Origin of the sequence: Flammeovirga sp. MY04 (genome assembly GCF_001682195.2) — a bacterium.
Classification (GTDB): domain Bacteria; phylum Bacteroidota; class Bacteroidia; order Cytophagales; family Flammeovirgaceae; genus Flammeovirga; species Flammeovirga yaeyamensis.
Map to the genome: position 1 here is coordinate 4220343 of NZ_CP003560.2, position 57671 is coordinate 4278013.

General features: G+C 32.5%; 33 protein-coding genes (2 of these 33 cut by a window edge). 26 read left to right on the forward strand and 7 right to left on the reverse strand.

The window, feature by feature from the left end; translation table 11 throughout:
* From MY04_RS16785 to tnpC, 24 genes are all read left to right on the forward strand, one after another.
* On the forward strand, nucleotides 1-397 hold the 3' end of the coding sequence (locus MY04_RS16785; RefSeq protein WP_084005934.1) for a SusD/RagB family nutrient-binding outer membrane lipoprotein. Its footprint begins 1097 nt before the window's first position; only the last 397 of its 1494 coding nucleotides appear in the window; its start codon lies beyond the left edge, outside the window; its stop codon occupies nucleotides 395-397.
* A gap of 1270 nt (nucleotides 398-1667) precedes the next feature.
* Nucleotides 1668-4829: a SusC/RagA family TonB-linked outer membrane protein gene (locus MY04_RS16790; RefSeq protein ID WP_066211539.1), complete on the forward strand. Its 3162-nt coding sequence runs from the start codon at nucleotides 1668-1670 to the stop codon at nucleotides 4827-4829.
* Between the two features lie 18 nt (nucleotides 4830-4847).
* Nucleotides 4848-6308 (forward strand): SusD/RagB family nutrient-binding outer membrane lipoprotein, encoded by a 1461-nt coding sequence (locus MY04_RS16795; protein WP_066211543.1) that lies wholly within the window; start codon nucleotides 4848-4850, stop codon nucleotides 6306-6308.
* A gap of 60 nt (nucleotides 6309-6368) precedes the next feature.
* Nucleotides 6369-7226, forward strand: coding sequence for a hypothetical protein (locus MY04_RS16800; RefSeq protein WP_066211548.1), 858 nt, complete (start codon nucleotides 6369-6371; stop codon nucleotides 7224-7226).
* 25 nt (nucleotides 7227-7251) lie between these two features.
* Complete coding sequence (locus tag MY04_RS16805) at nucleotides 7252-8265, forward strand: hypothetical protein (RefSeq protein WP_066211551.1); 1014 nt, start codon at nucleotides 7252-7254, stop codon at nucleotides 8263-8265.
* An 80-nt stretch (nucleotides 8266-8345) separates the two neighbouring features.
* Nucleotides 8346-9044 (forward strand): hypothetical protein, encoded by a 699-nt coding sequence (locus MY04_RS16810; protein ID WP_066211553.1) that lies wholly within the window; start codon nucleotides 8346-8348, stop codon nucleotides 9042-9044.
* Nucleotides 9045-9050: 6 nt separating this feature from the next.
* Entirely contained in the window at nucleotides 9051-9440 is a 390-nt protein-coding gene (locus MY04_RS16815; protein WP_066211556.1) for a hypothetical protein, read from the forward strand.
* A gap of 31 nt (nucleotides 9441-9471) precedes the next feature.
* A complete protein-coding gene (locus MY04_RS16820) occupies nucleotides 9472-13542 on the forward strand; it encodes a VPS10 domain-containing protein (protein WP_066211559.1) in 4071 nt (1356 codons plus the stop codon).
* Between the two features lie 223 nt (nucleotides 13543-13765).
* Nucleotides 13766-15298, forward strand: coding sequence for a glutamine-hydrolyzing GMP synthase (gene guaA, locus MY04_RS16825; RefSeq protein WP_066211562.1), 1533 nt, complete (start codon nucleotides 13766-13768; stop codon nucleotides 15296-15298).
* 342 nt (nucleotides 15299-15640) lie between these two features.
* Nucleotides 15641-23326, forward strand: coding sequence for a SprB repeat-containing protein (locus MY04_RS16830; protein ID WP_066211565.1), 7686 nt, complete (start codon nucleotides 15641-15643; stop codon nucleotides 23324-23326).
* Between the two features lie 11 nt (nucleotides 23327-23337).
* On the forward strand, nucleotides 23338-26982 hold the full coding sequence (locus tag MY04_RS16835) for an FG-GAP-like repeat-containing protein (protein WP_066211567.1): 3645 nt from the start codon (nucleotides 23338-23340) through the stop codon (nucleotides 26980-26982).
* 5 nt (nucleotides 26983-26987) lie between these two features.
* Nucleotides 26988-28514, forward strand: a complete 1527-nt coding sequence (locus MY04_RS16840; RefSeq protein ID WP_066211571.1) for an OmpA family protein — start codon at nucleotides 26988-26990, stop codon at nucleotides 28512-28514.
* Complete coding sequence (locus MY04_RS16845; protein ID WP_066211573.1) at nucleotides 28514-29008, forward strand: hypothetical protein; 495 nt, start codon at nucleotides 28514-28516, stop codon at nucleotides 29006-29008. Before MY04_RS16840 ends, MY04_RS16845 begins: the two co-directional genes overlap by 1 nt.
* A gap of 119 nt (nucleotides 29009-29127) precedes the next feature.
* Entirely contained in the window at nucleotides 29128-30780 is a 1653-nt protein-coding gene (locus MY04_RS16850) for a hypothetical protein (RefSeq protein ID WP_169055539.1), read from the forward strand.
* A gap of 13 nt (nucleotides 30781-30793) precedes the next feature.
* Nucleotides 30794-35512 carry a hypothetical protein gene (locus tag MY04_RS16855; RefSeq protein ID WP_066211579.1) on the forward strand — a complete coding sequence of 1573 codons (4719 nt, stop codon included), beginning with the start codon at nucleotides 30794-30796 and terminating at the stop codon, nucleotides 35510-35512.
* A gap of 4 nt (nucleotides 35513-35516) precedes the next feature.
* On the forward strand, nucleotides 35517-37607 hold the full coding sequence (locus MY04_RS16860) for a fibronectin type III domain-containing protein (RefSeq protein WP_066211582.1): 2091 nt from the start codon (nucleotides 35517-35519) through the stop codon (nucleotides 37605-37607).
* 135 nt (nucleotides 37608-37742) lie between these two features.
* Nucleotides 37743-38375 carry a hypothetical protein gene (locus MY04_RS16865; protein WP_066211584.1) on the forward strand — a complete coding sequence of 211 codons (633 nt, stop codon included), beginning with the start codon at nucleotides 37743-37745 and terminating at the stop codon, nucleotides 38373-38375.
* Between the two features lie 11 nt (nucleotides 38376-38386).
* Nucleotides 38387-39097, forward strand: a complete 711-nt coding sequence (locus tag MY04_RS16870; protein WP_158297743.1) for a hypothetical protein — start codon at nucleotides 38387-38389, stop codon at nucleotides 39095-39097.
* Between the two features lie 42 nt (nucleotides 39098-39139).
* Nucleotides 39140-47071, forward strand: coding sequence for a fibronectin type III domain-containing protein (locus tag MY04_RS16875; RefSeq protein WP_066211588.1), 7932 nt, complete (start codon nucleotides 39140-39142; stop codon nucleotides 47069-47071).
* A gap of 3 nt (nucleotides 47072-47074) precedes the next feature.
* On the forward strand, nucleotides 47075-48844 hold the full coding sequence (locus MY04_RS16880) for a hypothetical protein (RefSeq protein ID WP_066211591.1): 1770 nt from the start codon (nucleotides 47075-47077) through the stop codon (nucleotides 48842-48844).
* Nucleotides 48845-49155: 311 nt separating this feature from the next.
* Nucleotides 49156-49311: an IS66 family insertion sequence element accessory protein TnpA gene (gene tnpA / locus MY04_RS16885; protein WP_158297744.1), complete on the forward strand. Its 156-nt coding sequence runs from the start codon at nucleotides 49156-49158 to the stop codon at nucleotides 49309-49311.
* Nucleotides 49312-49426: 115 nt separating this feature from the next.
* Nucleotides 49427-49714, forward strand: coding sequence for an IS66 family insertion sequence element accessory protein TnpA (gene tnpA / locus MY04_RS16890; protein WP_066207778.1), 288 nt, complete (start codon nucleotides 49427-49429; stop codon nucleotides 49712-49714).
* A complete protein-coding gene (gene tnpB / locus MY04_RS16895) occupies nucleotides 49714-50055 on the forward strand; it encodes an IS66 family insertion sequence element accessory protein TnpB (protein ID WP_066207775.1) in 342 nt (113 codons plus the stop codon). Before tnpA (MY04_RS16890) ends, tnpB begins: the two co-directional genes overlap by 1 nt.
* 24 nt (nucleotides 50056-50079) lie before the next feature.
* The gene (gene tnpC / locus MY04_RS16900; RefSeq protein WP_169055540.1) at nucleotides 50080-51507 is read left to right on the forward strand and encodes an IS66 family transposase; all 1428 of its coding nucleotides are present in this window, start codon (nucleotides 50080-50082) and stop codon (nucleotides 51505-51507) included.
* A gap of 386 nt (nucleotides 51508-51893) precedes the next feature.
* On the opposite strand, the gene MY04_RS16905 is transcribed toward tnpC, so the two are convergent.
* The 4 genes from MY04_RS16905 to hemC all read right to left on the reverse strand — a co-directional run bounded on the left by MY04_RS16905 (nucleotide 51894) and on the right by hemC (nucleotide 54344).
* Nucleotides 51894-52208: a YbjQ family protein gene (locus MY04_RS16905; RefSeq protein ID WP_066211595.1), complete on the reverse strand. Its 315-nt coding sequence runs from the start codon at nucleotides 52206-52208 to the stop codon at nucleotides 51894-51896.
* A 112-nt stretch (nucleotides 52209-52320) separates the two neighbouring features.
* Nucleotides 52321-52809 (reverse strand): NADH-quinone oxidoreductase subunit C, encoded by a 489-nt coding sequence (locus MY04_RS16910; protein ID WP_066211597.1) that lies wholly within the window; start codon nucleotides 52807-52809, stop codon nucleotides 52321-52323.
* A gap of 2 nt (nucleotides 52810-52811) precedes the next feature.
* Nucleotides 52812-53336 carry an NADH-quinone oxidoreductase subunit NuoB gene (gene nuoB / locus MY04_RS16915; RefSeq protein ID WP_066211599.1) on the reverse strand — a complete coding sequence of 175 codons (525 nt, stop codon included), beginning with the start codon at nucleotides 53334-53336 and terminating at the stop codon, nucleotides 52812-52814.
* Nucleotides 53337-53417: 81 nt separating this feature from the next.
* A complete protein-coding gene (gene hemC, locus MY04_RS16920) occupies nucleotides 53418-54344 on the reverse strand; it encodes a hydroxymethylbilane synthase (protein WP_066211602.1) in 927 nt (308 codons plus the stop codon).
* A gap of 428 nt (nucleotides 54345-54772) precedes the next feature.
* Here hemC and MY04_RS16925 point away from each other — a divergent pair, with 428 nt between their 5' ends.
* On the forward strand, nucleotides 54773-55174 hold the full coding sequence (locus MY04_RS16925; protein WP_066211604.1) for an ArsR/SmtB family transcription factor: 402 nt from the start codon (nucleotides 54773-54775) through the stop codon (nucleotides 55172-55174).
* Between the two features lie 13 nt (nucleotides 55175-55187).
* Nucleotides 55188-55715, forward strand: coding sequence for an RNA methyltransferase (locus tag MY04_RS16930; protein ID WP_066211605.1), 528 nt, complete (start codon nucleotides 55188-55190; stop codon nucleotides 55713-55715).
* A gap of 83 nt (nucleotides 55716-55798) precedes the next feature.
* On the opposite strand, the gene MY04_RS16935 is transcribed toward MY04_RS16930, so the two are convergent.
* From MY04_RS16935 to MY04_RS16945, 3 genes are all read right to left on the reverse strand, one after another.
* On the reverse strand, nucleotides 55799-56758 hold the full coding sequence (locus MY04_RS16935; RefSeq protein ID WP_066211607.1) for a hypothetical protein: 960 nt from the start codon (nucleotides 56756-56758) through the stop codon (nucleotides 55799-55801).
* 134 nt (nucleotides 56759-56892) lie between these two features.
* A complete protein-coding gene (locus MY04_RS16940) occupies nucleotides 56893-57471 on the reverse strand; it encodes a non-canonical purine NTP diphosphatase (protein WP_066211609.1) in 579 nt (192 codons plus the stop codon).
* Nucleotides 57464-57671 carry the final stretch of a GNAT family N-acetyltransferase gene (locus tag MY04_RS16945; protein WP_066211611.1) on the reverse strand. It continues 347 nt past the right edge of the window, so the window shows 208 of its 555 coding nt (coding positions 348-555); its start codon lies off the right edge, out of view; the stop codon is at nucleotides 57464-57466. The genes MY04_RS16940 and MY04_RS16945 overlap by 8 nt, the downstream gene beginning before the upstream one ends.

Below are 57671 nucleotides of genomic sequence, written 5' to 3' on the forward strand. Positions count from 1 at the left end.
ATTCTTGGAAGCTGAAGCAAAAGAAAGAATGGCAGCAGGAAGTGGTGCTGAAGCAGCAAAAGATGCAATTAGAGCAGCATTTGGTGCGTCTAAAACATCTGATGTGGAGGATTATATTTCATCTATTACAACATTTGATGTTAACCGTATCATGAAAGAAAAATATTTATCTTTCTTCCAAGCGGAATCTTTAGAAGCATATAATGACATGAGACGATTAGAAGCGATGGGTGAGACTTCATACATTACTTTACAACATCATGATCCTTCAAAGTTCCCATTACGCTATACTTATGGAGCAGGTGATGTAAATAACAACCCTAATGTAAGTGAAGCACAAGGAAATGGTCAATTTGTATTTACTGATAAAGTATGGTGGGCAGGAGGAAATAGATAATTCCTAAAAAACACATACACAATTTCTTTTCACTGAAATTGTATTTTAAAAGTCATTTTATCTAAAATAAGTTTAGATAAAATGACTTTTTTTTTGAAAAAGAGTACTCTACAGAGAAAAGCATTACACTTATTCTGAATCAAAAGGCTAAAGATCGTTGTAGAATTAAGAAACCACTATTTGAGTTTTTTTATTGCTTAATATGAAGTACTCGATGAATAAGCAAATAGATGTAACAGATAAGTATTTATATTACTCAAAAACCGTAGAAAAGAATATAACCTTACAATAAAAGAAAGTGTTCAGTATTTTATTTTTTGAATAAGGGATTATATCATGCGTTATGAAGTTTTAGATTGGACTAGTTTATTTGATAGTTAAAAATGTAAGCATTTTATAATCAATAGATTGTATTTTAAATGATGATTTATATATTGAGATCTATTTTTCAAGAGTTACTGCTTTAAAACTGTCCAAGTTATTAATGACCAACTATCAGATTAAACTTCTAAAAGAAACTGTATTACATTTTTTTTTGATGTCCTGTCGACCAGTATATTAGATACATCTAAATATAAAAACATTTCATTCTTTATAAATAAATGCCTTGTCAAAATAATTTAAATTGAAAAGTATCAATTATTTAGTTTTTAGAATTAGAATTTTGAATTAAACTATTTTGATAATTTTTTCTATTCGAATCCTATAGTATTTATGCTTCATTTGTACTTTATAAATGATAGCGTATGTCACGGAAGTGTTTAACACATATTTATTAAATACAGAAAGTCTTAATCGTTCTGATAATAATGTGCAGAATAGGAGGTAGTTATAGATGTGTGAAAAATAAAAAGAACATAAAAACATCTTTTTTACATTCTTAAATCCCTTATTTTGTTCCAATTTTTGACTTAAAATTGTACTATTTTTATAAAAACATTACACATTGCGGTCTTTGTGTTAAATTTCATAAAAAAATATTCACAAAAAATTTAGATAATTAAAGTTAATGTCATATACTTGCATATGACTAATCGGAAAAGGCGATCCTTTTCTACTTTAAGATTCAATTATTAAACATACTTTCATTAATACTATATGACAAAATTCTACTTTTTACAACGATTACAATCAATCTTTCAAACCGTTAATTTATAACACCATTATTTCAATTTCATGAAGACTTTCTAGGGGAACGCATCTTTAAGCAACTTTTTTAAGGTGCCCTAGAACTAAACTTTTAAGTTCCAATTCAATTATTTTTTTTATTATGAGAAAAGCACTTTTGCTAATCTCTCTGCTAATGAGTATTTCTATTTTTGCTAGTGCTCAGGAGAGAAAAGTGTCTGGTGTAGTTAAGGACCCAACAGGGGAGCCTTTACCAGGCGTAGCCGTAGTAATTAAAGGAACTACTCAAGGAGTAGTTTCGAACATTAGTGGAGAGTATTCACTTATGGTTTCAAACGAAAACCAAGTCTTAGTGTACAAACTTGTAGGTTACAAGGACACAGAAATCAAAGTTGGTACACAATCAATCATTGAAGTTTCTTTAGAAGAGGATGTAGAGCAACTTGAAGAAGTTGTAGTAACTGCATTCGGTTTAGAAAAAGAAGAAAAGTCATTAGGTTATGCAGTTCAATCTGTATCTGGCGATGAATTAACACAAGCTAGAGAAACAAACATCGTAAATGCGTTATCAGGTCAAGTGGCAGGTGCGCAAATTACAAGTTCTTCAGGATCAGTAGGATCATCTTCACGTATCGTACTTAGAGGTGCAACATCTCTAACTGGTAACAACCAACCTTTATTCGTTGTTGATGGTATGCCAATCGATAACTCTAACTACTCAAACTCAGGTCCTTATGGTGGAGCTGACTTTGGTAACGGTGCAATGGATATCAACCCAGATGATATCGAGTCAATGACTGTCCTAAAAGGACCAAACGCAGCAGCTTTGTATGGTTCAAGAGCATCAAATGGTGTGATTGTAATCACTACTAAAAAAGGTAAGAGTGCTAAGAAAGGTTTAGGTATCTCAGTAAATGCTACTGTAACAATGGAAAATCCATTGAGATCACCAGATTTCCAAAATGCTTATGGTCAAGGTTCTTCTGATACTTATTTCGAGTATGTTGACGGTGCAAATGGTTATGGTGATGCTGTAGATGAGTCTTGGGGTCCTAAATTAGACGCAGGTCTTGAATTCTATCAATTCGAAGGTTACAATGCTGATCCTACTAAGAGAGTAAAAACTCCTTGGGTATCTAATCCAGATAACTACAAAGAATTCTTTGAGACAGGTGTGACTCAGTCGTATAATGTAGCTGCTACAAACGGTGGTGACTTTGGTTCTATTCGTGCTTCATATACTTATATGGATCAAAAGGGTATGGTGCCAAATACTGATTTAAATCGTAACACATTTACTTTGTCAGGTCAAGCTAAATTGTCAGACAAATTAAGAGTAGACGGTTCAGTAAACTATACTAAAACAATTTCAGGTAACCGTCCAACACAAGGTTATACTGGAGAAAACCCAGTACAACAGTTTATTTGGTCAGGTCGTCAAGTTGACTTTGCTAAGCTAAAAGATTACCAAAATCTTCCATTGACTCCAGAAGGAGCTCCGGGTGCAGGTACTCCACTAAACTGGAACTCTCAATACCAAAACAACCCATTCTGGGTAATGGATAACTCAACGAATTCACAAGACAAAGATCGTGTAATTGGTAACGTTCGTTTGAATTATGACATCACAAACTGGTTATCTTTCTTCGTAAGAACAGGTGGTGATATCTTCACAGACAATAGAGAGTACAAAAGAGCACATGGTTTGTTAGATTACCCTGACGGTTACTATGCAAACTCAAACAGAACTCGTTATGAGTACAATACTGACTTCTTATTATCTTTCAATAAGAAAATTAATGATGATTTTGCATTATCATTATCTGCAGGTGGTAACATGATGAGACAAGTATATAAGTATGTAGGTGGTACTGCTTCTCAGTTAGAATTACCTGGTTTATACAACTTATCAAATGCTAAATCTGGTGTTCCTGTAACTACTTCAAATTACTTAGAAGAAAAGAGAATCAACTCTCTTTATGCTTCAGGTCAAGTAGCTTTCAGAAACTACTTATTCGTTGATTTTACTGCTCGTAACGACTGGTCTTCAACTTTACCAAAAGAAAACAATTCTTACTTCTATCCTTCAGTAACAGTTTCAGCAGTTCTTTCAGACATGTTGCAAATTGATTCTCCAGTTCTTTCAATGTTGAAAGTAAGAGGTGGATGGGCACAAGTAGGTTCAGATACAAACCCTTACAGCTTACGTCAAACTTTCGGTTTCAGAGATACTCCTTGGAACGGTGTTTTACTACCATTCGAAAGCTCTACTTTGAACAACCCTACATTACGTCCTGAGATTACAACATCTTTAGAATTTGGTGTAGATGTACGTTTATTCAACGGTCGTATGACAGTGGATATGACATACTATGACGCATTGTCTGAAGACTTGATTGTACCTGTAACTGTTTCAGCTGCTTCAGGTTATACACAAGCTATCCAAAACGTAGGTAGCATGAGTAATAAAGGTCTTGAGCTTAGCATTGGTGGTAGAGCAATTGAAAAGACTGACTTCTCTTGGGATGTTATGTTGAACTTTGCAAGAAACATCAACAAAGTAGAAACTTTAGGTGTTGAAGATCTTAAATCTTTAGATTTAGGTGGTCAGTGGAACGTTTCAGTTCAAGCTCGTCCAGGTGAAACTTATGGTTCATTGTTTGGTCCTAAATTCTCAAGAGTTGAAGAAGGTGAATATGCAGGTCAAATTATCTATGATGCAAACGGTTTACCAGTAATCGATTCAGAGTATGCTGTTTTAGGTAATTATACTCCAGATTGGACAGGTGGTATTTCAAATACATTCACTTACAAAGGTATTTCATTGAACGTTTTAGTAGATGCTAAAATGGGTGGAGACATTTATTCAATGACTACTACATGGGGTCGTTATGCAGGTGTTTTAGAAGAAACATTACAAGGTCGTGAAAGCGGTATTGTTGGTGAAGGTGTAGTATTACAAGGTGATGGTACTTATGTACCAAACACAACTTCAGTTACTGCGAAAGCTTTCAACCAAAGATCATATTCTAACTCTGTAGCAGAATCTTCAGTATTTGACGCTTCATATGTAAAACTACGTCAAGTACAATTAGGTTATACATTACCTAATAAATTAATGGGTAGAACTCCATTCCGTGATGTTTCAGTATCTTTTGTAGGTCGTAACTTAGCAATACTTTACTCTACAATCCCACACATCGATCCTGAGACAGCATTTAACAATGGTAACGCTCAAGGTATTGAGTTCGGTCAATTGCCATCAGCAGCAAGCTATGGTTTCAACATCGGTTTCAAACTTTAATAGTTAAGAGATATCACAATGATTAAAAATATAAAGAAATGGACACTTGCTGCTGCTATTGGATTAGCTGCAGTGGGATGTACAGACAAATTCGAAGAAATTAACACAGACCCAAATGAGCCAAATGAGGTGCCTGCAGGTCTGATGACAGCTGATATTATCAGAGTTACAGCTAACACAATGTACAGTACAGGTATTGGCGGAGATATGGGAGCTGTTTGGTCTCAACAATGGTCAAAAATCCAGTATACTGATGAAGAATTATATATTCCTCGTCAATCGGCAATTGGTAGTGTTTGGGATAATATCTATTCTGCAGTATTGTCAAATGCTAAAGTAATGCGTAACCTAGCATTAGCACAAACAACTCCTGATTTCCCTGAAGGAGATAAGCAATTAGCGGGTGTTGCCACTGTATTAGAAGTATACGGCTTTGCACTATTGACAGATGTTTACGGTGATGTACCTTTCTCTCAAGCACTTTTAGGTGGAACAGACGGTGTTTTTACACCTTCTTATGACAAACAAGTAGATATCTACAATGATATGTTGATGAAGTTAGATGAAGCAATTGCTTATCTAAACGGTCCTGGTTTAATCACTCCTTCTTCAGATTTATTGTATGGTGGAGATGTTACTAAATGGATCAAGTTTGCCAACTCATTAAAAGTAAGAATTTTGATGAGAGCTTCAGATAAGAGTTCTGAAATCACAAACTTTAATGCACAACTTCAGGCTGCAGCTGATGGTGCTTTTACAAGCATTGATGATGAAGCTAAATTAGCTTATTTAGAAAGTGCTCCAAATGCTAATCCAATTTTTGAATCTGTTGTTCAGGGTAACCGTACTGAATACAGAATGGGTGAAGCTTTTGTTGAACTACTAAAATCATTGAATGATGAACGTTTAACTGTAATGGCAGAGTTGAATGATGCTGGTGAATATATGGGTAAACCTCCTGTTGCTGAAAATACAGTTCTTTATAACAAAGCAACGGTTTCTGGTTTAGGTGAGAAATATTTAGAAGCAACAGCTTCAGGTTATTTCATTTCTTTTGCTGAAACTCAATTTTTACTTGCTGAAGCAGCTGAAAGAGGATTCATTACTGGCGGTACTACTGTTGCAGAAGAATATTATAATGCAGGCGTTGCAGCTTCATTTACTGAAAATGAAGTTTCTTTAGCACTTCCTGCTTATATGGCACAATCTACTGTAGCTTATGGTGCAGGTAACAAAATAGAAAAAATTCATACTCAAAAGTATATTGCACTATTCTCTCAAGGAATTGAAGCTTGGACAGAACAAAGAAGAACAGGTATTCCTACTTTGTCTCCAGCAGTTAACGGTGCTGTATCTGAGATTCCATCTCGTTATTTCTATCCTGCTACAGAGCAGTCGTTGAATGGTACAAGTTACCAAGCAGCGGTATCTCAACAAGGAGATGATGAATTAACTACTAAAATTTGGTGGAATAAGTAATTCAATGATCTTTAATTTCCTGTTTCATTTATGAAACAGGAATATCAAAACTTTTGAAATATGAAATTAATAAACATAAAATCATTTTTTGCAGTATTCGCGTTAGCGTTTGCAGTAATGTCATGTGATAGCGAGCCTGAAAACATGATGAGTTCGGCACAAGAAGGTGGCGATTGGTTAAAACTTGACTATTCAGATGGTAAAGTTTTAGGTAGCCCACAAGCTGACGGTTCTGTAGTATTTACAGATGTAGAATTAAATTTTGAGGCAAGAGCTCACCGTTCTAATGGTACAGTTACAAAGTATACTGTTAAAAAAGAACTTACAAGAGGAGGTTCACAGTTGGGAGTATCTACTTTAGGAGAAACTGCTTCTTTAGATAATCCTTTTAAAGTTGAATACACTTCAATTACTGAGTTTATTGAAGGTATGGACGGTGTAAATGAATCAGATTTACAAATTGGTGACGTTTTCAATTTCTTTGTAGAAATGACGTTAACAGATGGTAGAGTAGTTACTGCTTCTGCTAACCAATCACAGTTTGATGGAACCTTTGCATTAACTGTGCAATGTGGATCTGCTTTAGCTGGTACATACACTAGAACAAGAGATAACCTAGAAATCATTATTGAAGAAGTTGCTCCAGGTGAATACATTCATACTGCAGTAGGTAACTGGGGTTATGGTAATAGCTTCTTTACTGGTCCTATGGGAGGTGCTCGTATGGTATTCAATGATGTATGTGGTGATTTACAAGTACCTGATCAACAATTAAACTTAGGTCAGTATAGTAATGAGGTATCACTAACAAGTGAGTCTTCAGTTGATCCAAATACTGGAGTGATCACATTGAATTATACAATTGGTTTTTCTGCTGGACCAGTAGAATATGTGGACGAATTAGTTCCAATCAACTAATACTAACCTACAAAAGAAAATTTACATGAAATCATTAGTTAAAATAGCATGTGGTGTTACAGTAGCTTTAGCTTCAGTATTATCATCATGTGAAAAAGAACAATATAAATATTCTGGCCCAGCTGTACCTGCAGGTCCAAGTATTACAATTCAAGAAATTACGATTCCTGAAACAGTGATGGAGACAGACTTTGAAGAAACTGTTAATGTCGTACTTTCAAAAGCTTATCCTTTCGATATTGCTGTTTACATTCAGGAAGAAGAAGGTTCTGCAAATACAGGTAACTTCTACCATGATGAAAGAGTGATTATTGCAGCTGGAGATACAGTAGGAAGCTTTGTATATGGTATGGAACTAGACTGTATGTCTGGAGCTGATAGCCAAATTAAATTTTCAGTAGGTAATAAACCTTCTGCAAATGCAACAATTGCTAATCCACAAATGTTAGAATTTACAATTTCTAATAACATCACAGGGGGATTTGATGCATACCAAGAGTGGACTTTGAACGAGGATAATCCTTTTACTGAGTATGACGAGTATGATTTAATGGATTTAGATATGTATGCTGTTAATGCTGATACAGCTGCAGCATATGGTCATGATCTTGATGATCCTGCAGGTCTTGCAGCAGCTCTTGCTTATCAATTTGGTGCTGGTTATGCTGGATACCCATACTCTTGGACAGGTGGTGCTGAACACCTAGTATTTGATGTTAATGTACCTAATGGTACTTACAAAGTAGTAGCAGAAAAGTACTCAGATTTTGACCCAGGTGATGCGGGAGATTTAACATTTTCTCTAGGTGGAGAATATGAAAACTGTGGCGTACCAGAAAATAATGGTAATAGAGTACTACCTTCGGTACCAATGTTATCTGATGCAGCGGGTACACTTTACATTATTGATGATATCATCAAAAGTGATAAAGATTATGAGTGGAAAGCAGCAGCTTCTTCAGCAAGAAAATTCTCTGCAGATCAAATACCTTCAAAATCAATTGATGCGTTAAAAGCATTAAAAGTGGGTAAAAAGTAAGAAATACTAAACAAAAGCAGACTAAAGGTGATTTTTTAATTAAAATCACCTTTAGTCATTTAAACATACAAACACCAAAAATGAGACATTTCATAATTTTTATACTGTTAAGCATCCCATTTCAAGTTTTCTCTCAATACTCAGGTGAAAACAAAACATTTGTAGTGGCTAATACCACAGCAGGAAGTCAAGGAATCAGTACATTTAACAACACTGAAAGAAAAGTAATAGGATCTCAATATCTTACTGCAACATGGCTTATAGGAGGAATTGAAACCTATAAAAAGGAAGAAGGAGTAAATATTCCGATTAGATATGATGTTGAAAATAATGTTGTAGAATATCAGGAAAATAATCAGAATTTATGGTTAAAAGGAGATCAGGTAAAAAGTTTTTACATATTAAACCCGTCGACAGGAAGTAAAGATGTTTACACTAATGTGAAAGAATTCCCGGGTATCAGTCAAGGTTTCGTTAAAGTATTGACACAAGGTGAAAAATATACTTTAATGGAAATGTACAAAGTAATTAAAACAGAAAGTACTTATGTAGCAGCTCTTGATATTGGTTCGCCTGGCGAAAAATATGAGGTGAAAGAAAGCTTTGTCTATTTTGATGGATTAGCTGCTTCTTTAGTAACCACTTCAAAGAAAACTTTCATTCAAAAGGTCCCTTTTGAAGACAAGGAAAAACTAAAAACATATATGAAGAAGAATAAGATTTCTCTAAGAAATAAAGAGGAATTAGTACAGCTTTTTCAATGGATGAATCAACAATAAATTGACATGTTGAACTACAAAAACATTTTCTTATTTTATATTTTTATTGCAGCATCCATATTTGGATGCTCTAATAAGGTAATCAATCAAAAAGGCGGTAGCATGGATATAGTTAAAGAAAATGCAACATCACTTTTTGAAAATGATAATCTAGAAATAATACCAAACGAGGACAGTTCATTTTTTTTATGTTATCCCAAACAAAAAACTCAAACTAACCCTACTTCTTATAAATTTGTTGTTCTTGATAAAGAAGGAAAAATTATAAAAGACAAGATTTCAATATTTAATGGAAAAGTACAATGGTTGGATAAAAATACCATTGAGACAATAGAGAAAATGGGGATCGACCAAAACGGGACCAATATAAAAAAACAGACTTATACTCTTAAATAAAACAACTTCAATCCAATTCAATAGACAATCAATGAAAAAATTAATCGCTTTTTTTACTATTATTTTCATTTTTGGAGCGGTGGTTTTGCTTCAAAAAATAGAAACTAAAGAAGATACAAGCACTTCATTGCCTGAAGAATTTACAGGTGATGATGTAGCAAGAATCGAATACGCCAAGAAAAGACAAAAGCGCTTAAATGGCTATGCTAAGGCAGATAAGCCAGATAAGTTTTTATCAATTCTTAGAGATATGAAAACAAGAAAAGGAGAATCATCACCTTCTTATCTTATGGGTTATAAATCGAAAGAGTTGACGAAATCGTTAAAAGTTGGAGGCTTTAGTAATGCACGAACTGCTAACACTGTTCAATGGATAGAAAGAGGACCAGGAAATGTCCCTGGTAGAACCAGAGCTTTTGCTTTAGATCCAGATGATGCAGACATGAATACGTGGTTTGCAGGATCTGTTGGTGGTGGTATTTGGAAAACAACAGATAGAGGACAGTCATGGACCAACCTTACTCCTGACTTGCCAAATATTGCTATTTCAAGTTTAGTTATAGCTCCTTCAAACCATGATGTGATGTATGCAACAACAGGTGAAGGATTTGGAGGTTCTGCTGGTTTTATCAAAGGAGATGGTGTTCTTAAATCTGTTGATGGTGGTACTACATGGACTCAATTAACTTCTACGGTTGCAAATGAAGATTTTCAAAATACCAATAGAATTATTGTTGACCCGAATAATGAAAATAACATCGTAGTTTGTACAAGCAACGATCCATTATGGGCATCAGCTTTTACATCGGGAATATTTAAATCTACAGATGGAGGAACGTCTTGGACAAAAACTATGGAAGCGACAGAATATGTCCAACAAGTTATTGCTGATCCAAACGATTTTAATATTCAATATGCAGCAGTACGCTCAAGAGGTGTATTTAAATCTACAGATGCTGGGGCAACATGGACAAATTCTAGTAGCGGATTATCTGCTGGCGGACGTATAGAATTAGCGATCTCTCCAAAAAATACAGATTATATTTACGCTTCAATCGCAGGTAGTGGAGTAAATAGTACAGATGGTAACTTATATTATTCTGAAGATGCAGGAGCTACTTGGATAGCTTCAAAAACTACAGGTTCAGTCAACTTCCTTGGAGGTCAGGGTTGGTATGATAATACAATAGCAGCACATCCGTTCGATGAAAAAGTGGTTTATGCCGCTGGTGTGAATATCTTTAAAATTGAACTTTCTGATACTAAACAGGTTTCAAGTAACTTTATTGGGGCATCTGCTACAGGCGATGTTTTTTATAGCTTTATTAACTTCAGTGGTGATTTGGCTGGAGGAATTATTTCTCAAGGAGAAACACCAAATACAGATATGGTTTCTGTTGAAGTTCGATTCGGTCCTGGTTTAACACAAAAAGCACATAGGTATACAGTAGGTGGAGCAGGTGCTGGAGTACCATCTTCAGATTATGTTTATGAGGATTATGTTGATGTTCCATTTGAAGTTTGGGATGTAACAAATAATCGTCAATTAATGGTTGGGTTTAGAGACCAACAAGAAGATGGCAAGTTTAATTTAGCGAATGCTACAGATGCTGATGTTCCATCAGCAGATCAATCAAGAGAGTACTTATATATCAATAATATTGACTATTCTGAAACAGTAAGCAGTGAGATGGCACAAGATGGAGGAATGGAAAATGATAATATGTACTTCTTATGGCCAGTATTAGATGATGGTTCATCATGGGATGAAAGTAATCTTCCATCAAGTACTATTGTTTTAGAATGGGGTAATGTAACAAGTGTTTCTGCAGATATTAGAACTGTAACAGATGCTTATGGTCAATATGATGGAAATAACTCATTTGCTCAAACTCAAAATTCAACTACAGTAGAAGGAGTTCACCCAGATCACCATAATATTATGGCTGTCGTTACAGGAAGTAATGAATTTATGTTTATCGATTGTAACGATGGAGGTATATACTATTCTGACAAAGGTACAAATCCAGGTATTGCAGACGATTCATGGTATTTCGCTGGAAACGGTTATAATACAACACAGTTTTATGATGTAGATAAAGCTCCAGGTGAAAGCAGATATATTGGTGGTTCTCAGGATAATGGTACTTGGATGTCTCAGGTTGGAGAAGAAGGCAGTGCTGATGCTAAATACAAGCGTTCATTAGGAGGTGATGGTTTTGCAACAATATGGAATCATGATAATCCAGATTTAATATTAGGTACTATATATAATAATGCTATTTATAAATCTGTAAATGGTGGTTCTTCTTTCTCTTCTTCAAATTCAGGAATTTCTGATACTGATGAAGAAGGTCCATTCATTACAAAATTATCTAACACCAAAACGGACCCTGACGTAGTTTATGCAGTTGGTGGTTCTGGAGTATGGAAATCAACTAATTTTGGAGATTCGTGGTCATTATCAAGAATTTCAGAAGCTTGGGCTTTTGGTTCGTTTATAGATGTAAAAGTTTCTGATGCAGATAGAGATGTTGTTTGGGCAGGTGCTGCTTTAACAAACAACTTTAGAATTCATGTATCAAAAGATCAGGCAAAAACGTTTACAGCCGTTGAGAACTTCTTGCATGATGGACGTGAAATGGGACAAATTTCAGGTTTAGCCACACATCCTAATAAACCAAATGTTGCCTACATTTTGTTCTCTTATGCAAATGCACCAAAAATAATCAAAACGGAAGATTATGGTCAATCTTGGGAAGATATTTCAGGTTTTGGCAATGGTACTTCTTCAACAACTGGTTTCCCAGATGTAGCAGTTTATGATTTAATGGTATTCCCGCAAGACGAAAATAAGATTTGGGTAGGTACTGAAGTCGGAATTTTCGAAACAACTGATAATGCTGTTTCATGGCATAGGTTATCTGGAAGTATTCCAGCAACATCAATTTGGGATATGAAAATTGTAGATGACCAAGTTGTAGTTGGTACACATGGTAGAGGTATTTGGACAGCAACAATCGCTGAAATTCCAGCAATTGTAAAGTATCCTAGTATTACACAAATATCATCTACTCTCACAGGTGATGTAACTGTGGATGTACATTTAAAATCTGATGTTGATTCATTGGTTGTCTATGACGATTTAGGTAGTAGAATAGTTGCTATTAATGAAGCTTATGATAAAGGTGATCATCAACTAATGTTCTTAGGATCTCTGTTCTCTAATATAGATAAGATTAAAGTATATGCTTATACAAATGAAGTAGAAAGAAAATCATATGCCGCTGTTCTTGATCTTGTAGAATTTGGTGATGTAATCGATGAATATGTTTCTTCAAATCCAGAAGAAAACGTAGTTGATGATTTCAATGGAGATTTATTTAAAGAATTCTCAGTTAATAATCCGTTGAAAACACCAGCCTTTCACTCCCAACATCCATATGCAGCAGGGCTTACAGAGATTTCTTATTTAAATGATATCATTAAAGTTGCAGAAGAAGATGCTCATTTAATTTATAGTGATATAGCTTTTATTGCAAATGGATCAAAAGTTTCGGTTCAAGGTTCTAAAGATGGAGCAAATTGGATTGATATTGTAGCACCATATGATGCATCTTATAATTCAGATTGGAATTCTTATGTAAACTTTAATTCTGATCCTCTTGATAACATGTTTGTTCAACATGAAGTAAATCTTTTAGACTATTTTGAAGCAGGAGATAATATTGCTGTCCGTTTCGTCTTAGAAGCAAGCAATAATATTCCAGCTTGGGGTTGGGCTATTAGTCAAATTAATATCCAAGGAGAAGTAAGTGATATTACTAGTATAGAGGATTATACGAATGCTTCAAGCATAAAAATTGGTCCTACAGTAATTTCAAATGGTTCTTCGAATTTATTTATTGATCTAAAACAAAATGCAGAAGTAGAATTAAAAATCATCGATTTAAATGGTTCTTTAATTCAAGAAAAATCTTTTGGTAATGTTAAAGCAGGTCAGAATAAATTACCGTTTGATTTTAATGCAAACAAAGGAATTTATGTAGGTATTGTTAGCATTAATAATTATCAGAAATCAATTAAATTACTCGTAAAGTAATTTAACACTTTAATAAATATCAAATAAACTTAAATCACCTTAGAACCTTTTCTAGGGTGATTTTTTATTATTAAATATAAATTATGTTATACCAATTTTTTGATAAGTAATTCTCATGTCACTTTTAAAAAAATCAGTTTTTATATGGTAATAAATATCACTTTTTAAATAAAAAACGTCATCTTTGCATGCATCAAAATATAATCTCTGAATACCATTCTTTATTATGGACAAGATCTTGATTTACGATTTCGGATCGCAGTATACACAATTGATCGCGAGACGCGTAAGAGAGTTAAACGTTTATTGTGAGATTTATCCTTACAATCACGAACCTAAAATTAACCACTCTGAGTACAAAGGTGTTATCCTTTCGGGGTCTCCTCACTCAGTGTTAGAAGAAGATGCACCAAATTTTGATGTATCTGACATTAGAGGTAAAATGCCATTATTGGGTGTTTGCTTCGGTGCACAAATGCTTGCCCATCAGAATGGGGGAACTGTAGCACGTTCAGAGCACCGTGAATACGGTCGTGCTAACTTGGACTTTATTGATCATACAAGTCCAATGTTTAAAGGCATTCCAGCTGAATCTCAAGTTTGGATGTCACATGGTGATACAATCACTAACCTTCCTGAAAACTTTAAGGTAATTGCTAGTACTAACAGTATTCCTGTAGCAGCTTACAGAATCACTGGTGAGGAAACTTTCGGAATTCAATTCCATCCAGAAGTAACTCACTCAACAGATGGTAAGTTCATGCTTCAAGACTTTGTTGTTGGTGTTTGTGGTTGTAAACAAGATTGGACTCCTGAGTCTTTTGTGGATGCTACAGTAGCAGAATTAAAGGAGAAGTTAGGCGATGATGAGGTAATCCTTGGTCTTTCTGGGGGTGTTGATTCATCTGTAGCCGCTGTATTATTACACAAAGCTATCGGTAAAAACCTTTACTGTATTTTTGTGGATAACGGTCTTCTTCGTAAAAACGAATTTGAATCAGTACTTGAATCTTACAAAGGTTTAGGTCTGAATGTCAAAGGAGTAGACTCAAAAGAGTTATTCTATACTGAATTGGAAGGAAAAACTGATCCGGAGGACAAAAGAAAAGCAATCGGTAAAGTTTTTGTTGATGTATTCGAAATGGAGTCGAAGAAAGTGGAGAACGCAAAGTGGTTAGGTCAGGGTACTATCTACCCAGACGTAATCGAGTCGGTTTCTGTTAAAGGTCCTTCGGCAACGATCAAATCTCACCACAATGTGGGAGGTTTACCAGATTACATGAAATTAAAAGTGGTGGAGCCATTAAACACTTTGTTTAAAGACGAAGTACGTTTAGTAGGTAAAACACTAAATATTCCTGATGAAATTTTAGGACGTCATCCATTCCCAGGTCCAGGTCTTGGTATCCGTATTTTGGGTGATGTAACTGCTGAAAAAGTAGCGATTTTACAGGAAGTTGATCATATCTTTATCCAAGGTCTTAAAGATCACGGATTGTATGATCAAGTATGGCAGGCGGGAGCAATGTTGTTGCCTGTACAATCAGTCGGTGTAATGGGTGATGAAAGAACTTACGAAAAGGTTGTTGCTCTTAGAGCTGTATCATCTTTGGATGGTATGACTGCAGATTGGGTACACCTACCATATGAGTTCTTAGCTGAAATCAGTAATAACATCATCAATAGAGTAAAAGGAGTAAACAGAGTAGTTTACGATATCAGCTCTAAACCACCTGCAACGATTGAGTGGGAATAGTATAATCTAGTCTTATCTATATTAACTAGTTAACTCTCCTAGGGGTTAACATCAATCAACAAAGGCGAAGAGTTTTCTTCGCCTTTTTTTATTTCTACCAGATTCGATTAATTATTGTAATTCAAAAATTTAATTATTCTAATTTAAAATATAATTTATTTAATCAACTTATTCATAATTAGTTATGCACACGGTTTTTATACCTATATATTAAAACATTTAACATTTTAAGTTTCTTAATTCTCTTAAATTGTACTATTCTTGTGTTAATAAAGCAAAAAGAAAAGCTAAAATTTTTTACGACAAACCTTTTTTCGTGCTGTACAAACATTACTCGACTTCATGAATAAGCTAACATTATTACTATTTATTTTACTTTTTGGGGTCCAAACAACGTATTCTCAAACTGATGATTTAGGTGTATACTGTGGTTCAGTTGAATTCCTTCCACCAAGTTTCCTTAACAAATCATTTCTTGGAGGTAGTTATACTTGGTATATAGAAACAAGAACTCCTGACCTTGAAAACTTAGATAATACAAATGGTACATGGCCAACAAAATTAGATGCTTACACAACAAATGGTTCATCAGGTGTTTTAAGTGCTGATAACGCAAATTTTTTAGGTAAACAAATTAGAATCCGTGTACAACGTGGAACTTTTTACAGTCAATGGACTTACTTTTATATTTTACCAAATAATGACTTAAATAATTATGGAAGTTTTGCTGCTAATTCCCAAACGGATGCATGTAAGGGAAAATATTATGAGTTTACATTTAATAATGATGCACCTGATAAAGTAAATTTAATTCTTTATGGTAATTATTATGATGAAGCCACAGGAACAAACTTATATTATTCACCACCTGGAGTAAATAATAACCTTGAAATTGAATTAAATACTATCAAGAGTTTGGCTTTAGAGATAAATCCAACTGAAAGTTTATCTGTTACTGAACAAAATAATAGGTTTGGGACTTTTCATATAGAACAAGATGGTTATAAGCTTAGGGTTTATAATAAAAATGAAACAGCACCTTTAGATAATTCAATAATACATTTTCAACTATTTAGTCATAATGGTGACATAAATGATATTAATAAACTTGATCAATTATTATCAGAACAACTAACTGGAGAGAATATATGTAGTGTTATTAGAAACAAAACACTTGAATATACACCAAAATCAGATTTAGAATTAACTATTAATGGTCAGGATATTAATGCAACAACTACAACTCTTTCTTATAATGCAACACAATATTATGAAAATATAGTTTTTGCATTAAATCCGGTAGGAGGAGGTTATGGGTCGGAATCCTCATATACAATAACAAATGTAACTGTAAATCATCCAAATGATGATAATACTAATACCTTAGAGTTTACAACTACCAAAACACAAGACTTTACTATAGAAACAGATTGTGAGGATTTAGATAAATCAACATTAAGCTTTTCCATAACTGTTAATCAACCTTCAGTCCCAACTTTTGGTGATGATAAAGTAGACATAGATAATGATAATCCACTAGGGAAAATTATTTTATCTAATATAGGTTTTCCTTCATCAATAGATGAATCAAAACATAATATAAGTTTTGAATTATACAAAGGTGGAATTTTTGTGCTATCAAAAAGTGTCACAGATCTTACTGAAGATATAGAGTTTGATAATTTGTTTGGTGATTATACTGTTAAACTAACAGTGGAAAATATTGATTCAGGAGGGAAATTCTTTGTTGAAAATAAAGAAAATAATTTATCAAAAGTTTTTTCTTTTAATAATTCAGGAAGATCAAATGTTTATACTGCTACTCTTGAAAGTACAATACCTCATTTATCTTCCGGAGCCTCTTCTGACCTAACATATGATGTACCAGTGGTAGTAAATGCCCATGGGACAGTCGGCATCGAAACAGAAATAGAAATATTTGATGGAGATGAATCAAAAGGAAAATTGGATATTAATTTTTTTGATGGTTCAGGTAATGTAGTATTTCAAGATTTACTTGTTGCAAGATGGGATGATGCTGAACCCAAAAATTATACTATAAAAATTATAGAAAAATATAATGGTGAAATCATTTACGAAGAAACAAATATTGATGCTTTACAATTACAAGAAGCTAACCCAATAATAATTTCTGATAATGGTACAGATCCGTTATTTACAGAAACACAATATTCAATGGGAAATACTCCCAATGAGTTAGCAAAGTTTTCAGTAAATATTCAAGGAGACCAAGATTTAACGTATTATATATATAAAACATATCAAGATACAGATGGAAATAATGTTTGGGATCTATCTTATCAAAGCGTGAATGTAGGTACATCGGGTAATAATGTAGATATAAGCTCATTATATCCAGATTTAGAATATAGAGTTTTGATTACAGATAGACTTTATCCTGATAATCAGAATAAAGATGATATTATACTTGCTCTTGATGATCCAGCTAATAATTTATATGAAGGACAATGTTGGGTATCTACAAGTGAATCATTTTCCGTATTAGAATCTAATATTGATAATATAGTTTTAAGTAGTGCACAATTACTATCGGATAATTATCAGATACTATGTAAAAATGGAAATTTATCAATAAGCTCCCCTCTTTCATCATCAATTACTAATTATGAGGCTCCCTACTATTATATTGGAACAGCAGTTCCAACTCAGTTAAGTCAATTTGAAAGAATAAGTACTATCACTTCTCCTATGGGATTTGATACAAATGAAAGAGTAAACTTAAAGAACTATACTGAGGGAAGTTACAAAGTGTATATTTTAGAGAAACCTGTTTATGATTTACATTCGGATAATATAGCTAGAGGTTTTTATGAAGCGTCTTCATTTGTTTTAAATGAGCCTGAAATAATTGATATAACATTATCAATTGAAAGAAATTATACAGGTAATGATGGACAAATATTTCATGTTTCTAGATATAATGGAACAGATGGAGAAGTTAGGGCAAGTGTAGAAGGAGGTCAACCACCATTTACTTTAACACTTGAGAATGGTGCAACATCAGATACTTACACTCAAAATAATATTTTAGATTCATTTTTATTTAGCGATTTAAGTGCAGCAGAATTTAATATAATTAGTGTATTAGATGATTTAGGTTGTACTACATCAGCAGTAGTTAATCCTGTTACATTATCAAATCCTAATCCACTTCAAATAGACGAATTTGAATCGGTTCATAACTACGGAAATTTGGGTTATGATATTTCAGAGTATCAAGGGGAAGATGGAGCAATTACCATCAGGGTGTCTGAAGGGATAGCAGATTATACTGCTTATTTATATCATAGAGAGGATGGTCAATCAGTTTATAATTTAGTAAGAACTTCTGAGACTCCTTTTTCTAGTACAGAAACAGAAGAATTTACGGATTTAGAAAAAGGTTTTTATAAAGTAATTGTCGTTGATAAGTATTTTGATCAGAATCTTCCAGATCAATTTACCGATATAACTGCTGAAGTTGAAATTAATCCTACAATACATGGAGATATAGCAATTTGGGAAAATGATATTGAATTAGTAGAACCAAATGAATTAGTAGTTACAATTCAAAGTTTAGAAAACTATCAAACACATCCAGATTCAACAGCTTATCATGTACAATGTAACTTTGGAGATAAAGCCAAAAATGGAATAGCATATATCTCTTTGTCAGGAGGAATACCATTAACAGGACCTGAAGGACAATTCTATGATATAGAATTTAACAGGGGTGGTGAATCTGTATCAACTGAGGTTAAAGTTACAAAGAATGCAGATGGTAATTGGGTAGTAAACACCAGTATTGATCAATTACATGCAGGAAACGTATTTGTTTCAATTAAAGATTCACAGGGAACAGAAGCGGAAAATCAAGATATATTAGTACCTCCACACCCAATAGAAGTAGTTTATCAAAGGCCAAAAGCTCCTGATTGTATAGATTCTGATAATGGTGCAATTCGAATGGAAATAAAAGGAGGTATTCCTATCAAAGATAACCAAACATACACACTTACTTTTGGAAATGACGTCAGAGTTTATGAGCAGCTAGAAAATTATCCTGAAGCTGAAGGACAAAAGATTTTTACTTTAAAAGATGCATATAATTGTCCTTGTGAAATAATTGATGATACACAAACAGAATTTGTTGAAAGTTTTTATGAAGTTGATCAATTAAATACTCTTCAGACTTATAACCAAGGTGTTGTTGATAAAATTAAAGAAGATCCATTAGATAGAGATCAATGGTCGGAACCATCGACATTTATGTATTACCTATCAGATTATTTTCCATTTTCTGTGAGAGTACAATCAGATTCAACTAACTGTTTTGAAGGTAATGATGGTTTCTTTACTATCACGAATTTTTATGGAGGAGCAGGAGAAAATTATTCTTTGGAGGTTAGGAAAGGAAATCAGATAGTAAGTGAAAAGACTGATATTATGGCATCAGATCAAATTATAATAGATAATTTAGATGCAGGCAGTTACATTTTATCTTTAAAAGATAATTTATGTAATAATTATAGAAATATTGATACTGTATTTGTTGCAAAATATGTGGGTCCTAATGGAGAAACACCATCTTTAGATCAATTTTCTTTTGGTAGAGCAGATATTAGAGAACCTGATCCTTTAACTGCAAATATAACTCCGATACAAACCTCTTGTTACGGAACCCCATCCGGAGAGTTATCAATGAATATTACCGGAGGGCACTTGCCTTATACAATTACAGTTTACGTTGAAAATACAGCAAATAAAGGAGGATATGATTCATTAGTTTATAAAGAAACAGTCAACGATCATTTGGTTGTAGTTGATCAACTATTTGGGAATAAAAAATATAGAATACATATCTCTGATAGGATGTCATGTGAAGTTGAAACACGTTATTTAAACTCCATCGAAAAATTGGATGATGGTTCTTACTACTATGGCGTGTACTATATTGATGAAAGACCATCTGTGACTCTACCAATGACATCTAATATTGCTTCTTTGGAACAATCTTGTGAAAACGTTTCCGATGGTAGCTTTTGGTTTAATACTCTAGGTAATCCGACTGGGACATTATTCAGATGGATAGATGATATAGGGCAACCAACTTCAGAAATAAGTGTTGTAACCCCAAATCTTATTGAAAAATTAGAATGGAATAATTTAACTAAAGGAACATATACTTTACAATTCAAGGAAAGTTTGAATTGTGATTGGAAAACTACAACTAGAGTTAAAAAAATAGAGGTTTTACCTAATTTATTTTTAGAAATAGATAAGGTATTAAACATTGGTAATGATAATTATTCGGTCTTTTTAAATGGAAATACGACAAAAGGTAATTTAAGAATCGAAAAAAGGCATACTGATGGAACTTGGTTTGAACTACAATCTATAAAGGTGAATAATGAAAATATATTTTTAGAAAATTTACCTGAAGGCGAATATCAGTTTACTTTATATTATACAGATATTCCAGAATGTACTTCATTTATAAAAACTCTTGATACAAAAACAGCAGATATAGTAGAGTTTGCTGCAATTGTCCATACTGATTCACCATCTTGTGGAAATACCCCTAATGGAAAAGCATCATTTGAACTAATAAATCGAATACAAGCAGAAATTCGTACTATCAGTTGGAAAGATGAAAATGAAATAAATCTCGGAGAAACAATTTCTATTGATAACCTTTCAGAAGGTAGTTATGTTCTTGAGTTAGTAGATAATAATGGTATAAAAGTCAGAACACCTTTTACATTATCTAGTCCATCTGAGCTTTCTATTGTTGAAGAATTGACTCTCGCGCCAAATTGTACTGATGGTTTAGACGGCCAAGTAATTCTTCAAGTAATTGGTGGAACCACAGATAGATATAACTTTAATTGGGTTGATATTAATACATTAAATACGGTTTCTAACGATCAAGTTTTAACTAATGTTCCAACAGGAATTTATGATGTTACAATTTCAGACCCAAATAACCCTACATGTGAGACATCTTCAAGAGTTGAAATACCTGAAGCGAATGCACTGCATGTTGATAATATTATTATCACTAATCCCACCTTCAATGGCATAAGTAATGGAGGTATTGAAATATCAATAAAAGGAGGAGTAAGTCCTTATATTGTATATTGGAAAAATCAAAAGCAATATGGGAATACACTGTTAAACCTTCCAATTGGTAGTTATCCAGTTCTGATTACAGATAAAAATAATTGTCAAAAGGATACAATTATTACAATAGACCAAGAACCAGAACCTTTAAACGTTTCAATATTAAGTAAAGTAGATGAAACATGTTATGGAGCAAGAAATGGATTAGTTGAAATTGAAGTAACAGGAGGAACGGCACCATATTTTATTGAATGGAACAATAATCAAAGAGGTGCTACTTTATCTGGAGTTTCTGAAGGAAGGTATACAGCTAAAGTAACTGATGCTTCAGGCTATCATTCATTATTTGATATTGATATTGATGGGAATACTCCAATGAAAATATCCCTTAATCAAATTATTCACCCTTCTTGTGTGGGAAGCAATGATGGAGTGATGATTCTTGAAATTACGGGAGGAACAGGTGATTATCAGTTTGATTTTGGACCTGAAATAAAGATTTCAAAAGAAGGGGATGTTTTTACAGTATCAGGGTTTGAAAGTGGAAGATATGATGTAAATATCACAGACGAAAAAGGGTGTGCTGTTTCCTTGTATGATAATCGCTTCTTAGATCCTGAACCAATAGTAATCGATAATTTTATTTTAACAGAACCATTATGTAATGGAGGAGCTGATGGAAGTATTGAAGTTTTTGTTTCAGGAGGATCAGGGAATTATACTTATTCATGGGAAGGTCAAACTTCGGTGAATTCGAAATTGGAAAATATTACAGCAGGAACATATAAAGTGATTATTACAGATAGCGATAAAGGATGTTCAATAGAAAAATCTTTTATCTTATCTCAAGCTTCTCAACTTAATGCCAGGGTTGTAAAATTGACCAATCCTATGTGTATTGGTGCTTTTGATGGCTCCATAACAGTCGAAGCAAGTGGAGGATCAGCACCTTATAGCTATTTGTGGTCTGATGGGCAAACTACTCCAACAGCAAAAACATTAGGAGCAGGAACATATTCTGTAATCATCACAGATAAAAACCAATGTTCATTTAACATAGAGTATACATTAGAAGAACCGTTACCGATTCAGATCAATGTACCAAACTTAGAAAAGTTTATAGAAATATGTGAAGGAACAACTTTTTCTTTAAATGCAGGTGATGAATGGAGCAAAGTAGAATGGTCTTCTGATAGAGGACTTTATTCGGAGGAACAAGAAATGTTATTCACTACCTCTGGAAATTATCAACTAAAAGTGACTAATACTTCTGGATGTCAAGATAGTGTTTCCTTTGAGGTTGTTACCAGAGATGATCTTTTAAATGCAAATTATGTAATTGAGTCATCCCCAGAACATGGTATAGATACTTATCATATTATTGATCTTTCTTGGCCTATTCCTGATAATATAGAATGGTCAATTGAACCTAAAGTGACAGTTGTTGATAGTACAGACCATGAATTAGAAATAAGATTTATTGAAAAAGGTACTCATACTATTACTCTTAGAGCAATGTTGTCTGGATGCCTAGCGGAAGTTCAAAGAGAGATCGAAGTAATTACTAATACTAACGGAAGATTGGTGGTCTTTGATCCAAAAAGTCAAAAGGAATCTCAAGACAAAGATGTTGTTTTAATGGATGTTCATCCTAATCCATCAAGTGGAAAACTAAATATTAATATTGAATTTATTGAAACAATGGACGCTGTGTTGACATTACGCACACTGGGTGATAACAAAAAAATCTGGGAAGAAAACCTTAGAAATAAAAGTAATTATTCTTTGGTATATACAAATACTAAACTACCAACAGGTCTTTATCTTTTACAGCTAACAACAAATAAAACTGTTCATGTTGTAAAAGTAATGATTATGAAATAATAGAAATTAGAATGAAGCTGTTAAAACTATTTTTTTACTTACTAACAATTACAACTTTAGGTTTAAAGCAAGTAAATGGACAAGGGTTTGAAGAAAAATTCTTTCCTAATATACCTTTGCTAAAAAACTCAAGTTTAATATCTGTTGATTTAGATAATGATGGGATACAAGAAATCATTATTTCTGGTGAAGACGCATCTGGATCATGGGTATTAAATGCATTAAAATTTGATGGTTCACAATGGAATAATTGGAGTAATGGACTAAAATCAGTTGAATACCCTAAGTTGAATTCATTTGATATTGATAAAGATGGTTTATTTGATCTACTCGTTTGTGGTCAAGATGGTCTTGGTAATGGGATTATTAAGTTATATAAAAACCTCGGTAATGGTCAATGGTCAGATATTAGTGGAAACCTTCCTCAATTATCGAAAGCAAATGGATTATTTGGAGATTTTTTGATGGAAGGAGAAAATGGCTTGTTGCTCACGGGTCTTGATAATGGAGTTCCAAGAACCACTTATTTTCTTTATAAAGAAGGTGATAATTGGAGCGAACAACCAATAAATCTTCCTGCTGCATACAATGCAGAATTGATTGCTTTTGATGCTGATAATAATGGCACATTAGATGTTTTTATTGGTGGGAATAATAGTTTTGGAGGTCTTTTATCACAAATATATCTGAACCAAGGTAATGGTAATTGGATGGCTGCAGCAACTTCATTTTCTACATTAACATCTCAAAATGTCAAATTGGTTGATATAAATAGAGATGGTAGATTAGATATAATACAAAATGGATTTGGTAGCGGAGGACTATCTGTAACTAAGTTATATTTAAACTTAGAAACTGGTTGGACAGAAACAAATTGGCAATTACCTCAAATAGCAGGTGGAGATTTAGTCTTTACAGATTTTAATGGAAACACATTTCAAGATATCGCAATTACAGGAGTTGATAATGATGGTAATAAAAAAACGTTTATTCTGTATAACGATGGTACTAAATTTATCGATAGTGGAATTGGATTAACTGAAATATCTGATGGAAAACTCTTATTGACAGATTGGAATGACGATCAAAATCTTGATCTAATATTAACAGGAGAAACTTATGTAGGTATTAAAACACTCCCTTATCAAAATATACATAATGTTTCACAGTTAGCTATTTCGAAACCAAACAACCTACAAAGCTCTGTCACATTAAATAATGCTTTAGTAAGTTGGGATAAAGTTAATACAGCAATTGGTTATGAAGTATTATTAGGTACATCATCTGGGAATTATGATATGTATCAGGGAAATATTAATTCAAATTCTAAAAAAAATAATTTAAAGCCATACACCTATTCAAATAATATATCTTTTACTAATTTATTAGAAGGGAGTTATTATCTAAAGGTTATTGCTAGTGGGAGTAATCATCAGGTTTCTCCTGCATCTAGTGAACATGAATTTATTATTTGTGATAAACCAGATTTAGGTGAAGATATAACTATATGTAGCGGGGTTGATTTTACCTTATCAGAAGGTACTTCTAATGATATAGTTGTTTGGTCTACATTAGATGGAAAACAAATAGGTCAAGGAAATAATTTAACAACATCTTTTTTATTAACTACTGATGTAGAAGTTGCTGTTACAAAAAAATTAGGTTGTACGGTAAAGGATACTATTAGGATCAATATTTTAGAGTTACCATTATTAGATATTGAAGATCAACAAGTATGTTTCAATACAACAACTCAGCTTACTGCACCAGGTAATTGGCAGAAAGTAAGATGGTTTGAAAAGGGGGAGTCAATACCCATTGAAGAAGATAATTGGTTTATCATAATTGAAGTTATTGGAACAAAAGAGTATGTAGCAGAAATTACAAATTTAGAAGGATGCATCAGTTATGATACAGCAAAAGTTGAAATGTTAGCATTACCAGAATTTTCTTTGGGAGAGGATATCACCATTTGTGAAGGTAATACTGTATCGATAGAAATTGAAAATTTGAATTCATATCAAAACATTGAATGGTATTCAAACTTTTCTGGAAAGCTTGATAATGACAACCAGCTAACATATCAACAAGATATATATAACAATGAAATTTTTTGGGTGAAAGTAGTTAGTCCTGAAGGATGTGAGTTTTTAGATACTATTAAAGTTGATAAACTCGAATTGCCTGAATTCACTTTGGAAGGGGATATTTCTATATGTGAAAATGAAGCTATTTCTTTTTCTATAGGTGATGAGACAGATAAAGTTGAATGGTATTTAAAAAGTCAAGGCAAAATTTCTGAGGGAAATACATATACAATGAAAGTAACAGAAAATGATTCATTATGGTGTATCAGAACTAATTCTTTAGGATGTATATGGTCAGATACTATAAAAGTTGATAAACTTGAGTTACCTGAATTTGATTTTCCTGAAAAAATAGAAGTATGTTATAATTCTGAAGGAACATTAGCTGTTGAAGGTGATTGGAAAAGTGTTTTCTGGTTTGATATACAAGGTAATTCATTAACTGAGGAAAGCTCTAAAAATTATTCGTTTACAGTGGTCGAAAATGATCAAGTGGTTGTAAAAGTAACTTCTTGGCAAGATTGTATAACGTTTGATACTGTAGATATTGAAATGATACCCTTACCAACAGCAAATGCAGGAGAAGATAAATCAATATGTACAAGTCAATCTGTTCAAATTGGTTCAAATACAGAGCCTAATAATACATTTTTATGGTTTCCTTCTATTGGATTGAGTGATCAAAACGTAGCTCAACCTATTGCTTCTCCAAAATCAACAACAACGTATTATTTAAAAGTGACTGATTCAAATGCTTGTGTAAGTGTGTTGGATTCTATGACGGTTTTTGTAAACGAATTCTATTCTGTTAATGCAGGTGAAGATCAAGAAATATGTTTTGGAGAGGGTTTAGAATTAGGTGGTTATCCAATAGTCGATGGAGATGAAAATAATTACAATTTTTCATGGTATCCTAGTGAAGACATTGATGATCCTTATACTTCTCATCCTATGGTATTTCCCCAAAAAACAACAGAATACATTGTAACAGCTTCATTAGGAGATTGTATTTCATATAAGGATACAATAAAGATAACGGTAAGGGAATTACCTATTATTTCTATAAGTGAAGACATCGCTATTGGTTACAAAGGAGAAACTACTTTAGAAGCAAGAGGTGGGAAATATTATTTATGGACACCAGACTATAACATAGATCAACCAAATATAGCTACGCCAACGGTCAACCCTGAAGTAACAACTACTTATACTGTAAGAGTTATGTCAGAATTTGGTTGTTCTTCTACAGAAAGTGTAACTGTCCACGTTGGAAACGAAATTTTTATCCCAAATCTATTTACTCCTAATCAAGATGGAAAGAATGATATATTTCTAGTATATGGCAAAGGGGTTAAATCTCTTTCAATAAAAGTGACGGATCAAAAAGGTGTAATAGTTTATAATTCAGATGATTTGAATGATATTATGTCTATTGGTTGGGATGGTAAAATGGGAAATATCGAACTTCCTTCTGGAACATATTTCTGGAAAATAAATGGAACCTATGAAGATGGAAGTGAAATTAGGTATAAAGGAAATAACACTGGAACTATTAATCTATTACGATAAAGCAAATGACTGAAATAATTAGAAATAAGAACTGTTTAGGTATTTTCATTCTTTTGCTGGTATTTTTTTCAGCGAAAACCAAGGCACAAATCTCCGGGTATGATGCATTAAGAGAATACGCACCATTACGACTTTCTCCAGCTTGGGGCGGGTACAATACGGATGCCTCCATAGGTTTATTACATAAATCGATTAATTATGGAGATGGAGTTCATAGAAGTAGAAGTATAATAACAGCGGCACTTCCTTGGATTAATAAAGAAACAAAATTAGTTCAGGGTGGTGGTGGAATATATTTTTTAAATGAATCTCCATCACAAAGTATAGGTTTTAAAACTCAAGAAATTGGAGGATCATTTGCTTATACCATCCGATTAAATAAAAACCATGATTTAGCTTTTGGTTTGGGAGGTTCTTGGACTTCGATGCAACTCACGACTGATGGTGTTACAACAGGGAGTTTATGGCACCCTATTTACGGTTTTATTCCAGATGCTGAAATCAATGAAGTTATTCATTCTGAAAGAAATAGTTATTTAAGTATTTACAGTGGTTTATTATGGTCGAGTTTAGATAGGTACAATAGAGAAAGGCATCGATTAGGGGTTAATATTTATCGTATGAATTCTCCTGAGAATAGATCGGATTTATCTTCGGATAATCTAAACATGGGCTATAGTTTAACTGCTTCAATTACGATGTGGGCTCATCCTAGCCTTTCAATTACTCCAGACTTATTCTATGAATATGCAGATGAACGGCAGTTTATTCAAGGGGCTGTTTGGGGAGGTTATCATTTTTATAATGAGAACCCTACAGATCCTATTAGTACAGGGTGTTTAGCTGCGGCGTTATCATACAGTAATAATGGAAGCTTTGGATTAGGATTCAAATTCGATCAAAAAAACTATGAAGTAGCGATGTTTAATTATTTTGGTACGAGATCAAATACTATTTCAATGCCTAATCAGTCTTCTTTTGAAGTTGCATTTAGACTAAAAAATGTACGAGGGAAAAGAAGAAGAAACAAAGAGACATATTATAAATCAACAGCTGTAAGTGATCATTCAAAACACTATCAATATAGAAACTTTAATGAAGATAGAGAAGCTATAGTAACAGATTCAGATAATATTGATCATTTAACACCAAATGAAATAGAGGATTCAGAACCAAAGTCAGGTAGTGAAGATAAGCCTATTATTTACACATTACAGTATAGATTTAATGAAACAAGGTTAACAAGAGATTCACAACTTCAACTTGATTATACAGTAAAATTGCTAAAAGATAATCCAGATTTAAGTATTAAAATTATTGGGCATAGCGATGATTTAGGAACGCCAAAAGTGAAAGCGAAAATAGCTTGGGAAAGAGCAAAACAAATTCGAGATTATTTTTGGTCAAATGGAGTGGAAAAGCATAGAGTTCAAGCCACTTCGAAATCAGATAATGTACCATTAGTTGATAATGATACAGATGAGAACAGAGCATTAAATAGACGTGTTGAACTACTAATTTTTGAAAAATAATGACAAAATATAAAATAATATTATTCCTCAATTTCCTTCTTCTATTAACTACGAATGTTTTTTCACAAGTAATTACAAAAGGTGATTATTATGTTATTACAAAAAGAACAAATATCGTGAAACCATCACATTTATGTGTTGAAGTGATAAGGTTGGGTTCTTTACCAACTTTTCATTTAAAAAATGGAAGTACTAGTGCATCACATACTTTTGATTTTACAACTCGAAGTGGAATTTGGCAAAAAATTCCAATAGGAGATAATGGTATTCCAGGGCATGCAGTTCCTTGTATGCCAGAAGAAGATGGTTGTACTTGTGAACTAAATGATACTGAGTTTGAAATATCAAAAAGTTTTTCATTTACTATTAATAATCCAAATGAAGATGAAAGTGGTGTTATTAATTTAGTAATGGATTATTCGGAAACAATCTATGTAGAAATTCAATTAGAATGGTATTATGTAAATGAAGATAAACCAATTGCAGTTCCTTAATAGTCTAAACAACAATCTATTTTATGTTGAAAGCTCGATTTTTTATAACGATATTATTTTTTTCGACTCTAAGCTTAACTTACTCTCAACAGCTAGATAAAATTGGAAAAGAAAACCCTTTGAAAATTTCAGGAGGGGTATCTTTTAATCAAACAGCGTATAGTGCTTGGGGAATGGAAAGTAGAAGAGATCCATACAGATATATTTTATCTGGTAATTTAAACTTTGATGTTTATGGAATGGCTATACCTTTGTCTTTTACCTATTCTAACCAAGACTTTAATTATAATCAACCATTTAATCAATTTACGATTTCACCATCTTATAAATGGCTTAACTTTCAATTGGGATATGGAAATGTTAGTTTTTCCCCATATACTCTTGGAGGACATACATTTTTAGGAGCTGCAGTATCTGGTAGCCCAAATGATAGATGGGATTTTAGTGTAATGTATGGACGATTGAGAGAAGCAGTTATTTATGACGAAGAAAATGAGAATGGAGAACCATCGTTTAGAAGAATGGGGTATGGTTTTAAGACTGAATATCGTCATAAATCAGGTAATATTGGAGTTACGCTTTTTAAAGCAAAAGATGATCCGTCCTCTTATCAATCAGACAGCATTCCAGAAGGATTTCTTCCTCAAGATAATTTATCAACTAGTGTTTATTTCGGGCAAGAAATTGTGAATAATTTGACAATTCAATCTGAGATTGGAGTTTCAATTCTAACGACGAATACTAATGCAGAAAAAACAGAGAATAAAGGCACTGATTGGTTGTTTAATTCTAGAACTTCAACTTCTTCTTATTGGGCAGGAAATTTTGGTTTGAATTACCAACTTAAAACTTGGGTTTTAGGAGCATCTTATGAAAGAATAGGACCTGAGTATAGAACGTTGGGAAGTTATTATGCTAATAATGATTTAGAAACAATGAGTCTGAATATTAATGGAGCATTGTTTAATTCGAAAGTAAATATTGGAGGTAATTTTGGAACACAAAGAAATAATATTGATGGGGAAAATAGCTCGGATATGTCTAATTTTAATATGGCATTAAACCTTAATTGGATTGTTTCTAAAAAAGTAAATACCAGTTTTAATTATTCTAATTTTCGATCATATACTGTTATCAGAGACCAGTTTGAAGTGATTAACCAATCAGATCCTTTACATCAATTTGATACATTAAATTATACACAATTAACCGATGCAGGTAATTTAAGTGTGAATTGGAATATTAGCGGATCAAAAAAAATAATTCAAAATCTTAACTTAAATCTTAATTATCAACAAACATCTGATCAACAATCTGATCAAGCTGTAAATAATGCGAATAGTCAATTTTGGAATGGAGCTTTAGGATGGAACTGGGGGAATAAACCTTTAGACCTAAGGTTGGGATTTAGTGCGAATGGAAGTTATTCTTTTGCAGGTAATGATATTCCATCAACATTTACAGCTGGACCTACTATTAGTTGTACAAAGGGCTTTTTAGATAAAAAAATCAAAGCAAGAACAAGTGTTTCAATGAATCAAAGTAGATCGGATAATATAGTACAATCTACTGTAATAAGCTGGAGGTTAGGAACATCAACGACTTTAAAAAAATCTCACTCTTTTAATCTATCTTCCGCTTTAATGAATAGGCAACGAAAAAATGAAGCAGAAGATAATTCTATCACAGAGTTAACTGTTACTCTTACATATTCATATAGGTTCTCGGCCTTCAATAAAAAAGAAGAAAAAACTAACTTAAATAATAACTAATACTACACGACTAATGAAAAAAGCATTCATCATATTACTCTTTATAATTGGTATTACCAATGTTTTAGCATCTGTAGATGATCCAATTAGTCCTGCAGAAAGTAAATCGTCTAAGTTTAAGTTTAAAAAATTTAGGTCATTTGATGTAGAGTTACCAAAAGAGGAATCTTTAGAAAATAAAGAGAACTTTTTTAATGACGATAAAGAACAACCAGTATCAAAAAAAATAGCCAATATTAGAGGGGCTTTAAAGAAAGTAAAAGAAAACAAATTATTTACTTCAGTATTTACTGAAGCTGATTTAATCTCATTACCTGTTGGTATTCCTAAAAAGGTAGGTAACACAGAGTTTATTATTGTTATTGATAAGGTTAGATTAACACCAAGAGGAACATTAATAGATGTTGGTTTAGTAATAGATTTTCCGAATTCAGATCAGCAATTAGTTTTTGGTGCATTTGATGTAGCCTTTAGTCAAGAGAGGGGATTTGGAGGTCTAGGAAAATTAGCATTACTAAATAATTTTGAAGTAAACCTATCAAAAGATATTAGATTAAATTTTAAAGGAACAACAAACAACGGACAAACTTTTGTGAATTGGGGGTGTGATGGTTATCAGGATATGGCTTTAGATTTTGAAGTTATATTTAATAAAGACTTGATTAGACCTTGTGACCTTGATGGAAATCCTATTCCAAATAAAGAAATAAAAGTTCCAGTTACAGCACATATCGAAACATTTGATGAGTTAATCGTAGCAGTTAATCTTCCAAGATTTAGAATGGGAGAGGATCATGACCGCGGATTTATTTTCGAAGCATCTGATGTAGTTTATGATCAATCTGAAACTAGAAATGCAAATATTCAATTTCCAGAAAATTATCATTCGACAGATTTTTTAGAAGGCGATACTAACCTTTGGAAGGGCTTTTACCTTCGTTATGCTGAAGTTACGATGCCAAGTGACTTTGATAAAGTGATGTACGAAAATCATTCTAGGGATAAAGCTATTGAAGAAGCAGAGATTGAATTAACTGAAGAACAAAGAGCTGAAATGGCTAAAAGTGATAGTACAGCTTTAGCAAATGCAAGTAAAAATAGAACATCTTTTCAAGTAAGGAATTTAATTATTGATGATTATGGTTTAACTGCTAATTTTCAAGGACATCAATTGCTATCCTTGGAAAAAGGGCAACTTGGTGGTGGATGGGGATTATCATTAATAAAGGTAGAAGTTGAAATACTTAAAGGGCAATTTATATTCGCCAATATGAGTGGAGATCTTCAGGTACCAATAACAGATGATAATACTTTACTAGCTTATGTTGCAGAGATTAGGCATGGAGGAGACTTTTACTTCTTTGCAAGTACAAGAGAAACAATGCCTTTTACTCCTTTTGGTGATCAAAGTGAATTGTTACTACATAATACTATGATCACAATTGAGTTGACAGATGGACAATTTTATGGAGGAATAGAAATAGATGGCTCAATGAGTGTTAAATCTAAAGATTCATCTGTAGAATTAGCTGATATTGATTTTCAAGGTTTATTAATAGAAACACGGGCACCTTATATTTCCGTTGTTGCATTTAGTGCAAGTTCCGAAGCATTGGCTCAAAAACTATCTGGCAAAAACCTTACAATCAATGAGATTGGTATGACAGCTAGAGATGGAAATGTATCTCTAAATGTTGATGCGATAATTTCTTTACATTCTGGGTCAGAAGGATTCGGTGGAGGTGGAGATATTTCTATCTGGGCTAAGTATGATGATGATGGTTGGAAGTATAACGGTACAACAGTCTCAAAAATTACAATTGAAGCAAGTAAAAAAGGAGTTTATAAGCTAAAAGGAACAATTGCAGTATTAAAAGATGATGAGACCTATGGGGATGTGTTTATAGGAGTTGTGGAGGCTCAATTAGGGCCTACTGTGGGAGGAAGTATAGGTATGGAAGCAACAGTAATGTTTGGTAAGAAAGGTGATTTAAACTATTGGTATATAGATTGTCTGGCAATACTTCCTGAGCCCGGTTTAACAGTTGGTACTATATCTTTCCAAGGTTTTGGAGGAGGTTTATATTATGGTATGTCAAAACTGCCTTCTGATGTAGTCACTGCCTCAGATATAGAGTCTGCAACAGGAGGGGTTTATGTTCCGGATGAAAGTGTAGGGTTTGGTTTGAAAGCAATTATCATTTTTGCCATACCAAAAAAAGAGTCGATGATAGCTGAGACATCTTTTGAAATGACCTTTAATAAAGGAGGAGGAATTAGATATGCAATGTTTGCTGGGGCTGCAAATATTATGACACCACCATTGCCTCCTATAAATCCAAAAGAGTTAGTAGCTTCAGCGGATAATGTTGCAAAAAAAGAAAGTGATGGAAAATCCCAAGATTTAAAGAATACAAAACCTGAAAAAGTTAGTTATGGATGTGCTTATTTAAGCGAGGAGAACACAAAAGTTTTTGCAAAAATTCTAGTTGAAATGGATTTCTTAAATAATTCATTTCATGGAGAATTATCTGTAGCAATTAATGCTGGAGCTGTTGAAGGAGGAGGAACTGCTATTGTTCATATCGAAGAAGATTCATGGTATTTACATATTGGGACAAATGAAAACCCTATTCGATTATCTTTTATGGGAGGGGTTGAAGCTTCATCATACTTTATGTTTGGTGATAATTTACCTAGCGGATTCAAAGCACCAAAAGAGGTTGTTCAAATTTTAGGTAAAGATCCATCGGCAGAGATAGATAACAGTAGAAATGAATCTTTAATAAGTGATGGCAGAGGAGTTGCTTTTGGTGCTGCTATAAAGTTTGGCGTTCCGGAACTTAATTTCTTGATGTTTTATGCTAATATTAATGCTGGGCTAGGTTTTGATTTGATGGTTAAAAATTATGGGGCAGGGGCTGTTTGTGCAAATACAGGTAGGCAGATTGGAATAAATGGATGGTTTGCTCAAGGTCAGATTTATGCATTTATTAAAGCAAAGATTGGTATTGAAGTAAAATTGAAATTTATTAAAGGAAGGTTTGATATTATTGATGCCGGATTTGCTGCTTTATTACAATTTAAAGGACCAAATCCTGTCTATGCATTTGGTATAGTTGGCGGTAATTTCAATATTTTAGGTGGATTAGTTAAAGGTAATTGCAGTTTCGAATTCACATTAGGAGAACAATGTATTATTCAAGGTGCCAGTCCATTAGGAGGAATGGAAATTATAGCATCAATGACACCATCAGATAAAAGTGAAGATGTCGATGTATTTTCAGCTCCACAAGTGGTATTTAACGTACCAGTAAATAAGTCTATGGAATTACTTGACCCAAATACTAACCAGAAAAAGAGTTATAAAATCAATATTAAAAAGGTAGAATTAAATTCTGAAAAGAATGGAAATGCAATTTGTAACCTTGAATGGAATGAAGATAATACAACATTGGTGTTGAAACCTGAAAGTATGCTGGAAAATGAATCAAATTATTATTTCCAAATAGATTTAGATTTTAGAGAAAAAAGAGGAAATGAATGGGTAGCTGTTAATTCGGATGATGTTTTAACTAAAGCTCTAAAGTTTAAGTCAGGAAAAAGACCAGAATACATTGATCATAGTAGAGTTCTAGTTTCTTACCCTGTAGAACGTATGATGAACCTTTATATTGATGAGTCGGATAAAGGATATTTGGAAATGGAACAAAAAGGATGGGATTATCTTTTTGAGGTAAAAGATCCATCTAAATGGGAAGTTAAGGCAAGGTTTACTAGTTATAGTGAAGAAATAGCTTACGGTAATATAAGCTATAATGATAATCAAAAATTAGTATCACTTGATATCCCTACGGAAATGAAAACAAATCAAATATATAAGATGGATTTAGTTCATTTACCGAAAACATCATTTAATGTTGACGCTAATGTTGTAGAAGAAAAACAAAATGTTGCGATTGAAAATCAGAATGGGAATGATTCTTCTATCGAAATTACAAAAAGAAATTCTACGGGAGAAGTTTTAGAATCGAATGAAGAGAAAGTTTTTTATACATCTTCATTTAGAACTAGTCAATGGAAAACATTCCCAGAGAAGATGAAAAATTTAAATTTCTCTGAAGGTGTTACAGGTGTGTTACCATTTTCTTATCGTTATCAAATGTCGACATCTTTTTCATCTAAAAATAATGAAACATTAGATCAGTTGGAACTATCAGGAGGTAAGGGTACTGACCCTCTTGTTGAAATTACCGCTGATTTTAATGATGTTCATTATGAAAATTTGATAACACCATTAATGTATTATGAATATCCACTAAATGGAGCAGAAATAACTTGGAGAGATAATACTTCAAATTACGGTTGGGTGAAACCAATAAAAGGATTATACTTCTCTCAAAATTATGAAGGTCAAATTTCTTTATCTGATGATGAATTATTATCGGGAATATTGACAACACACGTAGGATATACAGTATACTATAATATTGATTTAATGATTGGTAGAGATTTCAAAGACTTTCAAGCTTCCCTTGAAGATCTGGCTGCTGATGGAAAATTAAATTATGCTAATGATGAAATAAGAAAAAGGTTGAATTTTATTAGAGTTGCAGTAATGGCTCCAAGATTACAATTAGGAGATTACCATATTATATCAACATATACTCTCCCTGGTAAAAAAACACCTTCATCGACTTACAAAATAAAAATGACAAACAATATTCAATAGTTATATGCTAAAAAGAATAATCATATTATATGTTCTCTTGATTGGTTTTTTATTTTCAGTTTATGGACAAAATGAACAAATTAATCCAGAAATTAAAGTAATTGGAAAAGTAACATCAAGGGAAAACCACTTAAGGTGGGCTCCAAATAATTCTTTATCATGGGACTTGCTCAAAGAGTATGGCTATAAAATTGAAAGAATTACTACGTACAGGAATGGTAAACTTTTAGCTAATCCTGAAAAAGTATGGTTAACAGAAAGGATACTACCGAAACCTGAAGAAGAATGGGGAAGAGCCTTTGATGCTGATACGTCAGATATGTATATAGCTGTTGCCGCTCAAGCTTTATTTGGAACTTCTTTTAATATAACTTCTTCATCGACAAATAATTCTCCCTTAGCTTCAATTGTACATCAGGTAAAAGAAAGGGAAGCTAGATTTTCATATGCATTATTTGGGGCAGATCAATCAAAAAAAGTGGCAGAATTATCAGGAGTAAGTTGGGTTGATAAAAATATTACTAAAGGAGAAAGGTATTTATATAGAATATATTCCCTAGTTCCCGATTCTATTGAAGTAATAAAAACAGGAAAGGTTTTATTAAACACTGAGGATGTAAAACCTTTACCAGAACCTTGGAATGTCAATGCCTTTTATAGAGATGGACAAGTACATGTCGTATGGAATTGGTTTATGTTGAGTGATGTATATAATAGCTATTGGATACAGCGATCTAATGATAATGGAGCTAATTATACTGATTTAACGGACGTTCCTTTTGTTCAACCTTCAAAAGATACACCATCACCTAATATGTTGTTTGTAGATACTTTAGGAAGTCTAACAGGTGATTTTTTGTATAGAATTAAAGGAAAAGATTCTTTCGGAGATTGGGGACCATATTCTTCCCCATTTAAAATTAATGTAAAAAATAATATGAATTTCTCTCCTAATATTGATGTAGGGGAAGACGAAGCTTCAGGAAACGTTAAGATATCTTGGGAGGTTAAAGAAAATGAAAAAATTGGAGTGCAATCTCTTTTATTAGTAAGAGGTGAAAATGACAAAGTTTTTAAGGACACATTGAGTAAAAGTTTGCCTGTTAAAACTGGATATTTTCTTGATATAGGTCCTGGCCCTTCAAATTATTATAAGTTAGGAGCATTAGGAGAAACAGGTAAGATAAATTGGTCATTAGTGTCTTTTTATCAAACAATTGATAGTATTCCACCTGAGCCTCCAATAGGACTAATTGCTGATATTGATTCATTAGGTCGAGTTGACTTGAATTGGGATGAAAATATTGAAAATGATTTATTAGGATATAGAGTATATCGATCGAATGAAAAAAATGGTCAATATGCACAAGTGACCAAAAAAGAAATTAAGCACACATCTTTTCAAGACTCAATAAGTATTAAAGTATTAAATAAGAAGGTTTATTATAAAGTACTTGCTGTTGATTTAAGAGGAAATCCATCTGGTTTCTCTGAGCCATTAGAAGTAACTAGACCTGATATTATACCTCCAGCAGCACCCTTAATAGGTAAAACATCAAATACATCAAAAGGGCCTTCTTTTGAATGGTATCCAAGTGCAAGTAATGATGTAATGTATCATTTGATTTATAGAAAAGGAGCATCAGAAACAGAGAATTGGGAACTTATTAAAGAATACCAAAACCCTTTAGGAAAGCAAACATTTACTGATTCATCAATAGTTACAAATCAGGTTCATTATTATCTAATGATTGCAGTAGATGAATCTGGGTTAGAATCTATCCCTACAAAACCTGTTGGTTTACATTTGTATGACAACAAAGTAAGAGCTGGTGTTGAAAGTCTTAAAATTTCGAGAATTGATAATGGTATCAATTTAGACTGGGTATCTCCAATTTCGGAAGATTATTATATTGATATCTATAAATCTATAGATGATGAACCTATTCGGTTTTATAAACGAATTGAAGGTTTATCAAATAAATATACAGATGTAGAAGTAAATGATGGAAAGTTATATACCTATAGATTAAAAGTGAAATATAAAGAAGGAGGTTCCTCAAATTATAGCTCTAAGGTTCAGATTAAATTTTAAATAATAATCTACAAATATTATGAAATACAAACTATCGCTTTTATTGTTTACTTTATTTTTTTTATCAAGAATAATAAGTCATTTTCTCAAATTACATTAGTTAAGGGGAATCATATTTACATACAACACAGTACTTTGGCAGCAAGTTGCTTTAATTGTAGTAACACAGATTTTGGAAGAATTACACAGTTATCTACAAATGTAGTTTCTATTGCTTCATCAGGTAGAACATTTATGATACTACCAAGTACTAAAATTATTTTTTATTTCGAAATAATAGATAATATGGAGCTTCAACCTGGAGGTGGAGTTAGTTGCAGTGAGTTTTATGGAGAAACATACTCGAGAGTTTGTAATGGAAATTGTATATCAGTAAAAGAAGATTCTTTTACATATGATGCTCCTCTTTCTATAAATAAAACCGTAGATCTTGAGGGATTTTTAGTAACACCATCAACAAATCAAGGAACAAATTGTTCCACTTTAGTTTATACTAGAGCATTAATTGAAGAAGACACTCCAAGAGTAGGCTTCTTGGAAGATGGGCAAAAAGTATACTTTCCACCCAATATTTTCAAAAAAATAAATGAGAATTTTGTTTGGGCATTATATAATAAAAATGGTGATCAAGAATTTATCGAGAATAAAAAATATATATATTTTAATAACCTTCGTGATATCATTTCAATACAAGCAATTGCAAAGAATATAAAATCAAAACATCTACTAATTGAAAAAGAGAATACACAATCTCATTTGATTAAATAATTTAAAAAATCATGAATAAATTTTTAATCGTAATTCTTCTAAAATGTATGATTGTTTTCTCATCATACAGCCAAATAACATTACAAGAAGGACAGCACATTTTTATAAATCATGGAATTTCCACAATGAGTTGTTTTGATTGTAATTTAACTTTTGATTGGATTGTGGATATGGACCTTAATCAAGAGGAATATATTGAGTCGTCAGGAAATAATTACATGATTACTCCGGAGACGGATATAAAGTTTGAATTTAAAATTATGGATGATAATCAACCTGATGATAATACTAGTTGTAGTAGTTATGGTCAAGATTATCAAAAGGAAGGATCATGTAATTTTTGTTATAAATTTATCTATAACAACTATTCATATTATTGTCCTTTAAATGATTATAATGGTATATATATCCCAGAAGTAACATCACACTCTCACAAGGTAAAGCCAAATTGTTTATTATTAACCTACTCAAGGTTTTTGATAGAAGAAGATACACCAAAAGTTGGTTTTTTTGAAAATGGTAATAAAGGGTATTTTCCACCTGATATTTTCAAAAAAACTGATCAAAAATTCTATTGGTTAGTTACAAAAATTGATGGAGGTAAAGAAATTATAAAAAATAAAGAAGTATTAAGTATAGATGATTTGGTGGATACGTTTTCTATTCAAGTGATATCTAATGATTTTCAATCAAGATCTTTATTACTATCTAATATCTTATAAGCCTTTTTAAACTATAAAAACCAAGATTTTTTTTATACTAACATGAAAACTTTTAACTCTATTACTTTATTCATTCTGGTCTTCATGACTTCTTTATCAGTCTATGGACAAAGGTACCCAGTACAACTAACGTTCATGGTTACTCCTCCATATCCAATAAGGTTGTCTGATTATGCTCAAGTAGGTAATACTAAGGTTCAATCAAGTATATGGTTAAAAGATTTATCTCAACCAGATCTACCAGTAAAATTAAGGTTAAGGATTGAGAATTCTCAAAAAAGATTAATTCTAGAAACTAAACCTAGCTATTCTCCCGAACCTATTCATTTAATTGGTGGACAAACTGAAATTTTGGATGGAAGTGTTCTAGGGCAATATTTTGAATTAAATAATTTAACAGCCTTAAGTGGGAGTACTTCTTCTATTATTAATAATGGAGGTAGATTACCTGATGGGTATTATAAGTTTTCCTTAGAAGTATTAGATTATTATACGGGTAGAAAAATCTCAAATACGAGTGTAATACAGTGTTTTTTAGTGCTCAGTGATCCACCTTTACTAGTAATGCCCATGGATAAACAAAAGGTTATCGTTACTGAACCTCAATTTATAAACTTTTCATGGACACCAAGACATTTAGCATCACCGAATAAACCTCAAAATGTTACTTATAGATTTCAAATAGTCGAAATTTTAAGAGATAATCAACCAGCAGGAGATGCATTTGCATCCACTAATCCAATAGTAGATGAAGAAGGTATTTCAGTACCTGCTTATCAGCTTACCGCACTTGATGCACCTTTATTTCCAGGTAATAAATATGGTTGGAGAGTACAAGCGTATGACGAAGATGAAAATGGTCTAATTAAAAATAATGGATGGAGTGAGCCAAGAATGTTTCAATTTGGAGATGCTTGTACAGAATGTGAGGATTTTGCTATTGCTAATACAACACATTCAAGAGCAGAACTTATATGGTCAGGAAAAATAGAACATTCAACATATGAAGTTAGATACAGAAGACAAGCTACAGAAGATGATGAAGAAGAAATACCTTGGAAAACAGAAGAGTTTAATACAGATCAAGCTATAATTAAACCATTATCGGATAATACTACATATGAGTTTCAAGTAAGAGGATTGTGTCCTGGTAATCAAAAAGGTAATTGGTCTGAAACTAAAACAGCTAATGCGGAATCAAAACCTGAATCAACGTATAGTTGTGAAGGTGGTGAAGTGATTATTGCTTGGGAAAATTCAGATCCATTAACTACTCCAATGAAAGTAGGAGAACAATTTACAGCAGGTGATTTTGATGTAACAGTGGTTGAAGATGATGTTAATAATGGAACCCATTCAGGAGTAGGGATGATTAGAATTCAGGCATTTAATAAAGTGTTTTTTAATGTAGAATGGGATGATATTACCGTAAATACAGACAATAGATTAATAGATGGAGAAGCTTTAGTAACTGGTTCTGATACCGATATTATTCCAGAAGATATTGCAAATGCTATTATGGCGGGCCTTGATGTATTAGATCAAGTTTTAGAGGAAGCAGAAAAGGTAGCTAAATTCATAGAAAACATTTTTGATAATCTTCCTGAAGATATTAAAAATGAACTAAATAAGACAAAAGAAGAACTAGCTGATGCCGAAGAAGAGTTAGCCAATGCTAAAGATGCTTTGAAAGGAGCAAAATCTATTGGTGATGAAGATGCAATTGCAGCATCAAAAGAATTAGTTGATCAGGCAAAAGAGAATAAGAGTCTAGCGAAAGAAAATAAGAAACAAGCAATTAATAAAGCTCTAGAAACTATTAAAAATGAATTTAAGAAAGGTCTTGTCGCTATAGGTAAGTTAAAAGATAATTTGGTTGATATATCAAAAGAAAAAGATCCTATAAATAAGCAAAATATAATTGATGAAGGGATCGCAAATAGTGAGGATATCCTTAGTTTTTTTCAACTTTTAGATGGTCAAACTGAATTACCTGAAAATATACCAACCTTTAATGATGTAACTGATTCTTTGGCAGCAATTGAAATTTTTACAATTCTTGAAGAAGGAGGTATGACAATAGACAATGGTGAACTCACAAAGTTACCAATAGCCATTGAAAATGTACGTAGAGGAATTTGGGCCTTTAAAAACAGATTCAAAAATTACAATTCAGATGATTTAATTACTAGTAATGATACAACTGCTTTGGGAGATTCAACAACTTCCCAAATTGTTGCAAATGTGATTATAAGTAAAGATATCAAAAAAGGGGATAAAGTGACTTTTGGACCTATAGCAATGACTTTAAATTCAGATCCCATCTCGATTTCTAAAAGCAATAATCTTTTAAAGTACAAGATTGAAAAAACATCTTTTATTCTTCCTTTCAAAAATAGTAGCGTTGGAGAATATTCTATTGAAATATCAAATGCTACTATAACTTATGAAATTGATTCCACAACAGAATCACTTTCATCTGCAGATATTGAATGGTCAAATGATGAAGGACTCAATTTAGATTTTAGTTTTATTGATGCCGATTTAAAAGAAGTAGATTTACACCTTGATAATGAGGGTAAATTAACTGGAGATCTTGATTTTTCAGCCCATTTAGCTGATGATAAATTATTATTATCTTCTTTAAGAATTAAGAAAGGGTTTGGTGGTGATTTTAGTTTTAGTTATGCTAACACAGAAAATTATTTTGATGGTTCATTTAATTTTTCAAATCTTTCATCTTTAAATGCTGAGTATGTAAAAGGAGAGGACGTCATTGCTTCAGTAAGTGATGCTAAATTAAGTAATGATGGAGAATTGAATTTGAAACTATCACTAGCTACTCCACTAAAACATAATTATAGAGGTGTTGATATGACTCTTGACGAGTTTGATGCAGATATTGATATTTCATTAAAAGATACACTAACTTTTAACTCTTTAAAATCAAAGTTGAAAGTAGAAAATATTACAGGAGTTACTTCAACTTTAAACTTAAATTGTGAACTTATTGGGGATCAAATTACAACAAGTCTTACCAATACAAATAATATTGAATTTTATGGTTTTAAAGTTAACGCCGAAACTGTTGAAGCTTCATTTGATAAACATTTTAATTTTTTAGGCCTTGAAATTAAAAATACATCAACAGAAATTGATAAGAAAATAACTTTTTCTGGTCAAGAGTTAGAAATAAAAGGAAATTTAGATATAGCTAAAATCTCAATAGAAACAACTGAAGCTGACTCTCTTTTAATCAATGAAGTGGATTTATCTGGGAGTTTAAATTTAAATAATGATCTAGCTACTTTAAGCTTATCAAGTTCCAAATATGAAGAAACTGATTCAACATTGTCTTTAGTTGCATCAATCACTTTTAAAGATCAAAATAATTATGGGAGCATATATTTTGATCAAATCAAAATTAATAAAAGTGGGGAGTTTACGGTTAAGGATGCTGGAATTCAGTTTATTACTAATGTTGGTCCAGTGAAAGTCGAATTTGAAAAACAATTAGCAAATACTCAAAATATCACAATTGCAAAAGCAAAAGTTACTTCTTATTTATATGATGAAAAAGAAAAAGTGATAGATAGTTTATTTATTGAAACAGACGTAGAGTATACTTCTAATAACAATAAACTAAGCTATTTAAAAATTGAGTCAGATTCATTAAATATAGATGTTCATGAATTATACTCAGTAAATAGTACCATTAATGGATATGAATTTGAATATACTAAGACTGAAAATAAGGACATATATAAAGGAGAAGTAAAGTTTAAAGTTAATCTTAATGAAGATAAATTTTTGAATGAGAGTGAAACAGTAGTTTTAAAGAAAGGAGTAGAAGGGTATTTTAGTTTAGGGTACAATTCTGATAGTACTAAAATAGCTTATTTGGACTTTAGTAATATTCAAAAACTTAATATTGACTTACTTAAAGGAGATAAAGTTTATGCAGCTATTGAAAATGCGTCACTAGATAAAAAAGGTATTTTAAAAACTGATATAACCCTTAAAGCTAATAATATAGAATATAAAGAAAATGGTTATGATATTTCCTTAACTGCTTTATCAGGTAATATTTCAGTTGACTTTATTAATCACGACTATAAATTTAATTCTTTAACTGCTACTGCAAAATTGAATAAATTCATGGATAAAGAAGTACCATTAGAGTTATCATGCTCATTGAATGATACTACAATTATAGCTAATGTATCAGGGAATGAAAAAATTGATTTCTATGGTATGAAAGTTACACCTGGTGATTTAAAAGCAGGTTTTGATCATGAATTTGTTTTTCAGGGTTTTAATGGTCAGAATGTAGAAGGTACATATGAGAAAAATATAGATGGTATTTTATTTAAAGGAGATTTTACAATTGAAAAAATCGATGTTATAAAAGACACACTCAAAAATCTTGAAATGAAAGGTAATTTACAGTATGGAGATTTAGCTTCACTTGCTTTATCAAATGCTGTTTATAATGATTCAAACCAGAAAATATCATTGAATGCTAAAGTAACTGCGAATCAATCCTCAACTTCGAATAACATGAACCTTTCTTTTGAAAAGATAATCATTGATAAAGAGGGTAATATAACAATTGGAGCTGCTGGAGGTGAAGGCGTTTTAGCATATGGACCAATCAAATTAGAGTTTTCTCAAGAATTACAGGAATTAAGTAATCCAATAAATGCGGAAGCAAAAGTTATATTTTACATTCAAGATTCTACTTTAACTGATAGTGTTGTTGTACACACAGATGTTACTTATCAACAGAAAGAGGGGGAAATTATTTATGCTAAAGTGGAATTAAAAGATAAGAGTATAGATTTTCCTGAGGTTTATGATATTGAAAGTAAAGTAACCTCATTTGATATAGAATATAAAAAAGAGAATGAAACTAAGACTTTAGAAGGGAATGTTACTTTTAATGGTAGTTTAACTAAAGATATTTCATACCAAGAGGATAAAGTAATTCTTAAGAAAGGACTTGAAGGAACCTTTAAATATGTAATTGATTATAATTCATCTGATCCTACTAACTTCGGATACTTTAATTTTGGAGGCTTAAGTAAAATTAATGTTGACTTTAAGAAGGATAATAAAGTCTTCGCAAAAATTACTAATGCTAGTGTCAATAGTAATGGGGTAGTGTCATCTAATTTCCATACCACAGAGGAGTTGAATTACTCTGAAAATAATCTTGAGGTTACATTGAAATCGTTAAAAGGTAAAGTTGAATTTAATTGGTATAAGAGAGATTTCAAATTACTTCAAGTAGAAGGCATGGGTGAAGTGAATAATCTTCCGGGGTCATCTGCCAAAATGAATTTTTCTTTAGGTATTAACAATTCGAAAATCTATGGATCTTTATCTGATATTGATTCAGTAAATATTTATGGATTGAATATGGATGCTAAAAAAATTGGTGTTGTATTTAATGATCAATTTGATTTAATATCTGTAAGCGGAAATAACATTAATGCATCTTATGTAAAATCACTAAATGGTAAAAAGTTGAGTGGTAACATATTAATTGATGAATTTTTATACAAAGAAGAAGAAATAAAAACTTTTAAAGGTTCAGGTGAAGTAGCATATGATCCTTTTGCAAAAATTGAATTGATATCTGGAGTATACAACAGTGAAGAAAAAGTAATTGAATTTTCTGCATCAGTAGATTTGGCTGCAAATGAAAACAATCAGGCAAAAACTACTATTAGTGGCATAAAAATTCATGAAAATGGAGAATATGAAATTGGTGAAGTTTCTGTAGATGCTTTTGCTCAAGCAGGTCCTGTATCAGTAAAATTTAAATCAGAACCTAGTATAACAGATAATATAAGTAAAGCAGAAGCAGAGGTAACACTAGTAGTTAAAAAAGGAGATATTGATAATAGTATTACTTATTCAACAGAAGTAGAGTATACTAAGGATAGTCAAAAAGGGTTCACATACTTAAAAATAAATAGTGAAGACTTAAATCAAGAATTTCCAGAGATATATGGTATTAATACCAAAGTAAAAGATGTCTTAGTTAACTATGAGATAGTTGATGATAAACCAGTTTATTCTGGTTCGATAACTTTCTCAGCCTCCTTAGAAGAGGATAAATATATTTACAAAGAACTAGTTCAATTAAAAAAGGGAATTGGGGGAACAATGTCTATTTCATTTGATTCTAAAGTGGAAGGGTATTTTAAGGATATAGATCTAAGTGAATTATCTGGGTTAAACATTGTCATGTTGAAGCAACAGAAAGAGATTGCTAAATTTACGGGTAGTATTGCTAGAGGAACTTTATTAAATGGTAGATTTAGTGTTACTCAACCGCAGTCAGTATCCATGAATAAATTTAATGCAACCTTAAATAGGTTTGATGTTGAGGCTACTTATGATTTTTCTGAACAAAACTTTACGTTTAATACAGGTAGTGGTGATCTAAAAGTAGACGGTATTAAAGGTTTAGAAGGAGATATTTTATTAGGTATTGATTATAATGAACAGAATATAGCTATTAGTCTAAGTAGTGAAACGAAAGACTTGAAATTCTGTAAGATGAATGTGGAAAATCCATCTTTTACTTTCGAAGTTGATGATAATCTAAACTTAACAAAAATAGAAGGTAGTTTTGGAGTAAAACCTGAAGGTATGTCATCGGCGATTACTTTATCAGATTTATTGATAATAGATGGAGAAGTAAAATCGGTTGGAGGTAAAGCTAACATAGATTATAAGAATTTCAGGTTTGATATTTTATCAGCTTCTTACAATTCAATAACAGGTTTAGATATGAATGCTAAAGTATTATTGGGTGATTCATATGTAGAAGTTGAATCTTTTAAAATTGATAATAATGGTATTGTTTCGGTAGGAAAGGCGAAAGGTGATTTTAATAAATCATTAATGGCTATTCGATTTGATGCCACATTTAATGAAAATAGGTTCCAAGGATCTTTTGATGCTACGATTTCAAGAAAGTTATCAATTACAGGTACAGTTGATATGGGTACAAGTGAATGTGATAATTGTAATGAAAATAATAGTTTTAATTATGGATACTTTAAATTAAAAGTTGGAGCTCCAATACCAGTATTTCCGGGAGTATCTATATCTCAATTAGGAGGGCAATTTGGTTATAATTATTTCATAGATTTTGATGACAGAGCAAGGTATGGAACTCCTAGATATAATAATTATATAGCAGGTTTTTCTTTTGGTCTACAAGACCAAGCAGGAATGTTAGAGTTTGCGGTAGATCCTGCAGTTTATCAATGGGGCGATGAATCAGCAATGCTTTATCTAAATGGAACTATAAAAGCTCCTAAAATAGACCCTGTTTTTGAAGGAAATGCAAGTATGACTTTAGAATTACCAAGCTATGATATCACAGGAGAATTAAATGCAAAAGTTAATATACCAGCGAAAAGTGGCTTAATTTTTAAAGCAGACCAAAAAATAGATTACTCTATAACTTCTACAAAAACAACATTTAAATCTAATCAAATGGATGCGAAAGTTTTTAAAGTAGTAACATTTACAGGTAATTTTTCTAATGAAAGAAATTATAGACCAGATGGATCTTTAATAAGTGCGGATGGTGTATTAAATGGTGAATTAAGTTATAATTATAAAGGTAGTTATTCAGATACATATTTAAACCAGTCCTTTAAATGTAATTTCGACTTCACATTGTCTGGTAACTTAAATACAACATTTACTGATTCTAATTTTAATACACAATTAATTTCTGTAGGAGTATCTGCAAATGCATCTTTAGAAATTTCAACCGATATTGGTGATATTAACCCAAAGGTATCTTTAGATGCTAATGCTTTATTTAAACCTAACCAAGACAATTGGAAATTGGAAACTGATTATAAACTTAAAATTGGAGAAGGTATACTTAGCTATGAGCATGAAGGGAATTATTCTATGGATTTAGGTGAAATAACTGAATAAAAAATGAAAAAAATTAAACTATTTATATTCTTTTTGATCATTAATAATATTTCTTTTGGTCAAAGTAAATATCAATTATTTGGAGAAGTAAAAAAGAATGAGAAAGTATCTCTCCTTTGGATAGTAGATGAATATGACTCAAATTTAGATGGCGTAAATTTTAAAAAGAGAGTTAAAGGTTCACAAAGTTGGGAAACTTTAAATAAGTCTTTATTAAAACAATATAATCAACTTGATAAAAGTTTGAATAATGTTTCTAATAATCAATCAATCAATAATGATCTGGAGAAAAAAAGACTAGAATTAGTTAATTCAACTAATAATTCTGACAGACTTAATCTCATTACACAAGAAGAATTGACTGAATATCTTGTGCAAACTCCAGGTAACATGACATTATTAATGTTGATGTTTATGTATGATTATGATAGGGGATTGATTTATGGCTATGGTTATGAAGACTTTTCTATTTCCAAAAAGCAAAAAATTGAGTATGGATTATTTACAGTAATTAATGGAGAAGAATCACAGAACCCAGTAGCTATCTTTGAGGCCAATACTTCTGAAAATTTAGATTTAGATATTGAACCTATATCTTCTAAAATTAAGCGAAAAGGCAAAAATATTTTATTAACTCTAGATTATGATGGTGAATATTTAGATTCGAAAACAAATTTTGTTGGTTTTGATATCTACAGAAAAGAAAATGGTAAGAATAGAAACTTAATAACGGAGAAAACTATTTGGTTAGATAAATCTTCAAATACTCGAGTTTTATTTTATAAGGATGAGATTATAGATAAAGAAATAAATTATACCTATGAAATTATTCCAGTTTCACTGTTTAAAAATACAGGAAAACCAAAAGAACTCATTTGGAGTAAAAGTAAAGATTTAAGTTTCTGGACTCCAGAATTATTAAACGAACAAGATAAAAATACAGATTTCATTGAAAAAGGTGTAAAATTAAAGTGGGCGGTTCCTGAAGACTTAAAAGAAAATATTAAAGGTTTTATTGTTCAACGAAAAATTGATAATGGAAATTTTGAATCAATATCCGATACTTTAAATAATAGTGTAACATTATATCAAGATTCCAATTTAAAAACTTTGGAATATAAGGTGACTTATCGTCTAGTTGTTAAACCTGTAGATAGTTATGAAATTTGGAGTGATGAGTTGAAATTATACTATTTACCAAAACCTACAATAGAAAATGATGAGGTTAACTTAACATTGCAGCCAAATATTGTGAATGGTGAAGTCGTCGTTGATATGAAATGGAATTCAATTTCTTCTGATAAAATGAAAGGATATATTATTTACTGTGATAGATCTGGTGGAATTTTAGCAAGAGAGAGGGGGATTGGTTATTTGACAAATTCAAACTATACCTACAAGGTAGAAGGAGTAACTGGTAAAAAATATTCGTTCACTGTAAAATATGCCGATAATTTAGAAATAGTTTATGATTATTCGGATACTGTAAAGGTGATCTTACCAAGCTTAGAATTACCTACTATTAATATATGGCCGTTTTCTGTCAATGAATCAAGTATTACAATTGAATGGTCATTTCCTGAAGAAATTCAAGATTTAAAAGAGTTTATTGTTTTTATTAATGACAAAGAATTTACTAGACTAGATAAAAATCTTCGGACATATACATTTGAAAATCTTGAAGCAGGAGCTTATAAAATTTCAATGGTAGCGACAAGTATTTATGAGGTAGAGAGTAAAAAGTCGAAAGTAAGAACATTAAAAGTGTTATAGATTAATTAGGGAATTTTGTTAAAAAGGGCATTAGGGACTCTTGGAAAATAGATTCCAGCACCCATCAAAATTTAGATTTTAAGTCGGGAGTCTTGTTAAATAGTTAACTATTTAACAAGACTCCCGCATTAACAAAAAGCAAGATATCTGTAGTTTGGAAATCATATAAAAAAACGAAGATATTTTCAATATGACTTTTTCAGTGGTAACCTGCTTAAATTAGTAGCTATTACGTAAGCAGTCGCCCATTCCCATCTATTATCTCGCAAATTCCTGACTTAATTTTACGTCATCATTAAAACGTAGATATTATGTCAAAAAAAGCAGAAATGTATGCTCATATAGCATCATGGAAAACTAGTGGTTTACAACAAAAAGCTTATTGTCCACTTCATTCAATTAAGCTATCCACTTTTCATTATTGTAAGCAGTCGGCCATCCCCATCTATTATGCCTCAAATTCCTGACCTAATTTTACGTCATCATTAAAACGTAAATATTATGGTAAGCAGTCGCCCATCCCCATCTATTATGCCTCAAATTCCTGACTTAATTTTACGTCATCATTAAAACGTAGATATTATGTCAAAAAAAGCAGAAATGTATGCTCATATAGCATCATGGAAAACTAGTGGTTTACAACAAAAAGCTTATTGTCAACTTCATTCAATTAAGTTATCCACTTTTCATTATTGGGTAGTAAAACAACGTAAAGAAAATACAAATCCAGCTAAGGGGAGTTTCATCCCTGTCAAAGTACCGAAGAAGGTTGAACAGACCGTTAAGACCGTTACTCTCGAATATCCCAATGGAGTAAAACTCCATCTTTCAGATCGAGAACTATTAAAAGAAGCAATTCATTTTTTCTAATGTTATCTCTTCGTAATACAGATCGTATTTACCTGTACAGTAAATTTACAGATATGCGAAAAGGATTTAATGGGTTGAGTAATATCGTTATTTCTTTAATGGAACTGGATGTGACTAATGGAGATATTTTCGTTTTTATTAATCGAAGTAAAGATAAATTGAAACTGCTTCGGTTTGAAAAAGGCGGTTTTTCATTGTATTATAAACGTTTGGAAAAAGGTCGGTTTGAGCTTCCGAAAGGGTTCGACAAACAGAAAAACATCTCTTTATCTTCGACAGAAATTATGATGATAATTGAAGGTGTTTCTTTAGAAAAAAGAGGTCAAAAAGTACGTTTTTAGTATTAAAATCGCTACTTTTGTAAGGTGAGTAAGGATGATAAAATAGCGAATTTAGAACAAGAAAATGCACAACTGAAGACACAGTTGTCAATGCTTCAAAGTATGCTTTACGGTTCTAAATCAGAGAAACGAAAACAAGCGGATATACCCGATAATCAGCTCTCTATTTTCGCTCAAGACAAAGAGCAGAAAACGGAGCCTTCTCAGGAGATTACCGTTCCTGCTCACAAACGCAAAAAGAAAAAGCCTGTACGAACAGCTTTACCTGAGCATCTGGAACGTGTAGAAGAAGTGATTGAACCTGATCATGATTTGGATGGATGGCATAAAGTGGGTGAAGATGTCACGGAAGTACTCGAATGCGAGCCTGCTCGTTTATATGTTCGTAGAATTATTTGCCCTCGTTACGTTCGTGATACACATCAAGAGAACAGCGAGTTTAGTCAGGCAAATTTACCTTCAGATTTACCATTTCCTAAGTCAAGTACATCGGCAAGTTTAGCCGCACAGATGGTCGTAAGTAAATTTATCGATCATATCCCCATCCATCGTTTTATCAAGCAATTTGAAAGACAAGGTGTTTATCTAAAAAACACGACGCTGATTGACTTACAAAAAAGAACGGCGGATAAACTGAGTATTTTATACGACACGCTCACTCAAAAAATACAGCAGAGTAGCTATTTGCAAATCGATGAATCGACCATAAAGGTGATGGGAACAGGTAAAAAAGGAAAGCCACACCAAGGATATATGTGGTATTACCTTGATCCTAAAGAAAAACTATTATCGATTCATTACGCAAGCGGCCGAGATCGGAAATATTTAAAAGAGCATCTGCATACTTTTTCAGGTTATGCTCAAACCGATGGCTATAAAGCTTACGATTATTTTGACCAAACAACAACAATTACACAGCTCAATTGTTGGGCTCACGCACGTCGATACTTTTTTGAAGCACATAAAGGTGGAGATAAAAGGGCATTGGAGGCAGTGAACCTTATTGGTCAGCTGTACGAACTAGAAAAATCACTGAAAGAAGAATCTAATCCAAAAATCATCTATCAGCAAAGGCAAAAGTATGCTCTTCCTGTAATCAATACGCTTTTTGAGTGGGCAAAAAAGCTAACCGCCTTACCTAAATCTCAGTTAGGAAAAGCAATACATTATCTTCTCAATAGAGAAAAAGGACTCCGAATGTACTTAACTGACGGTAAACTTTTGATTGATAATAACCCCATAGAAAATAAAATTCGTCCACTTGCTATTGGTCGAAAAAATTACATGTTTGCAGGAAATGAAGAAGGAGCAAAACAAGCTGCCATGTTCTATGCCTTTTTTGCAACAGCCAAAATGAACGACATTGAACCTTTTGAATGGCTAAAATCAACGCTAGAAAAAATAGATGATCAGCCGATCAATAAAATTGAGGAATTACTGCCGGTGAAGTAGTATTTAGCGGGATGGGCGATTGCTTACGCTATTACTAAATACCTCCTGGATAATTGAGTCCATAGAGTTCTTAAATTAAAGATTTTAATTGTTTTGTGTTCTGATAAGATGACAATCTTCAGATTGAAATTAGATTCAAAGGAAAGATCAAAAAAAGACCCATCAAAATAGATTTGAAATCAAAATTTTGATGGGTGCTAGAATCTATTTTCTAAGAGTGTCTAAATATATTGTTGAACATAGAATATCAGTTACTTCTTTGTTCAAAATTATCGTCCCTATCTTTATTCTTTATCCTTTTGATAATAAGATAGATCAATGCGACTCCGCAAAAAGCGAAGAATCCAAAATAAAGTGACATCATACCCAATCCAACAAATTCCATATTATCTTAATTTTACTGCCGTACCATAAGCTAAAATTTCAGATGCTCCCTGCATAACTGTAGAGGTAGTCAATCTGATATTCACTACTGCATCAGCTCCCAAACGATCTGCATCCTCCATCAAACGTTGAATAGCTTGCTCACGAGAATCGGCTTGCAATTTTGTGTATTCAGAGATTTCACCTCCCACAAGATTTTTTAAACCAGCAAAGATATCGCTACCTACACTTCTTGCTCTTACTGTACTTCCTCTAGCGATACCTAGAATTTCTGAAATTTCTCTGTTTGGTATAGTTTCCGTTGTGCTGATAATCATTTTAATGTTGTTTGTTTAATGATAAAAAATTGAAAATGCACTCTCATTTTCTAAACGATTTAGTGAGAGCATTGATAAGTTACTAAAGTTTTGAATAAAAAAGAGAGATAAATTAATCTCTCTCATATTTAACGGTGATACCGTGATATTTTTCTTGTTCTTTATAATCTTTCTGAAGTGGATGCCCTTCCCAATCATCAGGAGATAAGATTCTTCTTAAATCTGGGTGATTTTCGAAAGTCATACCTACTAAATCATAGGCTTCTCTTTCGTGCCAATTGGCAGCTTTCCAAACAGAAGTAACCGATGGTAAAACTGGAGTTTCTCTATACAACATCACTTTTAAAGTAAGCCGGAAAGATTTGGTGATAGAGTATAGATTATAGACCACTTCCATGGTATTGGCTTTTGGTCCATTATCGATTCCAGTTAGACATGAAAGGTTATCAAACATCAAACGATTATCTGATTTAAGAAAACGACAAACCTTTTCTATATCTACATTTTTGACGATGATTTCGTGTTGAGGTTGTTTTGTATTTGCTTCCACCTCAACATTCACATGTTTCTGAATTAACTGTGCAATTTCTTCTGTAGTCATGATTATGCCTTTTGTTTCTTTAATAAACGTTCCACTGCTTTTGGTGCCATCAAAGTCTCTTTACGAATTTCTTCTCTAAGTTTAAGAATACCACCAATTAGCGCTTCAGGCCTTGGAGGACACCCTGGAACATAAACATCCACAGGAATAATTCTATCCACACCTTTCACTACATTATAACCATGTTCCCAATAAGGTCCACCACAATTAGAGCAACTACCCATAGAAATTACATAACGAGGTTCTGCCATTTGTTCGTACAAACGACGTACCCTATCCGCCATTTTAAAAGTAACTGTACCGGAGATAATCATAGCATCCGATTGTCTAGGAGTACCCCTTGGAATCACACCAAAACGGTCTAAGTCGTAAGCAGAAGACCAAGTTGTAATCATTTCGATCGCACAACATGCAAGACCAAAACCCAAAGGCCAAAACGAAGAAAGTCTCGCCCAGTTGATTAAGTCATCTACTTTAGATATTACAATTTCGCCTTGTCCAAAGCGTTGATCCATTAGACCTTTCATAGTTGAGTGCGATTAGTTTTTTGTTTGTTAAATTGCTACCTGCTACCTGCTACCTGCTACCTGCTACCTGCTACCTGCTACCTACCCCTTAAGTTCCGCAAGCACCTCAGCTCCACCATTCGCCAAAGTATCCTTAGCAATCTGCGTCCCCATCTTTTCTCCATCTTCAGGAGCACAAGTATATGTATATCTAATTTCACTAGCATTTGGTTTAGCCAAACCGCCAGTAATATTAATTTGTTTGTCTTCCGTCCAAGTAGCCAAACAGAAAGCAGGAATACTACATCCACCTTGTAATTCTTTAAGGAAAGCTCTTTCCGAACGAACACAAGTTTCAGTATCTACATTATTGATTGCTTTTCTTACGGCTTCCCTTACTTTAGGGTCAAGAGTTGTTGCTGACTCAATAGCCACACAACCTTGTCCTGTAGCAGGAGTGAAAGTATCTAAAGGAAGAGAGTGAACAATCATATTATCGTATCCCATACGGTGTACACCCGCATAAGCAAGCATAAGTACGTCGCAAAGACCATCTTCCATTTTTTGAATTCTAGTCTGTAAGTTTCCTCTTACATCAACAATTTTGGCTTTAGGGAAGTGTTTCTGTAACATAGCTACACGGCGGACAGATGAAGTACCGATCACAAATTCTTTTTCTGTATCTACAGTAAAATCTTCTTTGTGACTTACGAATACATCATGACATTCTTCTCTTTCAGTAAAGGCAATTAATTCGAAATCATCACCTAAAGAAGCTTGCATATCTTTAGCACTGTGAACGGCAATATCAATATCTCCGTTTCTTAGTTGATCTTCCAACTCCTCTGTAAATACACCTTTCGAACCAATTTTCGATAATGATCTATCTAAGATTTTATCCCCCTTCGTTTCAATCAATACCAATTCACCCTTTAGACCATTTTCTTCTAAAAGTGATTTTACATATTCAGCTTGCCAAAGTGCGAGCTTACTTTTTCTAGTACCGATTTTTATTGTTCTTTCTACCATATTGTCTAATCAAATTTGAGTAAGTGTACTCAGAATGCGAAGATAATAAATTTTGATGGCTGAAAAAGAGAGGGATCCTCAAAATAAAGTGAAGAATTTGATATAGATGAAAAATGTAGTTTAAAAAGTAACTTTTTGATTATTTAAATAAAAAAAGACATCCAACAATATTGAATGTCTTTCCACAACTGGTTAATGTTACTGGTGTATCATGCCATATAATAGACATTACGTCTATTATCTTTACCTAGTACAATGTTACTATTTTATTTAATAACATTGAAGACATCAAGTGAAAAAAATATAGAATCTTAGAATTTTACCATGTCGTTAACCCATAACTACTATTTTTTCCTTATTTATTTCAAAAATGTGTTTAAATGAAGATATTTTGCATATTTGTGAAAGCGAATTTAAAAAGGTAAAAAATGAAGCTGAAACACTTCAATTTGTCAATAGGCACACAGATAATGAAGGCCCTCGGAGAGGAGTCTCGTATTCGTATCATGCACTTACTCTATGAAAACACAGAAATGTGTATTTCAGACATCGAATTAGTACTTGATTTTACACAAACAAAAACATCAAGGCATTTAATCTATATGAAAAATGCAGGTTTGTTAAGTGTAAGAAAAATAGATCAATGGTCTTTTTATTCCATAAAAGAAGAATTATCAGGAATTATTGAAACGATATTTAAGTATATGGAAAGGGATACCCAATTGTTGGAAGATCAAGAGACCTATAGAATTTTATCGAGCAACAGAGAGTTGGCGATGAATAAAATTGAAAAAAGAAGAATGAGTCATCATTACCCTGAGGGGGATTAAATAGATCAGAATAATGAGAAAATTAAGTATGGACGAACTTAACAGAGTGAGTGCTGAAGAGTTCAAAAGTCAAGAAAAAAATAATATTGTTGTTGTTTTAGATAACATTAGAAGCTTAAACAATGTGGGGTCTTCCTTTAGAACGGGTGATGCTTTTGCCATTGAAAAAGTAGTACTTTGCGGGATAACAGGAAAACCACCTCATAGAGATATTCATAAAACAGCTTTAGGAGCACAAGATACTGTCGCTTGGGAACATTTTGATGAAACTGTGGATGCCATCAAAAAACTAAAAGAAGAAGGATATAAAGTCTATGCAGTAGAGCAAGTAGAAGGAAGTACAATGCTTCAAGATTTAGAAACCACTAAAGATGAAAAAATAGCATTGGTTTTTGGTAACGAAGTGATGGGCGTAAGCGATGAAGCTATTGAAGAAGTGGATGCAGCTTTGGAAATTCCTCAGTTCGGAACGAAACACTCTTTGAATGTATCGGTAACCATCGGCGTAGTGTTATGGCAGGTACTTCAGAAGAAAATGTAATTTGATAAGTATCAAAAGTAAAACAGGCTACCTCAATTTTGTTTGGAGTAGCCTGCTTTTTTAAGTTGATATTCAGTATATATCTAAGTGGTTTTACGCCCACCCCTTTTTTTCAAAGCTTTTTCCTCCTCATTATTTGCTCTTCTTGAGAATTCGAATAATCCCAATATCATCAATGAGAAAACAATAGAGAAAGTCGCTTCCATCGAGTTTGTTTGATAGAAAGCGATAATTCGTCCAATCAAAGAGATTAACGTAATTGCCATACCAATCGTAATGATATTTTTTGAGAAGTAGATAATACCAATCATGGCAAATAATGACATAAATAAAATATTTAGCTCTGTCTGCCATGCAATATTGCCTTTCCAGAAATCTGAGAAATAAAGACCTATAATCATAAAGTAGAATACTAAATGTGCTTTAGAGAATGGAGTAAATAAATCCTCAGCCAAATCATCTTCTGCATCGTCTTTACTTGAAAATATTTTGAATAATATATATCCAAAACCAAGTGTAAGTACATAGAACATTGCTCCCAAAAGCGATTGTTCTAATATATCTCCTATAGGTAGTATCTTATAGGTTTGTAAAACACTATTGGTAACCGTCATCAATATGATAACACTAAAACCTATAATTAAATGAATAAAATTTTTCGATTGTATAAAGTATCGAATAGCTAGTAATCCTAGAATCATAGCCATGACTTTTCTAGAAAGGTCGTGCAAAATATTTTGAAGGTATACTTCTTCTCCCCACTTAAAAATATAAATATTGAGCATAACTGTGAGCCAAACGCCCAATATTCCTATCCAAAAAAGTGCTTTTTCTTTGTATGATTTTAATAACGCTAACCCAAAAAATAAGATGGTAGGAGCACCAAAAAATGAAATCACAAATCGACCAATAATATTGATCTGCACATTGTCTTTTGTAGCCATAGCATAGAATAATGGAAGAATCTGAATCGCTAAAGAAGCGATACCAAAGGCCAAACCAAAATTTCTATACTGCTTCTTTGTTTGTAATGTTAGTAACATGTAGTAGAACGTTTAAAAAATATGATAGGTGACATCATTGATGAAACACTGATGAGTCAATATACTAAACTAAAAGTAAAATTAGAGGGGTATCACCTTCTTCACTCATTAATAGAGTCTAGAAGGTGATATTTTTATAGATTTTTCAATAAAGTGATTAATTTTTCTACTGCTTTACCTCTATGGCTAATTTTATTCTTTTCATCTGCAGAAATTTGAGCAAATGTTTTATCATATCCATTAGGACGGAAAATAGGGTCATAACCGAATCCATCATCACCTGTTCTTTTTGTAATGATTTCTCCTTCAGCAATGCCATCCACTTGTTTTACTTCTCCATTCCAAACTAAAGTGATGACGGTTCTAAATCTTGCTGATCGGTCAGCTTTATCTTCTAAGTTTTTAAGGACAAGGTCCATATTGTCATCACTGTCTCTTTGAGGACCTGCATATCGAGCAGAATACACACCTGGTGCACCGTCTAGCGCATTAATTTCTAATCCAGTATCGTCAGCAAAACAGCTTACTTTGTAATTGTCCCAAACATATTGTGCTTTTTGAGCAGAGTTGCCCTCCAATGTTTCTTGTGTCTCTGGCAATTCCTCTTCACATCCAATTTCCTTTAGACTTACTACTTGATATTGCCCTTCAAGCTGTCTTTGGATTTCCTTTAATTTATTCGGATTGTTTGTCGCAAAACAGATCTTATCCATGATATTTCTTTTTAAATTCTTCTAAATAGTCTTCATCGTAGGGTTCTTCCACCAGTTCTTCTTTGATGACTTCAAAGCCTACTTTTTCATAATTCTTTATCGCAGAAGGGTGATCGTATTCACAAGTATGCAACCACACTTTTTTGATATCATATTGTTGGATTATTTTATCAATTGTTGTACTTAAAAAGGGTAATCCA

What these genes read in the sequence shown, in the direction of transcription:
- MY04_RS16940 (WP_066211609.1), bottom strand. Translation starts at nt 57,471, where the DNA reads ATGGATAAGATCTGTTTTGCGACAAACAATCCGAATAAATTAAAGGAA.
- MY04_RS16845 (WP_066211573.1), top strand. Translation starts at nt 28,514, where the DNA reads ATGACAAAATATAAAATAATATTATTCCTCAATTTCCTTCTTCTATTA.
- MY04_RS16905 (WP_066211595.1), bottom strand. Translation starts at nt 52,208, where the DNA reads ATGATTATCAGCACAACGGAAACTATACCAAACAGAGAAATTTCAGAA.
- MY04_RS16875 (WP_066211588.1), top strand. Translation starts at nt 39,140, where the DNA reads ATGAAAACTTTTAACTCTATTACTTTATTCATTCTGGTCTTCATGACT.
- MY04_RS16805 (WP_066211551.1), top strand. Translation starts at nt 7,252, where the DNA reads ATGAAATCATTAGTTAAAATAGCATGTGGTGTTACAGTAGCTTTAGCT.
- hemC (WP_066211602.1), bottom strand. Translation starts at nt 54,344, where the DNA reads ATGGTAGAAAGAACAATAAAAATCGGTACTAGAAAAAGTAAGCTCGCA.
- MY04_RS16795 (WP_066211543.1), top strand. Translation starts at nt 4,848, where the DNA reads ATGATTAAAAATATAAAGAAATGGACACTTGCTGCTGCTATTGGATTA.
- MY04_RS16925 (WP_066211604.1), top strand. Translation starts at nt 54,773, where the DNA reads ATGAAGCTGAAACACTTCAATTTGTCAATAGGCACACAGATAATGAAG.
- MY04_RS16935 (WP_066211607.1), bottom strand. Translation starts at nt 56,758, where the DNA reads ATGTTACTAACATTACAAACAAAGAAGCAGTATAGAAATTTTGGTTTG.
- MY04_RS16860 (WP_066211582.1), top strand. Translation starts at nt 35,517, where the DNA reads ATGCTAAAAAGAATAATCATATTATATGTTCTCTTGATTGGTTTTTTA.
- nuoB (WP_066211599.1), bottom strand. Translation starts at nt 53,336, where the DNA reads ATGAAAGGTCTAATGGATCAACGCTTTGGACAAGGCGAAATTGTAATA.
- tnpB (WP_066207775.1), top strand. Translation starts at nt 49,714, where the DNA reads ATGTTATCTCTTCGTAATACAGATCGTATTTACCTGTACAGTAAATTT.
- tnpA (WP_158297744.1), top strand. Translation starts at nt 49,156, where the DNA reads ATGTCAAAAAAAGCAGAAATGTATGCTCATATAGCATCATGGAAAACT.
- MY04_RS16930 (WP_066211605.1), top strand. Translation starts at nt 55,188, where the DNA reads ATGAGAAAATTAAGTATGGACGAACTTAACAGAGTGAGTGCTGAAGAG.
- MY04_RS16810 (WP_066211553.1), top strand. Translation starts at nt 8,346, where the DNA reads ATGAGACATTTCATAATTTTTATACTGTTAAGCATCCCATTTCAAGTT.
- MY04_RS16820 (WP_066211559.1), top strand. Translation starts at nt 9,472, where the DNA reads ATGAAAAAATTAATCGCTTTTTTTACTATTATTTTCATTTTTGGAGCG.
- MY04_RS16880 (WP_066211591.1), top strand. Translation starts at nt 47,075, where the DNA reads ATGAAAAAAATTAAACTATTTATATTCTTTTTGATCATTAATAATATT.
- MY04_RS16870 (WP_158297743.1), top strand. Translation starts at nt 38,387, where the DNA reads ATGAATAAATTTTTAATCGTAATTCTTCTAAAATGTATGATTGTTTTC.
- MY04_RS16855 (WP_066211579.1), top strand. Translation starts at nt 30,794, where the DNA reads ATGAAAAAAGCATTCATCATATTACTCTTTATAATTGGTATTACCAAT.
- MY04_RS16815 (WP_066211556.1), top strand. Translation starts at nt 9,051, where the DNA reads ATGTTGAACTACAAAAACATTTTCTTATTTTATATTTTTATTGCAGCA.
- MY04_RS16800 (WP_066211548.1), top strand. Translation starts at nt 6,369, where the DNA reads ATGAAATTAATAAACATAAAATCATTTTTTGCAGTATTCGCGTTAGCG.
- tnpA (WP_066207778.1), top strand. Translation starts at nt 49,427, where the DNA reads ATGTCAAAAAAAGCAGAAATGTATGCTCATATAGCATCATGGAAAACT.
- MY04_RS16840 (WP_066211571.1), top strand. Translation starts at nt 26,988, where the DNA reads ATGACTGAAATAATTAGAAATAAGAACTGTTTAGGTATTTTCATTCTT.
- MY04_RS16830 (WP_066211565.1), top strand. Translation starts at nt 15,641, where the DNA reads ATGAATAAGCTAACATTATTACTATTTATTTTACTTTTTGGGGTCCAA.
- MY04_RS16790 (WP_066211539.1), top strand. Translation starts at nt 1,668, where the DNA reads ATGAGAAAAGCACTTTTGCTAATCTCTCTGCTAATGAGTATTTCTATT.
- MY04_RS16910 (WP_066211597.1), bottom strand. Translation starts at nt 52,809, where the DNA reads ATGACTACAGAAGAAATTGCACAGTTAATTCAGAAACATGTGAATGTT.
- MY04_RS16835 (WP_066211567.1), top strand. Translation starts at nt 23,338, where the DNA reads ATGAAGCTGTTAAAACTATTTTTTTACTTACTAACAATTACAACTTTA.